General features: G+C 58.9%; 56 protein-coding genes (1 of these 56 only partly in view). 28 read left to right on the forward strand and 28 right to left on the reverse strand.

Going from position 1 to position 55,982, the window contains the following annotated elements; genetic code table 11:
- Positions 1-211: 211 nt before the first annotated feature.
- From trxB to infA, 4 genes are all read left to right on the forward strand, one after another.
- Positions 212-1,159 carry a thioredoxin-disulfide reductase gene (gene trxB / locus B3Q33_RS03775; RefSeq protein ID WP_272961763.1) on the forward strand — a complete coding sequence of 316 codons (948 nt, stop codon included), beginning with the start codon at positions 212-214 and terminating at the stop codon, positions 1,157-1,159.
- A 3-nt stretch (positions 1,160-1,162) separates the two neighbouring features.
- On the forward strand, positions 1,163-1,885 hold the full coding sequence (gene aat / locus B3Q33_RS03780) for a leucyl/phenylalanyl-tRNA--protein transferase (RefSeq protein WP_272961762.1): 723 nt from the start codon (positions 1,163-1,165) through the stop codon (positions 1,883-1,885).
- Between the two features lie 122 nt (positions 1,886-2,007).
- Positions 2,008-2,721 carry an arginyltransferase gene (locus tag B3Q33_RS03785; protein ID WP_272961898.1) on the forward strand — a complete coding sequence of 238 codons (714 nt, stop codon included), beginning with the start codon at positions 2,008-2,010 and terminating at the stop codon, positions 2,719-2,721.
- Between the two features lie 133 nt (positions 2,722-2,854).
- The gene (infA, locus tag B3Q33_RS03790) at positions 2,855-3,073 is read left to right on the forward strand and encodes a translation initiation factor IF-1 (protein WP_008929746.1); all 219 of its coding nucleotides are present in this window, start codon (positions 2,855-2,857) and stop codon (positions 3,071-3,073) included.
- Positions 3,074-3,281: 208 nt separating this feature from the next.
- On the opposite strand, the gene clpA is transcribed toward infA, so the two are convergent.
- Positions 3,282-5,546 carry an ATP-dependent Clp protease ATP-binding subunit ClpA gene (gene clpA, locus B3Q33_RS03795; RefSeq protein ID WP_272961761.1) on the reverse strand — a complete coding sequence of 755 codons (2,265 nt, stop codon included), beginning with the start codon at positions 5,544-5,546 and terminating at the stop codon, positions 3,282-3,284.
- A 48-nt stretch (positions 5,547-5,594) separates the two neighbouring features.
- The gene (gene clpS / locus B3Q33_RS03800; RefSeq protein ID WP_272975203.1) at positions 5,595-5,951 is read right to left on the reverse strand and encodes an ATP-dependent Clp protease adapter ClpS; all 357 of its coding nucleotides are present in this window, start codon (positions 5,949-5,951) and stop codon (positions 5,595-5,597) included.
- Between the two features lie 522 nt (positions 5,952-6,473).
- Here clpS and B3Q33_RS03805 point away from each other — a divergent pair.
- Positions 6,474-6,737 (forward strand): cold-shock protein, encoded by a 264-nt coding sequence (locus B3Q33_RS03805; RefSeq protein WP_035244500.1) that lies wholly within the window; start codon positions 6,474-6,476, stop codon positions 6,735-6,737.
- Between the two features lie 27 nt (positions 6,738-6,764).
- On the opposite strand, the gene icd is transcribed toward B3Q33_RS03805, so the two are convergent.
- A complete protein-coding gene (gene icd / locus B3Q33_RS03810) occupies positions 6,765-8,027 on the reverse strand; it encodes an NADP-dependent isocitrate dehydrogenase (RefSeq protein ID WP_272961759.1) in 1,263 nt (420 codons plus the stop codon).
- A gap of 302 nt (positions 8,028-8,329) precedes the next feature.
- Positions 8,330-10,552 carry an NADP-dependent isocitrate dehydrogenase gene (locus B3Q33_RS03815; protein ID WP_272961758.1) on the reverse strand — a complete coding sequence of 741 codons (2,223 nt, stop codon included), beginning with the start codon at positions 10,550-10,552 and terminating at the stop codon, positions 8,330-8,332.
- Positions 10,553-10,770: 218 nt separating this feature from the next.
- On the opposite strand from B3Q33_RS03815, the gene B3Q33_RS03820 reads away from it, so the two are divergent.
- Positions 10,771-11,394, forward strand: a complete 624-nt coding sequence (locus B3Q33_RS03820; RefSeq protein WP_272961757.1) for a pseudouridine synthase — start codon at positions 10,771-10,773, stop codon at positions 11,392-11,394.
- Here the strand turns inward: B3Q33_RS03820 and B3Q33_RS03825 are convergent.
- Genes B3Q33_RS03825 through moaC form a run of 3 tightly spaced genes read right to left on the reverse strand, consistent with a single transcriptional unit; the run spans position 11,297 to position 12,542 of the window.
- A complete protein-coding gene (locus B3Q33_RS03825) occupies positions 11,297-11,770 on the reverse strand; it encodes a molybdenum cofactor biosynthesis protein MoaE (RefSeq protein ID WP_272961756.1) in 474 nt (157 codons plus the stop codon). The genes B3Q33_RS03820 and B3Q33_RS03825 overlap by 98 nt on opposite strands.
- Positions 11,767-12,021, reverse strand: coding sequence for a molybdopterin converting factor subunit 1 (gene moaD / locus B3Q33_RS03830; protein ID WP_272961755.1), 255 nt, complete (start codon positions 12,019-12,021; stop codon positions 11,767-11,769). The genes B3Q33_RS03825 and moaD overlap by 4 nt, the downstream gene beginning before the upstream one ends.
- Before the next feature lie 38 nt (positions 12,022-12,059).
- The gene (moaC, locus tag B3Q33_RS03835) at positions 12,060-12,542 is read right to left on the reverse strand and encodes a cyclic pyranopterin monophosphate synthase MoaC (protein ID WP_272961754.1); all 483 of its coding nucleotides are present in this window, start codon (positions 12,540-12,542) and stop codon (positions 12,060-12,062) included.
- Between the two features lie 98 nt (positions 12,543-12,640).
- Here moaC and B3Q33_RS03840 point away from each other — a divergent pair, with 98 nt between their 5' ends.
- The 7 genes from B3Q33_RS03840 to B3Q33_RS03870 all read left to right on the forward strand — a co-directional run bounded on the left by B3Q33_RS03840 (position 12,641) and on the right by B3Q33_RS03870 (position 18,585).
- On the forward strand, positions 12,641-13,108 hold the full coding sequence (locus B3Q33_RS03840) for an NUDIX hydrolase (protein WP_272961753.1): 468 nt from the start codon (positions 12,641-12,643) through the stop codon (positions 13,106-13,108).
- A 15-nt stretch (positions 13,109-13,123) separates the two neighbouring features.
- Positions 13,124-14,230: a tRNA 2-thiouridine(34) synthase MnmA gene (gene mnmA, locus B3Q33_RS03845; RefSeq protein WP_272961752.1), complete on the forward strand. Its 1,107-nt coding sequence runs from the start codon at positions 13,124-13,126 to the stop codon at positions 14,228-14,230.
- Positions 14,227-14,865, forward strand: a complete 639-nt coding sequence (gene hflD, locus B3Q33_RS03850; protein ID WP_272961751.1) for a high frequency lysogenization protein HflD — start codon at positions 14,227-14,229, stop codon at positions 14,863-14,865. Before mnmA ends, hflD begins: the two co-directional genes overlap by 4 nt.
- Before the next feature lie 283 nt (positions 14,866-15,148).
- Positions 15,149-16,519, forward strand: a complete 1,371-nt coding sequence (gene purB, locus B3Q33_RS03855; protein WP_272975202.1) for an adenylosuccinate lyase — start codon at positions 15,149-15,151, stop codon at positions 16,517-16,519.
- Positions 16,519-17,652 carry a JmjC domain-containing protein gene (locus tag B3Q33_RS03860; RefSeq protein WP_272963198.1) on the forward strand — a complete coding sequence of 378 codons (1,134 nt, stop codon included), beginning with the start codon at positions 16,519-16,521 and terminating at the stop codon, positions 17,650-17,652. The genes purB and B3Q33_RS03860 overlap by 1 nt, the downstream gene beginning before the upstream one ends.
- Before the next feature lie 10 nt (positions 17,653-17,662).
- Positions 17,663-18,088 carry a GNAT family N-acetyltransferase gene (locus tag B3Q33_RS03865; protein WP_035244519.1) on the forward strand — a complete coding sequence of 142 codons (426 nt, stop codon included), beginning with the start codon at positions 17,663-17,665 and terminating at the stop codon, positions 18,086-18,088.
- The gene (locus B3Q33_RS03870) at positions 18,088-18,585 is read left to right on the forward strand and encodes a hypothetical protein (RefSeq protein ID WP_272963199.1); all 498 of its coding nucleotides are present in this window, start codon (positions 18,088-18,090) and stop codon (positions 18,583-18,585) included. Before B3Q33_RS03865 ends, B3Q33_RS03870 begins: the two co-directional genes overlap by 1 nt.
- A gap of 111 nt (positions 18,586-18,696) precedes the next feature.
- Here B3Q33_RS03870 and trmB read toward each other — a convergent pair whose 3' ends face one another.
- A complete protein-coding gene (gene trmB / locus B3Q33_RS03875; protein ID WP_272963200.1) occupies positions 18,697-19,365 on the reverse strand; it encodes a tRNA (guanine(46)-N(7))-methyltransferase TrmB in 669 nt (222 codons plus the stop codon).
- Positions 19,366-19,472: 107 nt separating this feature from the next.
- Here trmB and B3Q33_RS03880 point away from each other — a divergent pair, with 107 nt between their 5' ends.
- Positions 19,473-20,249 carry a hypothetical protein gene (locus B3Q33_RS03880; protein WP_272963201.1) on the forward strand — a complete coding sequence of 259 codons (777 nt, stop codon included), beginning with the start codon at positions 19,473-19,475 and terminating at the stop codon, positions 20,247-20,249.
- A gap of 334 nt (positions 20,250-20,583) precedes the next feature.
- Here B3Q33_RS03880 and B3Q33_RS03885 read toward each other — a convergent pair whose 3' ends face one another.
- From B3Q33_RS03885 to B3Q33_RS03905, 5 genes are all read right to left on the reverse strand, one after another.
- A complete protein-coding gene (locus tag B3Q33_RS03885) occupies positions 20,584-22,743 on the reverse strand; it encodes a malate synthase G (RefSeq protein ID WP_272963202.1) in 2,160 nt (719 codons plus the stop codon).
- Positions 22,744-22,969: 226 nt separating this feature from the next.
- Entirely contained in the window at positions 22,970-23,821 is an 852-nt protein-coding gene (gene ttcA / locus B3Q33_RS03890) for a tRNA 2-thiocytidine(32) synthetase TtcA (RefSeq protein ID WP_272963203.1), read from the reverse strand.
- A gap of 91 nt (positions 23,822-23,912) precedes the next feature.
- The gene (locus B3Q33_RS03895) at positions 23,913-24,710 is read right to left on the reverse strand and encodes an SDR family oxidoreductase (RefSeq protein WP_272963204.1); all 798 of its coding nucleotides are present in this window, start codon (positions 24,708-24,710) and stop codon (positions 23,913-23,915) included.
- A 330-nt stretch (positions 24,711-25,040) separates the two neighbouring features.
- Positions 25,041-26,234, reverse strand: a complete 1,194-nt coding sequence (locus tag B3Q33_RS03900) for an acyl-CoA dehydrogenase family protein (protein ID WP_035244530.1) — start codon at positions 26,232-26,234, stop codon at positions 25,041-25,043.
- Between the two features lie 9 nt (positions 26,235-26,243).
- Entirely contained in the window at positions 26,244-27,338 is a 1,095-nt protein-coding gene (locus B3Q33_RS03905) for an acyl-CoA dehydrogenase family protein (protein ID WP_272963205.1), read from the reverse strand.
- A gap of 109 nt (positions 27,339-27,447) precedes the next feature.
- Between B3Q33_RS03905 and B3Q33_RS03910 the strand changes: the two genes are divergently transcribed.
- From B3Q33_RS03910 to B3Q33_RS03920, 3 genes are all read left to right on the forward strand, one after another.
- Entirely contained in the window at positions 27,448-28,605 is a 1,158-nt protein-coding gene (locus B3Q33_RS03910) for a GGDEF domain-containing protein (protein WP_272963206.1), read from the forward strand.
- 54 nt (positions 28,606-28,659) lie between these two features.
- Positions 28,660-29,214 (forward strand): YecA family protein, encoded by a 555-nt coding sequence (locus tag B3Q33_RS03915; protein WP_272963207.1) that lies wholly within the window; start codon positions 28,660-28,662, stop codon positions 29,212-29,214.
- Between the two features lie 147 nt (positions 29,215-29,361).
- Complete coding sequence (locus B3Q33_RS03920) at positions 29,362-30,213, forward strand: DUF2914 domain-containing protein (RefSeq protein ID WP_052042427.1); 852 nt, start codon at positions 29,362-29,364, stop codon at positions 30,211-30,213.
- 19 nt (positions 30,214-30,232) lie between these two features.
- Here the strand turns inward: B3Q33_RS03920 and B3Q33_RS03925 are convergent, their stop codons facing one another.
- Both B3Q33_RS03925 and B3Q33_RS03930 read right to left on the reverse strand, forming a co-directional pair.
- Positions 30,233-30,799, reverse strand: a complete 567-nt coding sequence (locus B3Q33_RS03925; RefSeq protein ID WP_272963208.1) for a hypothetical protein — start codon at positions 30,797-30,799, stop codon at positions 30,233-30,235.
- Positions 30,800-30,933: 134 nt separating this feature from the next.
- The gene (locus tag B3Q33_RS03930; RefSeq protein ID WP_272963209.1) at positions 30,934-32,502 is read right to left on the reverse strand and encodes a GMC oxidoreductase; all 1,569 of its coding nucleotides are present in this window, start codon (positions 32,500-32,502) and stop codon (positions 30,934-30,936) included.
- Positions 32,503-32,653: 151 nt separating this feature from the next.
- Here B3Q33_RS03930 and B3Q33_RS03935 point away from each other — a divergent pair, with 151 nt between their 5' ends.
- Both B3Q33_RS03935 and B3Q33_RS03940 read left to right on the forward strand, forming a co-directional pair.
- Positions 32,654-32,911: a hypothetical protein gene (locus tag B3Q33_RS03935; protein ID WP_035244540.1), complete on the forward strand. Its 258-nt coding sequence runs from the start codon at positions 32,654-32,656 to the stop codon at positions 32,909-32,911.
- Between the two features lie 175 nt (positions 32,912-33,086).
- On the forward strand, positions 33,087-34,160 hold the full coding sequence (locus B3Q33_RS03940) for a prolipoprotein diacylglyceryl transferase family protein (protein WP_035244542.1): 1,074 nt from the start codon (positions 33,087-33,089) through the stop codon (positions 34,158-34,160).
- Positions 34,161-34,290: 130 nt separating this feature from the next.
- Here B3Q33_RS03940 and modC read toward each other — a convergent pair whose 3' ends face one another.
- The 6 genes from modC to B3Q33_RS03970 form a co-directional block, all read right to left on the reverse strand.
- The gene (modC, locus tag B3Q33_RS03945; RefSeq protein ID WP_272963210.1) at positions 34,291-35,340 is read right to left on the reverse strand and encodes a molybdenum ABC transporter ATP-binding protein; all 1,050 of its coding nucleotides are present in this window, start codon (positions 35,338-35,340) and stop codon (positions 34,291-34,293) included.
- Positions 35,337-36,020: a molybdate ABC transporter permease subunit gene (gene modB / locus B3Q33_RS03950; protein ID WP_035244840.1), complete on the reverse strand. Its 684-nt coding sequence runs from the start codon at positions 36,018-36,020 to the stop codon at positions 35,337-35,339. The genes modC and modB overlap by 4 nt, the downstream gene beginning before the upstream one ends.
- Positions 36,010-36,747 carry a molybdate ABC transporter substrate-binding protein gene (gene modA, locus B3Q33_RS03955; RefSeq protein WP_272963211.1) on the reverse strand — a complete coding sequence of 246 codons (738 nt, stop codon included), beginning with the start codon at positions 36,745-36,747 and terminating at the stop codon, positions 36,010-36,012. Before modA ends, modB begins: the two co-directional genes overlap by 11 nt.
- 107 nt (positions 36,748-36,854) lie before the next feature.
- On the reverse strand, positions 36,855-37,805 hold the full coding sequence (locus B3Q33_RS03960) for a rhodanese-related sulfurtransferase (RefSeq protein WP_272963212.1): 951 nt from the start codon (positions 37,803-37,805) through the stop codon (positions 36,855-36,857).
- Positions 37,802-38,134: a BolA family protein gene (locus B3Q33_RS03965; protein ID WP_272963213.1), complete on the reverse strand. Its 333-nt coding sequence runs from the start codon at positions 38,132-38,134 to the stop codon at positions 37,802-37,804. The genes B3Q33_RS03960 and B3Q33_RS03965 overlap by 4 nt, the downstream gene beginning before the upstream one ends.
- 141 nt (positions 38,135-38,275) lie before the next feature.
- Positions 38,276-39,799, reverse strand: a complete 1,524-nt coding sequence (locus tag B3Q33_RS03970; protein WP_272963214.1) for a carboxylesterase/lipase family protein — start codon at positions 39,797-39,799, stop codon at positions 38,276-38,278.
- Between the two features lie 277 nt (positions 39,800-40,076).
- Here B3Q33_RS03970 and B3Q33_RS03975 point away from each other — a divergent pair, with 277 nt between their 5' ends.
- Positions 40,077-40,430: a poly(hydroxyalkanoate) granule-associated protein gene (locus B3Q33_RS03975; protein WP_272963215.1), complete on the forward strand. Its 354-nt coding sequence runs from the start codon at positions 40,077-40,079 to the stop codon at positions 40,428-40,430.
- Positions 40,431-40,564: 134 nt separating this feature from the next.
- The gene (locus tag B3Q33_RS03980; RefSeq protein ID WP_272963216.1) at positions 40,565-41,617 is read left to right on the forward strand and encodes an AraC family transcriptional regulator; all 1,053 of its coding nucleotides are present in this window, start codon (positions 40,565-40,567) and stop codon (positions 41,615-41,617) included.
- On the opposite strand, the gene B3Q33_RS03985 is transcribed toward B3Q33_RS03980, so the two are convergent.
- Complete coding sequence (locus tag B3Q33_RS03985) at positions 41,600-42,685, reverse strand: geranylgeranyl reductase family protein (protein WP_272963217.1); 1,086 nt, start codon at positions 42,683-42,685, stop codon at positions 41,600-41,602. The genes B3Q33_RS03980 and B3Q33_RS03985 overlap by 18 nt on opposite strands.
- A 186-nt stretch (positions 42,686-42,871) precedes the next feature.
- Here B3Q33_RS03985 and B3Q33_RS03990 point away from each other — a divergent pair, with 186 nt between their 5' ends.
- Positions 42,872-43,852: a malate dehydrogenase gene (locus B3Q33_RS03990; RefSeq protein ID WP_035244559.1), complete on the forward strand. Its 981-nt coding sequence runs from the start codon at positions 42,872-42,874 to the stop codon at positions 43,850-43,852.
- 71 nt (positions 43,853-43,923) lie between these two features.
- Here B3Q33_RS03990 and B3Q33_RS03995 read toward each other — a convergent pair whose 3' ends face one another.
- Together B3Q33_RS03995 and B3Q33_RS04000 are read right to left on the reverse strand one after the other, a co-directional pair.
- Positions 43,924-44,565, reverse strand: a complete 642-nt coding sequence (locus B3Q33_RS03995) for a DUF805 domain-containing protein (protein ID WP_272963218.1) — start codon at positions 44,563-44,565, stop codon at positions 43,924-43,926.
- Positions 44,566-44,677: 112 nt separating this feature from the next.
- Entirely contained in the window at positions 44,678-45,088 is a 411-nt protein-coding gene (locus B3Q33_RS04000) for a CBS domain-containing protein (RefSeq protein ID WP_035244561.1), read from the reverse strand.
- Between the two features lie 131 nt (positions 45,089-45,219).
- On the opposite strand from B3Q33_RS04000, the gene B3Q33_RS04005 reads away from it, so the two are divergent.
- Positions 45,220-45,474 (forward strand): DUF6316 family protein, encoded by a 255-nt coding sequence (locus tag B3Q33_RS04005; RefSeq protein WP_272963219.1) that lies wholly within the window; start codon positions 45,220-45,222, stop codon positions 45,472-45,474.
- Between the two features lie 36 nt (positions 45,475-45,510).
- Here B3Q33_RS04005 and rraA read toward each other — a convergent pair whose 3' ends face one another.
- The 4 genes from rraA to B3Q33_RS04025 form a co-directional block, all read right to left on the reverse strand.
- Positions 45,511-45,993: a ribonuclease E activity regulator RraA gene (gene rraA, locus B3Q33_RS04010; RefSeq protein ID WP_035244563.1), complete on the reverse strand. Its 483-nt coding sequence runs from the start codon at positions 45,991-45,993 to the stop codon at positions 45,511-45,513.
- A gap of 75 nt (positions 45,994-46,068) precedes the next feature.
- A complete protein-coding gene (locus B3Q33_RS04015) occupies positions 46,069-46,764 on the reverse strand; it encodes an NAD(P)H-binding protein (RefSeq protein ID WP_035244566.1) in 696 nt (231 codons plus the stop codon).
- Positions 46,761-48,974, reverse strand: coding sequence for a response regulator (locus tag B3Q33_RS04020; protein ID WP_272963220.1), 2,214 nt, complete (start codon positions 48,972-48,974; stop codon positions 46,761-46,763). Before B3Q33_RS04020 ends, B3Q33_RS04015 begins: the two co-directional genes overlap by 4 nt.
- 39 nt (positions 48,975-49,013) lie before the next feature.
- On the reverse strand, positions 49,014-51,329 hold the full coding sequence (locus B3Q33_RS04025) for an efflux RND transporter permease subunit (RefSeq protein WP_272963221.1): 2,316 nt from the start codon (positions 51,327-51,329) through the stop codon (positions 49,014-49,016).
- Between the two features lie 116 nt (positions 51,330-51,445).
- On the opposite strand from B3Q33_RS04025, the gene B3Q33_RS04030 reads away from it, so the two are divergent.
- From B3Q33_RS04030 to B3Q33_RS04050, 5 genes are all read left to right on the forward strand, one after another.
- Complete coding sequence (locus B3Q33_RS04030) at positions 51,446-51,829, forward strand: MerR family transcriptional regulator (protein ID WP_272963222.1); 384 nt, start codon at positions 51,446-51,448, stop codon at positions 51,827-51,829.
- 272 nt (positions 51,830-52,101) lie between these two features.
- A complete protein-coding gene (locus tag B3Q33_RS04035) occupies positions 52,102-53,265 on the forward strand; it encodes an isovaleryl-CoA dehydrogenase (RefSeq protein ID WP_272963223.1) in 1,164 nt (387 codons plus the stop codon).
- Between the two features lie 113 nt (positions 53,266-53,378).
- A complete protein-coding gene (locus B3Q33_RS04040) occupies positions 53,379-54,986 on the forward strand; it encodes a carboxyl transferase domain-containing protein (RefSeq protein WP_035244575.1) in 1,608 nt (535 codons plus the stop codon).
- Positions 54,987-55,043: 57 nt separating this feature from the next.
- The gene (locus B3Q33_RS04045; protein ID WP_272963224.1) at positions 55,044-55,817 is read left to right on the forward strand and encodes an enoyl-CoA hydratase/isomerase family protein; all 774 of its coding nucleotides are present in this window, start codon (positions 55,044-55,046) and stop codon (positions 55,815-55,817) included.
- Positions 55,818-55,910: 93 nt separating this feature from the next.
- Positions 55,911-55,982: the beginning of a biotin carboxylase N-terminal domain-containing protein gene (locus tag B3Q33_RS04050; RefSeq protein ID WP_286826985.1), read on the forward strand. The gene runs 1,878 nt beyond the window's last position; 72 of the gene's 1,950 nt are visible here — the first part of the coding sequence; its start codon is at positions 55,911-55,913; the stop codon falls past the right edge of the window.

The following is a 55,982-nucleotide window of genomic DNA, read 5'->3' on the forward strand; positions in this document are numbered from 1 at the left end:
CCCCGCCACTGGCGGGCCGGCGGGGATTATCGCACAAATCCTCCCGACTGCCTGCCCGGGCTGGCTGCAGTTGGCTTATCCTATGACACTTATAGGCTTCACGAACCCCCTGTTTTACGGTAGTTTTCACACGCCTTGAATGCGAAGGGCCGCGCCCCCATTTGTGTGGGAGCCATCAGTACCTGACCTTACCTATCAACTGGAGTTCTCAATGAGCGACGTGCAGCACCATCGCCTGATTATCCTCGGTTCCGGCCCTGCGGGTTACACCGCTGCCGTTTACGCCGCCCGTGCCAACCTCAAGCCGGTGGTCATTACCGGGATTCAGCCGGGTGGCCAGCTCACCACCACCACCGAGGTAGATAACTGGCCCGGGGACGTGGAAGGCCTGCAGGGTCCCGACCTGATGGTGCGCATGCAGCAGCATGCTGAGCGCTTCGAGACCGAAATGGTCTACGACCACATCAACGAGGTGGATGTGCGCAATCGCCCCTTTACGCTCAAGGGTGATAGCGGCACGTACACCTGTGATGCACTGATCATCGCCACCGGCGCCACCGCCATGTATCTGGGCCTGGAATCCGAGGAAGCCTTTATGGGCAGAGGCGTTTCCGCCTGCGCCACCTGTGACGGTTTCTTCTACAAGAACCAGCGCGTAGCCGTTATCGGCGGCGGCAACACCGCTGTCGAGGAAGCGCTGTATCTGTCGCATATCGCTGAACACGTCACCCTGGTACATCGCCGCGACAGCCTCCGTGCGGAGAAAATCCTCCAGGACAAGCTGCTCGCCAAGGACAACATCAGCGTTGAGTGGGACCACACTCTCGAAGAGGTGCTCGGCGATGACAGCGGCGTTACCGGCATGCGCATCACGTCCACCAAGGGCGAAGGCAGCAAGGATGTTGAGCTACAGGGCGTGTTTATTGCCATCGGTCACAAACCGAACACGGATATTTTCCAGGGTCAGCTGGACATGAATGACGGCTACATCAAGATCCACAGCGGCATCGAAGGCAATGCCACTGCGACCACTGTTGAAGGCGTATTTGCCGCCGGCGACGTGGCGGATCACGTTTACCGTCAGGCAGTGACTTCCGCCGGGGCCGGCTGCATGGCGGCGCTGGATGCGGAGAAGTATCTGGACAACCTGAACCACTAAGGCATGGTGCCGTGGCTGGAACCGGGAACACCGTTCCCGGAGACCCGCACCGCCCTGACCGACCCGGAGGGCCTGTTGGCCGCCGGGGCGGACTTGAGCCCGGAGACCCTACTCCGGGCTTATTCGTTGGGTATCTTTCCCTGGTATGACGCGGACTACCAGCCAATCCTGTGGTGGTCCCCTGCCCCGCGCTGCGTGATCCATCCGCAAAAAATTCATGTCAGCCGCAGTCTTACCCGCCACCTGCGCCGTAGCGATTTCACCGTCACCCTGGATCGGGCTTTCGAGTCTGTGATGCGCCTGTGCGCTGCCCCACGCGCTGATGGCACGGGCACCTGGATCAGTGAGGAGATGATTGCGGCCTATGTGCGCCTGAATACCCTTGGCTATGCTCACAGCCTGGAAATCTGGCAGGACGGGCAGATTGCCGGTGCTGTCTACGGCATCAAGCTGGGCGGAGTGTTCTTTGGCGAATCCATGGTTTCCCCGCGGCCAAACGGTTCCAAGATGGCCTTTGCCGCCCTGCGCGCCCTGGCGGCCACCCTTGGCATCCAGCTTATCGACGCCCAGGTCGAGAACCCGCACCTGCTCACTCTGGGCGCCGAACTGATCGACCGCCCCACCTTCGAGGGATTGCTGAAACAGCTGGTCCCTGACACCCCGACAGCCGAACGCTGGCCTGACACCGAATGGAACCGATCACTGGTGCTGACGCCTGACGCCTGACGCCTGACGCCAATGATGCAGTTCCAGAGTACCAATGCCAGCAGTCATCAGCGCCTTATTTGGATTTCTGCTTCCTGCGTCTCGTATCTGGCGTCTGGCGTTATTTCCTCTACACTGAAGACATGACCGATCTGTCCACGCTGCGATTTTTCCGCACCCCGGCCCACAGCTGCAGTTACCTGGAGGACCGCCAGGCCTCCACCCTGTTTGTGGACCCACAGGCGAAACTGTCACCAGAGCTCTACAGTGAACTGAGCTTGCTGGGGTTTCGACGCAGCGGTGATTATCTCTATCGCCCCCACTGCGAGGGCTGCAACGCCTGCATTCCAGCGCGAGTAAGGGTGGCGGATTTCAATCCCCGTCGCCGCCACCGGCGCATCGAGAAAGCCAATCAGGATCTCACCATCCACCGTGAGCCGGCTCGCTACACCCGCGAGTTCTACAATCTCTACGCGGCCTATATAGATCAACGCCATGGCGACGGGGATATGTATCCCCCTTCGGAGGAACAGTTCACCAACTTTCTAACCTGCGACTGGGCCGATACCCATTTCTACTGCTTTCGCCAGGGCCAAACCCTGCTGGCCGTGGCGGTCACCGACCAACTGGAAGATGGCCTTTCTGCGGTCTACACCTTCTTCGATCCGCAACTTCCTGAGCGCAGCCTGGGAGTGATGGCGCTGCTCTGGCAAATCCGCCACTGCCAGCACCTGGAACTCCCCTACCTGTATCTGGGCTACTGGATTAATCAATGCCAGAAGATGGAGTACAAGAGCCAGTACCGCCCCCTGGAAATCCTCCGCAGTGGCGCCTGGAAAGAGTTCGACCCGGACTGAATGGCCTCCCCGGGCCGCCTGCAACGGGCTGAATAACCCGCTTTTTAACCGCTTCCCAACTTCTTTTGCAGCCAGGCGTCTTTTCCGGCACAATTGCGCCCGCTAATAGCCGGTAACCCAAGGTATTCGTTGGATGGCGAAAGAAGAGCAGATTGAACTAGAAGGTGTCATCGTTGAAACCCTGCCGAACACGATGTTTCGTGTGAAGCTGGACAACGGTCATGTTATTACCGCCCATATCTCCGGGAAGATGCGTAAATTCTATATCCGCATTCTCACCGGCGACCGGGTCAAGGTGGAAATGTCCCCCTATGACCTGAGCAAGGGCCGTATTACGTTCCGCATGAAATAAGCCCTCAATTGGCAGTTGATAATTGACAATTGATAGCTAAAAAATACCCCTGCCTCCTCGTGAGCCAGGGGTATTTTTCTTTTCCTGTGTTTTACGGAAACCAGGAAAACATGTAGCGGTATACTCACCCTTGCTTGAAATCTATTCCTGACAAAAAACCCGGCAAAGCCGGGTTTTTTCGTTTTTCGCTTTCAACTATCAATTGCTTTTATGCTGGCTCCGGTTCCGCCGCCTTCACGGTGAGTGACAGCTGGCCATCTTTCTCGGTCACATCGACCTGACCACCGTTCTCTGACAGTTCGCCGAACAACAACTTCTCCGCTAGCGGCTTCTTGAGCTGCTCCTGGATCAGGCGTGCCATGGGGCGGGCACCCATATCCTTGTCGTAGCCCTTGTCTGCCAGCCAGGTGCGGGCGGCCTTGTCAACGTTGAGCACCACACCCTTCTCATCCAGCTGTGCCTGAAGCTCCACCAGGAACTTGTCCACCACCCCGAGGATAACCTCGCTGGTGAGCGGCAGAAACTGGATGGTGCCATCCAGGCGGTTCCTGAATTCCGGCGTGAAGACTTTCTTCAGTACCTCCATGCCATCCGTGCTGTTGTCCTGCTCGGTAAAGCCGATGGAGCGCTTGTTGAGAACCTCTGCCCCGGCGTTGGTGGTCATGATCAGAATCACATTGCGGAAGTCCGCCTTGCGACCGTTGTTATCGGTCAGGGTGGCGTTATCCATCACCTGCAACAGGATATTGAACACCTCTGGGTGAGCCTTCTCGATTTCGTCCAGCAGCAGTACACAATGCGGTGTCTTGGTCACTGCTTCGGTAAGCAGCCCACCCTGGTCATAGCCCACATACCCTGGCGGCGCGCCAATCAACCGGCTGACGGTGTGACGCTCCATGTACTCCGACATGTCGAACCGCACCAGCTCCACACCCAGGGCGCGGGCAAGCTGACGACTCACTTCGGTCTTGCCCACCCCGGTGGGGCCGGCAAACATGAAGCTGCCGATGGGCTTGTGCTCGCCTTTGAGGCCGGCACGGGACAGCTTGATGGCCGCCGAGATGGTGTCGATGGCCTCTTCCTGGCCGAACACGGTCATCTTCAGATCCCGCTCCAGGTTGCGCAGCAGTTCCTTGTCAGACGAAGACACCTGCTTGGGAGGAATGCGGGCAATCTTGGCCACCATGTCTTCCACGTCGGATTCGTCGATGGTGTGCTTGCGCTGGTCTTCCGGCCGCAGACGCTGCCAGGCACCCACCTCGTCGATCACATCGATGGCCTTGTCAGGCAGGTAGCGATCATTGATATAACGGGCACTCAGTTCCGCCGCTGCTTTCAGGGCCGCATCGCTGTAGCTCACATCATGGTGCTTCTCGAAACGGCTCTTCAGCCCCTTGAGAATCCCCACGGTATCCTCCACGGAGGGCTCCACCACATCGATCTTCTGGAATCGACGTGACAAGGCACGGTCCTTCTCGAACACGCCCCGGTATTCCTGGAAGGTGGTCGAGCCCATGCACTTCAGTTCACCGCTGGCCAGCATCGGCTTGAGCAGATTAGAGGCATCCATCACGCCACCGGAAGCCGCACCTGCGCCAATGATGGTGTGAATCTCATCGATGAAGAGAATCGAATTCGGGTCTTTCTTCAGCTCCGCCAGTACCGATTTCAGGCGCTTCTCGAAATCGCCCCGGTACTTGGTGCCGGCCAACAACGCGCCCAGATCCAGCGAGTACACGGTGGCGTCCAGTAGTGGTTCCGGCACCTTCTCTTCCACGATCATGCGGGCCAGCCCTTCGGCGATGGCCGTTTTGCCGACACCGGGCTCGCCGACCAGCAGCGGGTTGTTCTTGCGGCGACGACAAAGAATCTGCGCGGCCCGCTCAATTTCGAAGGCGCGACCCACCAGCGGATCAATGCGATCGGCGCGGGCCAACTCATTCAGGTTGCTGGCGTAGTTTTCCAGGGCACTGGCAGGCGCGCTCTCACCGCCGTTCTCCATGTCCTGCTCCGCCTCCATGGACGGCTCCGCGTCCTGCACCTGGGAGATGCCGTGGGCAATAAAGTTCACCACATCCAGGCGGTGGATATCCTGACAATTGAGGAAATAGACCGCCTGGCTTTCCTGCTCATTGAAGATGGCCACCACCACATTGGCGCCGGTCACCTCTTTCTTGCCGGAAGATTGCACGCTGAACACTGCACGCTGGAGTACCCGCTGGAAGCCCAGGGTTGGCTGGGTGTCGCGGTCCGGGTCGCTTTCTGGCAGTAGCGGCGTGGAATCCTCGATAAACTGGCTTAACGAATCGCGCAATTCCTCCAGATCTGCACTACAGGCACGCAGAACCTCGACGGCCGCCTCGTTATCCAGCAGCGCCAGCAACAAATGCTCAACGGTCATGAATTCATGCCGGTGGCTACGTGCATGGCGAAACGCTTCGTTGAGCGTCATTTCCAGTTCTTTGCTGAGCATAAGGCTACCTCACTGCAGTACCCGGACATTCAGCTGGAGAGGCCTGAATCAAGCCTTCTCCACCTGACACATCAGCGGATGCTGATTTTCACGGGCATATTCCACCACCTGAGTGGCTTTCGTTTCGGCGATATCCTGGGGGTACACCCCGCATACCGCCTTTCCTTCGGTATGAACCGTGAGCATCACACGGGTTGCCTGCTCGCGGCCCAGATTGAAGAAGTCTTCCAGTATCTCTACCACAAAATCCATGGGGGTGTAGTCATCATTGAGCATCAACACCTTGTACATGGAGGGGCGCTTCAACTTCGGCCTGGCCTCTTCCACTGCCAGATCGCCATGGCGGTCCGGGTCGGAAGGGGAATCTGCAGGCCCGTTACGGAGATCATTTTTTCCGTAAGCCATCACCGAGTGCCCTTGTTGTTGCCAGTTCATAATGCCTCAAAACCGTTGTAACCCTGCTGGCGTCAGCAGGCAATGAAGAAATGATGGGCGGTAACGGATTTTTCAATCCCTAGCAGGCTGCTAAATAACCCCTTGCGTGCTCAATCTTTCAGGCTGGCTCGTAATCTAGGCGCAATTTTGACGGTGTGTGTCCACCCATCTAGAAATTGCAACAACGAGTACGGTCCAGCCTGGAAGACCCGAAGGGCGCGGCCTGAAGCGCACATCTGCTGCGCCTTGTCTCTAGGAAAGGGAACCACCCTGCCCGTCGAGACAAGACACAACAGCTGCACGCTTCAGGCCGCGCTGAGCATGCAAGGGTTATTTAGCAGCCTGCCAGCCCGTGAATATTTCACGGGCTTGACACCCTGCGACGCATGTTTAAAAGTTGCACGATAACTCCGGTTACCAGTTTACCGTAGCAGTCGGCCCGGGGATAACAACAAACAATGACAGCCATTGGATAGGCAAGAGGGAAGGACCATGGCAACGGGACGAGTAAAGTGGTTTAACAATGCCAAGGGGTACGGGTTTGTCAGGCCCGATGAAGGTGGGGAGGATCTGTTCGTCCACTACTCCTATATCCAGATGGAGGGCTACAAGAGCCTGAAGGCGGGCCAACCCGTGGAATACGAGGTTCAGCCGGCCAACAAGGGCTTTCACGCCGTCAATCTGCGCGCTGATGGGGAATACGTCGAAGCGGATAACGAAGAAGGCGCCGCTGAAAAACAGCCGACACCTTCCTGACAGTGCCATGAGCGGGTATCTGGCTGATCAGATACCCATATGCTCAATCACTGCCTCACCGAATTCAGAGCACTTCAGCAAGGTGGCATCCGGCATCAGCCTCTCGAAGTCGTAGGTCACGGTCTTGGCGGCAATCGCCCCTGCCACCCCATTAATGATGAGGTCGGCAGCATCATTCCAGCCCATGTGACGCAGCATCATTTCCGCTGACAGGATCAGGGAGCCGGGATTCACCTTGTCCTGGCCGGCGTACTTCGGTGCAGTACCGTGGGTCGCCTCGAACAGGGATACGGAGCCGCCGATGTTGGCGCCCGGCGCGATACCGATACCGCCCACTTCCGCTGCCAGCGCATCGGAAATGTAATCACCATTCAGGTTCAGGGTGGCAATCACACTGTAATCGGCTGGACGCATTAGGATCTGTTGCAAGAAAGCATCCGCGATCACGTCCTTGATGATGATGTCCTTGCCGGTACGCGGGTTCTTCAGGGTCATCCAGGGGCCGCCATCCAGCAATTCTGCGCCGAAACGCTCGCCGGCAAGCTGATAGCCCCAGTCTTTAAAGGCCCCCTCGGTGTACTTCATGATGTTACCTTTGTGCACCAAGGTGACAGAATCCTTGTCATTATCGATGGCGTACTGGATCGCCTTGCGAACCAGTCGCTGGGTCCCTTCACGGGACACCGGCTTGATGCCGATACCGCAACCTTCCGGGAAACGAATCTGGGTAACGCCCATTTCCTCACGCAGAAAACGGATCAGTTTGGTCGCTTCCGGGCTGTCCGCAGCCCACTCGATACCCGCATAGATATCTTCGGAGTTCTCGCGGAAGATGATCATATCGGTGAGTTCAGGGTGTACCACCGGGCTCGGCACCCCTTCAAAGTAGCGTACCGGGCGCATGCAGGTGTAAAGATCGAGTTCCTGACGCAGAGCTACGTTCAGAGAGCGAATACCGCCACCGACCGGGGTGGTGAGCGGTCCCTTGATGCCCACGGTGAATTCCCGAAGGGCTTCCAGGGTCTCTTCGGGCAGCCATACATCGGGCCCGTAAACCACGGTGGCTTTTTCCCCGGCGTAGACTTCCATCCAGGTAATGCCACGCTTGGTTCCATAGGCTTTTTCGATTGCAGCATTAACCACGTGCATCATCACTGGTGAGATATCAACACCAATGCCGTCCCCTTCGATATAAGGAATAATCGGGTGGTTGGGGACATTCAGGGACAGGTCCGCATTGACCGTGATTTTGTCACCGTCTGCGGGGACCGTGATCTTTTGGTATCCCATCTACACTACTCCCTCTGAATAAAAGCGAATTAGGCGCCTGTCGGCGAGTATAGCACCGACATTAAGCTTGCGGACATCCGGGGCAGACCCGGGTTCGCCGTGATGCTACCCCTCTTTGCGGGCGCTCTGATCTTTCAAATCCCTTCCCACAGAAGCGGAATCAACCTCAATAGAGATCAGAAATGCCAGCATGCCCGGAGTGGGCAAACAGGGACAGGCTCATCAATGCGATCACCGCATAACGGGTACCGCCTGGCAGAAAAAAACCGGCTTTCGCCGGCTTTTTCTTTCGCGTCTGACGCTTACAGTTTGTCCATAATATTATTGAAGGTGGCACTTGGCCGCATGGCAGCGGAGACCTTGCTGAAGTCAGGGTTGTAGTAACCACCGATATCAATGGGGGAACCTTGCACCGCTATCATTTCCTTGACGATGTCATCTTCATTTTCGGTAAGTGCAGAGGCAATCTCAGTGAATTTGTCTTTCAACTCGGCATCATCGTCCTGTGCAGCCAAAGCCTGAGCCCAGTACATGGCCACATAGAAATGGCTTACCCGGTTGTCAGGCTCACCCACCTTCCGTGACGGTGACTTGTTCTGCTCAAGATACTGCTCATTGGCCTTATCCAGGGCAGCGGCAATGACACTGGCCTTCTTGTTGCCATACTTTTCGCCTAGCTCTTCAATGGACACCGACAGCGCCAGAAATTCGCCCAGCGAGTCCCAGCGCAGGTGGTTTTCTTCCGTGAATTGCTGCACATGCTTCGGCGCGGAGCCGCCAGCACCGGTTTCATAGAGACCACCGCCGGCCATCAAAGGCACAATGGAAAGCATCTTGGCGCTAGTGCCGAGCTCCAGGATCGGGAACAAATCCGTCAGATAATCACGCAACACATTACCCGTGACGGAAATGGTATCTTTGCCGCGAATCATGCGTTCCATGGTATAGCGGATCGCCTGGACCGGAGACATGATGCGAATATCAAGCCCTTCGGTATCATGATCCTTGAGGTATGCCCTGACCTTCTGGATAAGCTGTGCATCGTGCGCCCGCTCTTTATCCAGCCAGAAAATGGCAGGGGTGCCGCTTTGCCGGGCACGGTTAACCGCCAGCTTCACCCAATCACGGATAGGCAGATCTTTCGCCTGGCACATACGCCAGATATCACCCTTCTCCACGTCGTGGGTCAGTAGCACCTGGCCATCTTCACGGACGATACGCATAGTACCGTCTGCTTTTACTTCGAACGTTTTGTCGTGAGAGCCATATTCCTCGGCTTTCTGCGCCATCAAACCCACGTTAGGCACAGAACCACAGGTCACCGGGTCAAAGGCGCCATGGGTTTTGCAGAAATTGATGACTTCCTGATAGATGGTGGCATAGGTGCTTTCGGGGATGACGGCCTTGGTGTCTTTCAGCTTGCCGTCAGCGCCATACATTTTTCCACCCTGGCGAATCATTGCCGGCATGGAGGCATCGACAATAACGTCGGATGGCACATGCAGGTTCGAAATGCCACGGTCTGAATCAACCATAGCCAGTTCAGGCCGGTGCAGGTAACAGGCACGAATGGTGGATTCGATTTCCAGGCGCTGGGAAATCGGTAACTCCTCGATCTTCTGGTAGATGTGGCTCAAGCCGTTGTTCGGGTTGGCGCCGATCTGTTCCAGGGTGTCGCCATGTTGATCAAACAGCTCTTTGTAGAAACGACGAACCGCATAGCCGAACACAATAGGGTGAGACACCTTCATCATGGTGGCCTTGACGTGCAGGGAGAAAAGGATGCCGGTGTTCTTGGCATCGTCCAGCTGCTCGTCAAAGAAGTCACACAGCGCCTTTTTGCTCATGTACATGGCATCAATCACTTCGCCATCCAGAAGCGGCAGTTCCGGCTTCATGACAGTGACGTTGCCGTTTGAGTCCTCGAGCTCAATGCGGACCTTGCATGCCTTCTCTATCGTGGTGGAGGTTTCATGGGAAAAGAAGTCACCGCCACGCATATGGGCAACATGGGTACGGGATGCCTGGCTCCAGTAACCCATACTATGGGGATTCTTGCGTGCGTAATTTTTAACCGCAATCGGCGCGCGACGGTCAGAGTTGCCTTCGCGTAGCACCGGGTTGACCGCAGATCCCAGGATTTTGGTGTAGCGAGCCTGGATCTCCTCTTCTTCCTCGTTGTGAGGCTCATCTGGATATTCCGGCACACTGAAACCGTGTTCATTCAGCTCCTCGATAGCTTCCCTGAGCTGATGAATGGAGGCACTGATATTGGGGAGTTTGATGATGTTGGCTTCAGGATCTTGCGTCAAAGCCCCGAGTTCAGAGAGGGCATCTTCAACTTTCTGCTCATCAGACAGATATTCAGGGAACGTGGCGAGAATACGTGAAGCCAGTGAGATATCACTGCTTTCAACGTCTATGCCAGCGATCGACGTAAATTTTTCAATGATGGGTAAAAAGGAATAGGTCGCCAGCGCTGGCGCCTCATCAGTTATGGTATAGATAATTTTAGGGGTGGTCATAAAATTACAGGTCCCAATTGTATTGGCAGTGCTTCCCGCCCGACATGAGCCGGCTTTTGGCCGTCAGATCAGCGAGACCGAACAGGAGTGCTCCCTCCAGATAAACCGTATTCTGCATCAGCTGGCGAGTATAGCACCGACCGCCTACCCTTGTTAGCGTAGCCACCCGGTACCGCGACTCAAATCATCAATGACAGCCATCAGGAATGTCAGCCCATATGGCGCAACTGATTTTGCTCAACAAACCCTTTCAGGTCCTTTCCCAGTTCAGCGACGATCAGGGCCGACAAACGTTACGCGAGTTCGTGCCAGTACCCGGTGTGTACCCGGCCGGGCGGCTGGACTGGGATTCTGAAGGGCTGCTGTTGCTCACCGATGACGGTCCCCTTCAGGCACGCATCAGCCAGCCGCGCTTTCATCTGCCCAAGACCTATCTGGTGCAGGTGGAAGGTACGCCCGGGGAGCAGGAACTGCAAAAACTGCGCCAGGGAATCACTCTCAAGGACGGCCCCTGTCGGCCAGCCCAGGTAGACGCCATCCAGCCCCCTGATCTGTGGCCGCGCCACCCACCTGTGCGGACCCGTAAAACGGTAACGGATAGCTGGCTGAAGCTCACCATAGACGAAGGCCGAAATCGCCAGGTTCGCCGTATGACTGCCGCTATCGGCTACCCCACCCTGCGCCTGGTTCGCTGGCAGATCGGCGACTGGGACTTGACTGGTCTGGCCCCGGGAAAATGGCGTTCTATGGCAATTCATGCGCCGAAAGCCCCTGCAACCAGGCGGCAGCGGCCTCGGCATCCCTCTCGCGGGCCTCGACCCAAAACCAGTGGCCGCCGATAAACTCTTTCTTCCAGAATGGCGCCCGGGTTTTCAGCAAATCCATGATAAAAGCACAGGCCTCAAAGGCGGCCTGCCTGTGAGCGGCACTCACCGCTACCTGAACGATGTCATCTCCAGGCGACATAGTGCCAACCCGGTGCACCACCCAGGCACCATTAAGGTGCCACTGCTTACCGGCCTGCTCGACAATGGTGCTCAGCACCGACTCTGTCATCCCCGGGTAATGCTCCAGATGGAGCGCCTCCACCCTGCCCTGCTCATCGCGCACCTGCCCGGCAAACTGTACCTGGGCACCGCTAAGGCCGGCATCACGAAGCCAGACGGCCGGCTCGGCACTACCCAATGGCCCGTTACGAATCTCGATGCGCGTTTTCATCCGCCGGTCACCGGCGGAAACAGGGCAACCACATCACCGTCGGAAATCACCGCATCCTCGGTGGCCAGCACCTCATTCACTGCCACCATGCGTCGAGGCGTGGCTGTCAGGGCCTGAGCAACTTGCGGGTCCTGCTCTGTCAGCCAGTCCGCCAGCTTCGCCACGGTATTTACCGCTTCCGGTGGCGACACCGTCATACTGTCACTGCCCACCCGCTCGCGCAGGGCGGCAAAAAAACGCACTTCAATCATTGTTACGCCTCATGCTCCACGCTACACGCATAGCGCCATCACTCGGTCCGGACATAGTGACCACTGCGCCCGCCTTCTTTCTCCAGCAAACAGATCTCTTCAATCACCATGCCACGATCCACCGCTTTGCACATGTCGTAGAGCGTCAGCGCGGCCACCGAGGCCGCGGTAAGCGCCTCCATTTCCACACCGGTGACCCCCTTGAGCTTGCAGGTAGTGAGAATTTCCAGGCTATCCTCACCCGCTTCCTCAATGGCAACCGTCACCTTGCTGAGCAACAGGGGGTGACACATGGGGATCAGATCCCAGGTTTTCTTGGCCGCCTGGATCCCGGCGATACGAGCGGTGGCAATCACATCCCCCTTGGGGTGGCGCTGATCGCGGATCATTGCCAGGGTTTGTGGCTTCATGCGGATGCGTGCCCGGGCCGTAGCCTCTCGCTGCGTTTCCGCCTTGTCCGTCACGTCCACCATCTGGGCGCGTCCCTGGTCATCCAGGTGGGTAAACCGGTCACCGGGCATTGATCACTCCTGTTGTCTGTGGCGCTGCTGCGCTACCATTCCCGCCTTTCATTATCATTGTGCCCCATTTGGACGGGGCCAGTACCGGTAGGGTTGCTATGAACAGCTTTGAGCCGCACATTACTGTGGCCTGTGTGGTGGAACAAGACGGGCGCTTCCTCTTTGTTCGGGAAATGAGCAAGGGCCAGGAAGTGCTGAACCAGCCCGCCGGGCATGTGGAATTCGGGGAAAACCTGATGCAGGCGGCCTACCGGGAAACCCTGGAAGAAACTGCCTGGCAGGTCGAAATCACCGACCTGCTGGGCTGGTATATCTTTCAGCCCTTCCGCGGTGCCGGGGTCTACTACCGCACCTGTTTCGTGGCCAGGCCGGTCAGCCATGATCCGGGCCAGAAGCTGGATACCGGTATTCTCGGCGCCGAATGGCTGACACCGGACGAACTGCGCAACCGTCGCCCTCAACACCGTAGCGCCCTGGTGGAAAAATGCCTGGACGACTATCTGTCAGGTCGGCGCCTGCCACTGGACACCATCTATCAGCACCCCTGGCCGCTGCAGCGCGGCTGACATGAAGGCAGCACCATGAGCCAAGTTTCTGCAAAAGCCCCACAAGACACCCATGTGATCGTCGGCATGTCCGGCGGTGTTGATTCCTCGGTGGCCGCTGCGCGGCTGCTGGATGCGGGTTATCACGTCGAAGGCCTGTTCATGAAGAACTGGGATGAAGACGATGGCACCGACTACTGCACCGCCCGGGAAGACCTGATGGATGCCATGCAGGTAGCGGGCGTACTGGGCATCGAGCTACATACCGCCAATTTTGCTGCGGAGTACTGGGACCGGGTATTCGAACATTTTCTGGCTGAATACAAGGCTGGTCGCACCCCCAACCCGGACATCCTCTGCAACAAGGAAATCAAATTCCAGGCGTTTCTGGACCACGCTATCACCCTGGGCGCGGACTATATTGCTACCGGCCACTATTCCCAGGTGAGCCACGACGGTAAGGGGCGCCTGCTGCGGGCCGTGGATACCAATAAGGACCAGACCTACTTCCTCCACGCCGTGGATCACCACAAGTTCGAGCGCACCCTGTTCCCGCTGGGGGATCTGGAAAAACCGGAAGTGCGTCGCATCGCCGAAGAAAAGGGCTTTGCCAACCACAAGAAGAAGGATTCCACCGGGATCTGCTTTATCGGCGAGCGCCGCTTCAAGGATTTTCTTGAGCAGTACCTGCCCGCCCAGCCTGGCAAGATCGAAGACGACCATGGCAATGTGATCGGCGACCACGATGGTCTCATGTATTACACCCTGGGCCAGCGCCAGGGCCTGGGCATTGGTGGTCGCGCCAACGCCGGCGATGCGCCCTGGTACGTGGCCGGCAAGGACCTTGAGCGAAATGTGCTGGTCGCCGTCCAGGGCACCGATCACCCGCTGCTCTACAGCCGCGAACTGACCAGCGCCCCCATGCAGTGGGTCGCCCTGGCACCGCCGACCCTGCCCGCCCGGCTCACCGCCAAGACCCGCTACCGGCAACCCGACCAGGCCTGCACCGTCAGCGACGCCGTGGATGGCCGTGTTCAGGTGGTATTTGACGAACCCCAGCGGGCCGTGACACCCGGCCAGTCCGTGGTGTTCTATGATGGGCCCGTATGCCTGGGCGGCGCAGTGATAGAGGAGACCGCATGAGCGAACGCTTCAGCCCGCAACAGCAGCAGCTACTGGCTCTGGCAGCCGTCTTCCAGGCCGCCCAGCTGGCCGACGACATTGCTCTTCGCGGCGATTGTGATCCACGGGCTTTCGAGGCCCTGATGCAGGGCGTCATGGCTCTGGATGCAGAAAGTTTTGACACCATTTACTCACAACCGGCCCTGCTCCGTGATGGCGTCAGCCTGCTCAACCGCAGCCTTAACCGGGACTCCGCCGGCGGCAACCTGCGCCCGCTCAATTACGGCCTGGCGTTGCTGCACCTGGCAGCCAAATTGCGCAAGAACGATGACACCGTGAACATCCTGCGCCACCGCCTCAAGGCCCTGGATGGCCAGCAGGCCCATTTCAGCAGTGTTCGAGACGACGCCTTTTGCCACCGGCTTGGCGGTATTTATGTGGACACCCTGGGCACCTTCCGTTTCCGTATCCAGGTTAAGGGCGAACCAGCCCACCTGCAGGACGAAAACAAGGCCGCCCGGGTCCGGGCCCTGTTCCTGGCCGGCGTCCGCGCCGCCTTCCTCTGGCACCAGCTCGGCGGCCGCCGCTGGCAACTTCTGTTCCAGAGAAAGCGACTTTTGACTGCTATAGAATCTATAAATATCAATAACTTGTAATGCTTACCTAAAGTCACCTGTAGGAGCGGCGCTTGAGCCGCGAACCCCGCGGTAGTGCGATAATCGACCGAAGGCCGATCAGGCGAATCAGAACCCTGCACATCTCCTGAAACGCTTGCCGCAGCCATCACGCTCTGTCGCCTCGCTTCGCTCGGTTCGCCCCTCAAGCGGGGCTCCTACGGGTGGCATTCGCTATCCCGGCAAACAACAACGCAGCCTTTGCGGTTTTACGGTATCATTGCGCCGCTTTTACCCTCACGGAAACGATTCGGGAGCCATTTCCATGTCCAGCCTTACCTCTCTGACTGCCATTTCACCGGTCGATGGCCGCTATGCCGGCAAGGTGGATGCCCTGCGCAACACCACCAGTGAATACGGCCTTATCCGCTTCCGCGTGCATGTGGAAGTGAGCTGGCTGGAACAGCTCGCCCACGACAAGAACATCCCCGAAGTACCGCTGATGAGCGGTCAGGCGGCCTGGCACCTGCGCGGTGTTACCCGCGATTTCGACGTCGAGCACGCCGAACGCATCAAGGCCATCGAAGCCACCACCAATCACGACGTGAAAGCGGTGGAATACTTCATCAAGGAACAGATGGCCGAGCACGAAGAGCTGGCCGGCATGAGCGAGTTCGTTCACTTCGCCTGCACCAGCGAGGACATCAACAACCTGTCCTACTCCCTGATGCTGAAAGAAGCCCGGGAAATCCTGCTGCCGAAGATGGATCAGGTAATCAGCGCCATCCGCCGCCAGGCTCACGCCCAGGCGGACCAGCCGATGCTGTCGCGCACCCATGGCCAATCCGCCTCCCCCACCACCGTGGGCAAGGAAATGGCCAATGTGGTGGCCCGCCTGCAACGCCAGCGCGACCAGTTCGCCGCCGTGGCACTGCTGGGCAAGATCAACGGTGCCGTGGGTAACTACAACGCTCACCTGTCTGCCTACCCGGACGTTGACTGGGAAGCCTTTGCCCGCCGCTTCGTGGAAGGCCTGGGATTGACCTTCAACCCCTATACCACCCAGATCGAACCCCACGACTGCGTGGCCGAGTACTTCCACGCCTTGATGCGCTTCAACACCATCCTGCTCGACTTCGACCGGGACGTGTGGGGCTACATCTCCCTGGGCTACTTCAAGCAGAAAACCGTGGAAGGCGAAGTGGGTTCCTCCACCATGCCGCACAAGGTCAACCCGATCGACTTCGAAAACTCCGAAGGCAACCTGGGCCTGGCCAACGCCATCATGGATCACCTGGCCGCCAAACTGCCGATGTCCCGCTGGCAGCGCGACCTGACCGACTCCACCGTGCTGCGTAACGTGGGCGTGGGCCTGGCGCACAGCCTGATTGCTTTCGAAGCCAGCCTGAAAGGCATCAGCAAGCTGGAAGTGAATCCGGCACGTCTTAACGACGACCTGGACGCGGCCTGGGAAGTGCTGGCAGAGCCGATCCAGACGGTCATGCGTCGCTACGGTATCGAGAAGCCCTACGAAAAGCTCAAGGCGCTGACCCGTGGCAAGGATGGCATCAACCAGGACACCCTGACTGCCTTCATCAATGATCTGGCGATCCCGGATGAAGCCAAGGAAATCCTGCTGGCCATGACCCCGGCCAGCTACATCGGCAACGCGGCCCAGCAAGCGCGTAATATCTGATGAGCGACGCTCCGGGCCTGCCCACCTTCACGCTGCCGCTCACCCCGGCAGCGTTTTTGCGTGATTACTGGCAGAAAAAGCCACTGTTCATGCCCGGCGCTGCCAGCGGCCTGGATGAACCTGACGCGGACACCCTGGCCGGGCTGGCGCTTGAAGAGAATGTGGAAGCCCGCATTATTCGCGGCACTGCTGGCAGCAACTGGGAGCTCAAACAGGGGCCATTCGAGGAAACCGTGTTTGCCGAGGTGGGCGAGCGGGACTGGACCTTGCTGGTGCAGTCCGTGGACCATTATCTGACCGATGTTTCCCTGCTGCTGGACAGCTTTGCCTTCCTGCCCAACTGGCGGCTGGAAGACATCATGATGAGCTATGCCGCCAAGGGTGGCAGCGTCGGCCCCCATTTCGACCGCTATGATGTTTTCCTGATCCAGGCCGCCGGCAGCCGCCGCTGGCAGATCGGTGATGTCTGCGACGAAAAAACGCCGAAATTGCCACACCCTGACCTGAAGCTGGTGGCCGACATGCCGGTGCGCGAAGAGTTCGTGGCAAACCCTGGCGATGTGCTCTACCTGCCCCCTGGCGTGGCCCACCATGGTGTCGCCGAAGACAGCGACTGCATCACCTGGTCGGTGGGTTTCCGGGCCCCGGATTACCAGATGCTGATGGCGGAAATCGCCGGCGAATGCCTGGCCGATGCGGACAGCGAGCTGTTTACGGACGCGGACCGGCAGGTGCCCAAGGATCCGGCGGTACTGGCCGATGCAGACCGGCAGCAACTGGTTCGCGGCGCCCTGGACCTGCTCAACCCGGCGGCGATAGAGCGGGCAGTTTATCGCTGGCTGTCCACTCCCCGGCTGGATGGACTTGAATTTGCCGTCGATGATGCCCATATTCGCCAGCGCGATCCTTCGATCGCCCTGGTCCGCCATGGTAGTGTGCGCCTGATTTTGCAGGGCAACATTGCCTGGCTAAACGGTGAGCCCTACTCACTGACAGAACAACAACGACCACTGGTACAGCTGCTGGCCCGCCAGCGCTGCTATACCCGTGAAGCGCTGGATGCCGTACTGCAGCCAGCCGGGAGTGAATTGCTACATGACTGGATTGAACAGGGCTACTTCGCCCAACTATAACGAGACCCCTATGGCTATCAGCATTATTGAGACCCGCTGGGACGAAAACGACACCGCCCTGCGAGCCCTTCGCCAGAAGGTCTTCATCAACGAACAACACGTCCCCGAAGAGCTGGAGTGGGATGGCGAAGATGACAAGGCCATCCATTTTCTGGCCCTGGACCGGGAGCAGAATCCGGTCGGCTGTATTCGCCTTCTTCCCAGCGGCCAGATCAGCCGACTGTGCGTCCTCTCAGAGCAGCGCAACAATGGTGTCGGCAGCTCCCTGCTGGTAGCCGCGGAAGAAGCCGCCCGGGCCAAGGGCATGGAAGAAATCTTCCTGCACGCCCAGACCCACGCCACCAGCTTTTACGAAGCGGCCGGCTTTGCGGTGTCCGGTGGCATCTTCATGGATGCCAACATCCCCCACCGGCAGATGTTCAAACCCCTCGCCTGATGGTTTTTGTCATCGGTGACGACGACACCCTGCTCCACCCTGAATTCGGCGAGGCCGGCGCTGCGCTCGCTTCGCTGATTTCCGCCTGCCGTCGCAGCCTCTGGCTGCGGGTCCCGGAGCTGGACGCCCTGACCGCCGACAGCGCTGTTTGCGATGCCCTCAAGCGCCTGGCCCTGAGCAGCGCAAAAACCGATATCCGCATTCAGTACGACAGCCAGGACAAGGCCGTGCGTAACGGACATCGCCTGGTCCATCTGGCCCGCCGGCTTCCCTCTCGCATACAGATGCGCCAGAGCCAGGATGATGACCGGGACAACCAGCTCTGCTTTGCTATCGGCGATGGGACCGGACTGTTCGAAGCAGCGGGCTGGCCACGGCCCGGCCGACTCGACCTTTGCGGTCATCGTCTTCCCCGCGCGCCACGTCTGGCCAGACAGTTTCAGGAACACTGGGAACGCGCAGCCTCCTCAATAGAGTTACGAGAGCTGCGTTTATAGAATCTTGTAGGGTGGATTAGCCGAAGGCGTAATCCACCAGATTCCTGGTGCCAGACTTTCCACATTGTGACGGTGGATTACGCCTTCGGCTAATCCACCCTACCCGCCACATCACAGACTGGCTGTCAGTCGCCAGTTTACCTGACCGCTGGCCTGGTATTTCTCCTCGAAATCCGTCAACGGTTCGCTTTGCAGCGGCAGTTCCGACAGCGCCGCATCAATGCCACTGATCGCCAGCGCGTCCCGCACCTCCTGCAGGTACAGCAACCAGTTACTGCGCATTTCCAGCACGCCACCCAGCGACAACATCGTGGGCCACACCGGATGACCGTGCCAGCGCCGCTTCAGATGTGCGCTTTTCGGCCAGGGATTCGGATAAAGAATCTGATGGCGCAGGAGTTGCCGGCCTTCCCCGGCCATCAGCCGCCACAAACCCGCGCAATCGGCCCGCAAGAGCAAAAGATTGTCCGGCAGTGCCTGAAAACGCCTGCCGGCACGCTCCAGGCGGGCAGCGGACTGATCCACCCCCACCACCAGAGCCTCCGGGTTCTGGCTGGCAAGCAGCAAGGAAGAGCGCCCGGTGCCACAGCCGGAATCCAGCATCAGCGGTCGCTCAGTGCCTTGCGCTTGCCGCCACTGCTGCAATTGCGCAAACGCCTGAGCATCATGGTCCGCAATAGGCGCCTGCCAGGGACTTTGCAGATGGCGACGGACCACCCGCTCCAGGTCATTGTGGATTCCGGTCTGATTCGAGGTAACGCTACGGCTGTTGGCGAACATGGCAACTCTGGGGCGACTTCAGGCGGCCGCCATTATGCCTGTGATCCTGTAGAGATGCGTAATGCAGCGGCCATGATAGAGTGAGAAAAAGCCTGCCGGAGTCGATCATGATGCAACGACGAATACACCGAAGCCGACATCTCGTTCTGCTGCTCAGCCTGCTGCTGGGGATGATCGGCCAGGCCATGGCAGACTCCATGCGCATCCACGTATTGCCCCGCCCGGATGCCCCGGCACTGGTGTCGGTGATCGAACCCCTACTACCCCCCGGCGGCAGCGTCCGGGCCTATCAGGGCAAATTGATCATCCGCACCACCGACAGCAATATGGCTGAACTGGAAGGTGCGCTGGGCAGCCTGGAAGCCGCACCCAGCGCTCTGGTTGTTCATCTTCGTCGTCAAGGTACCAGCAGCGGCCAGCGTAGCGGAGTGGATACCCGTATCCAGGGCCGCATTCCCGGCGGGGTCTCCGGTGACATCCGCATTGAACAAAGCCGGCAGCACAGCAGCCAGCAGGACCATTACCAGATTCGCACCCTCAGCGGTTACCCGGCCCATATCAGCCAGGGCACCCTGCTCGCCCTCGGCGGCGGTTATTACGGCACCGTGCTTGCTGAGCTACAACAGGGTATCCAGGTAATCCCGCAACTGACCCCGGACGGCAGCGTGGTGCTACAGGTCAGCCAACGTTATGACCAAACTGGCGGCCCGGGACTGGCACAGACCCAGTCCAGCGGCACCACCCTGAGAGTACAGCCCGGGGTCTGGCAGCCCATGGGCAGCATCCGCGTAGACCGCAAACAGGACCAGCGTGGTTTTGGCGGGGTGCAGAGCAGCAGCCAGCAGGTCAATCTGCCGCTGGAGGTGATGGTGGAAAAAGAATAGCGTCGCACTCGAAGCCGCTGTAGGAGCGGCGCTTGAGCCGCGAACCGCGCGGAGCGCGGAATCGCCTGCAGGGCAATCAAGCATGGCAGTGTCAGGCAAACGCAGTAACACGCTCCCGGTCACGTTTCCCGCACCGTTATCGGGGACCATGCAGGCGCCGCACACAGTGCAGAAACCTGTCGAGCTCTGGGAGCCCTGATCGCCCTACGGGCGACTTCCTTGCTGCGCAAGGTTCGCGGCTCAAGCGCCGCTCCTACAGTAGCTTCGTAGAAAGCATTTCCAGCGAAACGTAGCTTGTAGCGAAAAAAAGCCCCGCGATGCGGGGCTTTTTGTCTTACTGGGCTTTCAGCTCACGGCGACGACGGTGCAGGACCGGCTCGGTGTAGCCGCTGGGCTGGGAGCAGCCCTCGAACACCAGCTCCATCGCTGCCTGGAAGGCCACGGAGTTGTCAAAATCCTTGGCCATGGGCACGTAGGTGGGGTCGTTGGCGTTCTGACGATCTACCACTTCTGCCATGCGCTTCAGGGTTTCGGTCACCTGCTCTTTATTGGTGATGCCGTGGTGCAACCAGTTGGTTACGTGCTGGCTGGAAATCCGCAGGGTGGCGCGGTCTTCCATCAGACCCACATCATTGATGTCCGGCACCTTGGAGCAACCCACGCCACTGTCGATCCAGCGAACCATATAACCCAGAATGCCCTGCGCGTTGTTGTCCAGCTCCTGCTGGATTTCTTCGGCGGACAGCTCACGGGTCAGCAACGGCACGGTAAGGATATCGTCCAGGGAGGCACGCTTGCGGTTGGCCAGCTCTTTCTGGACTTCTGCCACGTTAATCTCGTGATAGTGGGTAACGTGCAGGGTCGCAGCCGTCGGGGACGGCACCCAGGCACAGTTGGCACCGGCTTTCGGGTGACCGGCTTTGGTGGCCATCATTTCGGCCATTTCGTCCGGCTTGGGCCACATGCCCTTACCGATCTGGGCGTGACCCGGCAGACCACATTTCAGACCGATGTCCACATTCCAGTCTTCGTAGGCATTGATCCACGGCAGGGCTTTCATGTCGCCCTTACGGGCCATGGGGCCTGCTTCCATGGAAGTGTGCATTTCGTCACCGGTGCGGTCCAGGAAACCGGTGTTGATGAAGATCACACGCTCTTTCGCCTGACGGATACACTCTTTCAGGTTCACGGTAGTGCGGCGCTCTTCATCCATGATGCCGATCTTCAGGCTGTTCTTTTCCAGGCCCAGGGCCTTCTCGACACGCTCGAACAGCTCAACAGCGAAGGCCACTTCTTCCGGACCGTGCATCTTCGGCTTCACGATGTACATGGAGCCGGTGCGGCTGTTGCTCAGCTTATTGAGTTTCTTCAGGTCATGAATGCCGGCCAGCACGGTGATCATGCCGTCCATGATGCCTTCCGGGGTTTCCTCGCCATTGAGCAGGATAGCCGGGTTGGTCATCAGGTGGCCCACGTTCCGCACCAGCAACAGGGAGCGGCCGTGCAGGGTCAGGGTGCCGCCGTCCAGCGCGGTGTACTCGCGATCCGGATTCATGGCGCGGGTCATGGTCTTGCCGCCCTTCTGGAAGCTTTCCTGCAGGTCGCCCTTCATCAGGCCGGCCCAGTTGCGATACACCTCGACCTTGTCTTCCGCATCCACGGCGGCTACGGAGTCTTCGCAGTCCTGGATGGTGGTGATGGCAGATTCCAGCAGCACATCTTTCATGTTGGCAGCGTCGTCGGTGCCAATCGGGTGGCTGGCATCGATCTGGATTTCTGCATGCAGGTTGTTGTGCTTGAGCAGGATACCGGACGGCGCAGAGGCCTCGCCCACATAACCCTGCAGCTGGCCTTCGTCTTTCAGGCCGGATTTTTCAGCGCCCAGGGACACTTCCAGTTTGCCATCAACAATGGCGTAACCGGTGCTGTCTTTATGGGAGCCGGAGGCCAGCGGGAAGTAGCTGTCCAGGAAGTTACGGGCCCAGGCAATCACCTTGGCGCCACGCTTGGGGTTATAAGCCCCGCCTTTCTCGGCGCCGCCTTCGTCAGAAATCACGTCGGTGCCGTAGAGGGCGTCATACAGGCTGCCCCAACGCGCATTGGCGGCGTTCAGGGCGAAACGTGCATTTTTCACCGGTACCACCAGCTGCGGCCCAGCGATGGTGCCGATCTCGTCATCCACATTCTCGGTGGTAACGTTGAAGTCCTCGCCTTCCGGCAGCAGGTAACCGATCTCGGTCAGGAACTGCTTGTACTCAGCCATGTCGATGGCCTGGCCTTTACGGGCCTTGTACCACTCGTCCAGCTGCGCCTGGATGGTTTCACGCTTTTCCAGCAGCGCCTTGTTCTTGGGCGCCAGGTCCTTGAGGATGCTTTCCAGCTCGGCCCAGAAGTGTTCCGGGTCCACGCCGGTACCCGGCGCAATCTCGTTGACTACCAGATCATGGAGTTCGGCAGCGATTTCAAGGCTACCCTTCTGAATACGATCGGTCATGGTGCTCCTACCCTTCTGGTCGAGAGAGTCTTGGTTAATCGGGACATTCGGCGAAAACCCAAGGGTCGACCCCGCTTGAAGGGGGTCGGAGGAAGTCGCAGAAGCCCGGGGAAACGGTTACATGGCGGCCTGACAGACCGCACCGCAAAAAGGCGCGGGTATTTTACCGGAAACGGCGCCGTGAATCATGTTTAGTGGCAAAATCGCCGAAACGATGCTTTTTTGATCAGCCGAACAGGTTGACCACGTCCAGTCGGAGAGCCTGCTCACCGCCCTGCTGCTGGCCGTCTTCCAGATTTTCGAAGTCGAACAGGCGCGTATCGGCCAGTTGCGAGGGGGCAATATTCTGGATGGCAGCAAAGATGTTCTCGATGCGCCCTGGCTGATCCCGGTCCCACTTGTTGAGCATATCCTTGATCACCTGGCGTTGCAGGTTCTCCTGGGAGCCGCACAGGTTGCAGGGGATGATCGGGAAATCCTTGAAGTTGGAGAACTCGATGATGTCCTTCTCGCGGCTGTAAGCGAGAGGACGGATAACAATATTGCGGTTATCGTCGCTGCGCAGCTTGGGCGGCATGGCCTTCATCTTGCCGCCAAAGAACATGTTCAGAAACAGGGTCTCGACGATGTCATCGCGGTGGTGGCCCAGGGCGATCTTGGTGGCGCCGATCTCTTCGGCAAAGCCATAGAGGCTACCGCGACGCAGCCGTGAACACAGCCCACAGGTGGTTTTCCCCTCCGGCACCTTCTCCTTGACGATGGAATAGGTGTCTTTCTCGAGGATGTGGTAGGCCACCCCTTCCCGCTCCAGGTACTCCGGCAGTACATGCTCCGGGAACCCCGGCTGCTTCTGGTCCAGGTTCACCGCCACCAGCTCGAAATTCACCGGCGCCGAATGCTGCAGATTGCGCAGGATTTCCAGCATGGTGTAGGAATCCTTGCCGCCAGACAGGCACACCATCACCTTGTCGCCCTCACTGATCATATTGAAATCAGCAATGGCACGACCGACCTCGCGCCGCAGCTTCTTCTGCAGCTTGTTGAGGCGAGTCCGTTGTTTGGCGTCCAGCGTGTCCATGGGAACCCTTTCTCTCTCTGTGTAACAGCCACCACGCTTCACGCAACAGCTATGGCGCAAAAAGCAGATTTTGCGTGAAGCGTGTGGGCGATTATGTGACCTTCATTTTGCGGATCAATCGGCGGTACAGCGCGGGGCTCCAGCGTTTCAGGTAGATACCGGCACCCTCTCGGCCGGCGATGATAACCTGATCGCGGCCTTGCTGCACGGCCTTCACCATCCGTTTGGCGCATTCGTCAGGGGCAATACCGGCTTCCTGAGCCTCATCCATACTGCCCTGGGCGGAGCCATCGGCGGTGAGCGCGTTGAGGGAGACCTGGGTGCGGATAAAGCCGGGCATCACCAGGGTCACCCGGATACCAGCATCGTATTCCTCGGCACGCAAGGATTCGAAGAAACCGTGCAGAGCGTGCTTGCTGGCGCTGTAGGCACTGCGCAGTGGCGTGGGCAGCTCACCGACCAGCGAGGTCACCACCACAAACCGGCCTCGGCCCTGCTCTTTCAACCAGGGCAATACCGCCTTGGTCAGCGCCACGGTGCCAAAGAAATTCACCTCCATGATTCGCCGATCCACCGCCAAATCGGTGTCGGCCACCAGGGAGCGCTGGGAAATGCCGCCGTTGTGGACCACCTGATCAAGACGATCAAAACGCTGCCGCACCGCCGCCACGGCAGCAGGCATGGCTTCGACTTCCGTCAGATCCAGCGGCAACACTAGATGGTCATCACCGTTGACCAGACCCTCCTGGACCCGCTCCAGCTCCTCTTCCCGACGGGCGGAGAGCACCAGGGTTGCGCCCCGGCGCGCATATTCCTTCGCCAACGCCTCGCCAATCCCGGAGGAGGCCCCGGTAATCCACACCACCTTGCCAGCCAGCGTTTCGGCCATCTCACACGCTCCTTGAAGTCAAAGACACCGCAAGGGTAATGCCATGGCCGGGAAATCCAAAGGCTGAAACAGCAAATACGCCAACTACGCAGCCACTGCAGGAGCGCCTCTCGAGGCGCGAACTGGCCGTGGCAAGTTGCCTTCTAGCTTACAGACTAACCTCCATACAACTGGCGAGCCCTGAAACTCCTGATCGTCCTACGGACGATTTCCGCGCAAGCGCGGTTCGCGCCTCGAGAGGCATTATTCGCTTCGCTCACCCTTAGGGCCGCACGGAACTACGTGCGTTACTCCGTTACGCTCCGTTCCTACAGCGGCCTTGTCGACATATTATTTCAGCTCTCTGGACGACAGCCCCAGCAGGTGCCGTGCCACGATCAGTTGCTGGATCTGCTGGGTGCCCTCGAAGATGTCGATGATCTTTGAATCCCGAGCCAGCTTTTCCAGCAACGTCCGCTCGGAATAGCCCAGCTCGCCGCATAGGGCCACGCACTTGAGGGTTACCTCATTGCCCATGCGCCCGGCCTTGGCCTTGCACATGGAGGCTTCTTTGGAATTGGGCTGGCCATTGTCTGCCATCCAGGCGGCTTTCAGGGTCATCAGGCGGGCGGCTTCCAGGTCCGCTTCCAGCCGGTACAGCTCCAGCTCCCGCGCCGTAGAATTATAAGGTTGTTTCGAGAAATCAGCCTCAACCCCTTCTTTTTCCAATATTTCTCTGGTTATCTCTAGTGCCGCACGGGCCACACCCAATGCCATGGCTGCCACCTGGGGACGGGTATTATCAAAGGTCTGCATCACCCCGCCGAAGGCCTTTTTGCGGGCCTCTTCGGTATCGCCAATTTCTGCCGAACCAAGGATATGGTCCTTGGGGATTCGGCAGTTGTTGAACGACAGGGCCGCCGTATCTGACACGCGCAGGCCCATCTTGTCTTCCACGCGCACCAGCTGCAGGCCGGGGTTATCGCGAGGAACGATGAATGACTTGATCGCCGCCTTGCCCAATGACTTGTCCAGGGTCGCCCAGACCACCACCGCATCACAGCGCTGGCCCGCGGTGCAGTAGATTTTCTCACCGTTGAGCACCCACTCATCACCGTCCAGTTCAGCGGTGGTACTGACCGCAGCGGAATCCGAACCCGCGCCGGGCTCGGTAATCGCCATGGCACAGTAGAGCTTGCCATACTTCTCTTTCTGCTCCGGGGTGCCCACGGCCATCACCGCCGCATTGCCCAGCCCGGAGCCGGGAATGGAGAGCATCAACCCCACATCGCCCCAGCACATGGCTTCCACCGCCAGGATGCCGGTCATGTTGCTACCGTTCTTGATCTCGTCACTGGCACCCTTTTTCCCACCGCCGCGGGGCATGGCTGCCATCATCTGCGCCACCGGCTTCAGCTCCTCCGGGGTATCGCAGTGTTCGATGGCGTCGTATTTGCGGGCAATGGGGCGAAACACTCCCGCTGCCAGTTGCTGGGCCATCTGCTGGACCTGTTCGAGCTTGGCCGGAATTTCCAGATTGATCATGACTCTCTCCTATACCATCAGGCTGCCGTGCAACACGGCAATGCTGCGCAGGTTGCGGTACCACATTTCCAGCGGGTAATCGCGCACAAAGCCGGCGCCACCAAACAGCTGGATACCGTTGGTGCCGATCTCCATGGCTTTTTCCATGCACTGCAACTGGGCCAGATAGGCGTCCTTGTGGAAATCCACGCCCTGCTCCGCCCGGCTGGCAGCGCGCAGCATCATCAGGCGCATGCCTTCAATTTCGATGCCCATGTTGGCCACCATGAAGGCCACGGACTGACGCCAGGCAATGGGCTCCCCGAACGCCTTGCGCTCTTTCACGTAGGGGATGCTGTATTCCAGCACCGCCTGACAGCAGCCCACCGCCAGGGCGCATTGGCCGATACGGCTGAGGCCCAGCAGACGATTCAGGTCGAAGCGCGGTAACCGGTCACGGGCCGGGATGGCCACGTTTTCCAGGGTCAGCGTCGCCATGTTGGCACTACGCAACCCCATGTACGGCTCGGACTCAATGGTCAGCCCTTCCGCCTCCGCCGGCACCACAAAGCCCGCCACCTCGCCATCGATAGCAGCCACCACTACAAACCACTCACATTGGGCAGCCATGGGGACCAGACTTTTCACGCCGTTGAGGGTGTAGGTGTCGCCGTCTTGGCTGGCCATGGTGGCCGGCGCAGCAGGCTCGAAGGTGGCACGGGGCTCGTTGACCGCCAACGCTGCACCAGTAAAGGTCTCCGCCGCCAAGACTGGGAGCCACCGTTCCTGTTGCTGCTCGTCACCGAAATCCATCAGTGCATTCACTGCAGCCATCGGTTGCAGTGCGGCCAGGGTATGGGACATGTCTCCCTGGGCCAGATCTTCCACGGCCAGGGCATTGGATAACGGCGAACGAGGCATGGCAACGCCACCTAGGGCTTCCGGCATGGGCATCAAGGCCAGGCCGAAACCACTAATGGCATCCAGTAGCGCCGGATTGGCCTGCGCCGCATCGTCAGCAGCTCGGGCCTGGGACGACAGGGAATCGCGGGCAAGACGTCGCATGCTCTCGCGGGTAATGCGCTGCTCTTCGGTGAGCGTGAGATCAAACAGGGGGGTCGACATGATCGGGCCTCAGGAGGTCGAATTAACACAACCAATCAAACGATTGTTTCACTCGAGACAGTTTGTCAGGCCCTGTCTACCTCTCACAATGACATCCCTGTGACCTGGAATGAGAAAAACGGTAAAGTTGACCAAAAAGCCAGCAGGCAACCTACAGGATCCGATTACCTACGTGCTTACCCTGATTCCCGCCGAACCGCCGGAGCGCGCCATCCGCCTCCGCCGCCAGATCATGGCCGTTTACTCCTATTGCCTGCTATGGGTGGGCACCATCCTCGGCGTCGAGCTCAGTGCCTTTGCGCCCAATACACCGCACCTGATGATGTTCTCGGTGCTATTTGCCATCAACCTGGTGTTCTTTCTGCTCATCCGTAGTGGTCTCAGCGAACGCCTCGGCGACCCCAGCCTGACCATTTTGCAGATGGCCACCGGCATCATCCTGACCACGGTGATCCTGCATTATACCCGCGAGCTACGTGGCGCCATGCTGAGCATCTACTTCATGGTGATGACGTTTGGCATTTTTGCCCTGGACAGGCGCCGGCAAATGGCCATGGCCGGCTTTACCCTTTTCTGCTTCACCACGTTGCAGGTATACGAGTGGCTGGAAACCCCCCAACAGGCGATCTTTTCGTTTCTGATCGGGCACTGGATCATTCTTGCCCTGATCCTCTGCTGGTTTATCTATATGGGGGGCTACATCCACAACTTGCAGAACCGGGTCAGGGATCAACGTGAAAACCTGCGTGATGCCCACTCTCGCCTGGAAGCCATTGCGGTGCGCGATGATCTTACCGGGCTGTATAACCGCCGCCATTTTCTCGAACGACTGGAGGAAGAGCTTTCCCTCGCCAACCGCAACCACACCCCCCTTTATCTGGCGATTATCGATCTGGACCATTTCAAGCGGGTCAATGATAACTACGGCCATCATAGTGGCGACGAAGTGCTCAGCCGCTTTGCCCGCATTGCCAGCCAGGGCCTGCGCAAATCGGACCTGTTGGCCCGCTACGGTGGTGAGGAATTCGTGGTGCTGTTTCCCCATGCCACGGAAGCCGCCTGCGAAGCCGCTCTGGAACGCCTGCGCAGGCGCTTCGCCGAACAGGGTTATTCCTTTGCCAGTGACATCAAAACCACTTTCTCTGCCGGTTTGACCGCCTTCCAGCCCGGGGAAACGGCGGACCAGTTGATCAAGCGGGCTGATAGCGCACTGTATGAAGCCAAATCCCGGGGCCGCAACCAGGTGGTCCAGCTGCCATTGAGCTGAATACCTGGAGACCGCCGATAACTCCCGGTATGCTTGCCGGCAGCGGAGGACTCCATGTCAGACATTACCAATCCCAGCCTGAAAAACACCGTTCGCCAGTACTTCCAGGACCTTGGCGAAGACGCCCCTACCTGGACGGAAATCCATGGCATGCTCTGTGCCCTGGCCGTCGGGCCAGACGTGGAAACGGTGGACTACAGCGAAGAGCTGGAAATGCCGGTTCCCGAGGACGTCACTGATGCTCTCAACCGGCTGCGCGAACGACTGGTAACACAGTTACTCGGTGGCGACACCGTCAACCTGCCCTGCCTGCTTGACCCTTATCAGGAAGATGACGGCCAGGATCTGGCAAGCTGGTGTGCCGGTTTCATGACCGGCGTCTTTGTGGCCGAAGAAAACTGGTATCAGGATGATGAAGAACAGATGGCGCAAATGCTGCTGCCCTTCATCCTGATTTCAGGGGTGGATGATGACGAAGCCCTGGACACGCTCTGGGACAACAGTCAGGTGGTACGGCAAATGGCCCTGAGCATTCCGGAAATACTGGAAGAGCTCTACCTGGCGTTCCATGGTCCGGATCAGGGTGATGAATCCGCCTCGGCAGACTGATTTGTCTTTACCCGAATGTTCACCGCTAACGTGACGCAGTTCTGCGCGTTGTTGCCGCTGTGCCACTAGTCTTGTTGTAGATGCTGCCGCTATCCAAAAACTATCCAGACAAAAGCGGCAGCCGGACAACATTCTGGGGGTATCAAGGTGCGTATCTGCATTGTCACCGGCCTGCTGATTCCGGCATTGGCCTTCGCTGAAACTGCCACCGACAACTCGTGCCCGACATTGGTCAGTGCCGCTTTCACCACTGCAGTGGAAGAACGGGAACCGCTCGCTCAGCTCACAACCGCCCCACTCTCAGTCAATGAGCTACTGTTCTTTACCGCCATCCAGGATGGTAATGGCGAGCAGCTGCACCATACCTGGTCCTACAACGGTGAACCCATTGTTGATGTGCCGCTGGCGGTGGGCTCGGATTACTGGCGCACCTGGTCGTCGAAAACCTTTGCCGGCCTTGATCTGGCTCCCGGAGGCCAGTGGCAGGTAAACGTCAGCACAGAAAGTGGCTGTGAGCTGGGCAACTGGACGTTGACGCTCACCGATGATAACGCGGCTACTCAGTCGCCAGCCCCTGCAGCATCCACGCCACCGGCGTCTGAAAAAACCTCAGAAACGCCCCTGAAAACGCCGCCGGAAAAAGCCAAGGGTGACGCGGTGGATCTCAGTGAAAATTACGCGGTGATTCGCCAGTTACTTGATCTGGGCGATACCCGCGCGGCCAAGGTGGCGATACGCCGTGCTCGCCAGCTCACCGCCAATCCGCAACAACTGGCTGAGCTGGATACCCTGGCCGCAGATAACGAGGCCTTTGCCCAACTGGACAAACTGATACGCCAGCGGGATGTGCACGGTGCCCGTGAACTAATGCAAACGCTGGTGATTTCCATCTCCCCCGACAGCCCGGTTTATCCGGCGCTGCAAAGCCGCCACCGGCTACTGAAGCGCCTGGAAGGCAACGAGCGGGACACCGTATTCCAGGCCGCATCCAGCCCCTGATGCCACAACAGCACGGGCGTCAGTCGTCTTTCAGCGACAGATGGCTGATGTCCGGTGCCACCGGCGTTTCCTCCGCTTTTTTCTGCCCCAGCACTTCCCCCGGCTGAGCCATGGTCAAGTGATCCACGTCCGGAGCAGGCGGAGGAGCGACCTTTTCCCTGTTATCCATTTCCGCCCCCACTTCCGCCACCGAGAAAGCCCCGGAAAAACCGGTTCCCCCGGTGCGGATGGTGCCCACCGTTTCCAGCTCGCCAGACGAGGGTTCTGTCGGTTCGCGACTCTCCGGGGCCGGAGACGCTGCACGGGATTCGGGTGCCGGCGCAGATGCACCAGCGGATGCCTGGACGGGATCGGCTACCGGCCGCAGTTCACACTCGGCGCCGGCCTGTTTCAGCACCGCGCGGAATTTCATGGCGGTGGCCTGGTCGGCATCTTTCTTCAGCACCACCGGCTGGCCGGAAAACAATTTCTCCACCCGGGCGGCATCCATCTTGAAGATTTTTCCCAGGTTGCTTTTTACCGTCGCAAGGTCCGACCCTTTCACCAGCTGACCGGTAAAGACGATATGGAAACGGGCATCGGCCATTATGGATTCCTCTCTGATTCTCTACTGACTACCAAGGTATCGTAGCCGCCAATGAGCAGCACGCCTGTCTTGCTGACAACCCGCAAAATGCACGGTGCTCCGTCTCGCATAAAATATGTGGCGTGAAGCGAACCTCACCCCATTTCACTGGCGGCGTACTCGGCCAGTGCGGCGATGGTCCGTGACGGGTTCAAACCCAGCGCCCGTGGCACCATGGCGCCATCAATCACAAACAGATTGGGATAGTTGAACACTTCACCCCGGTGGTCTACCACGCCCTGCTCCACAGAATCTGCCATATTGCAGCCGCCCAGCGGGTGCGGGGTCACCAGATCCTTGAACCAGTCCCAGGTGGCCGGCGTCATCGGATCACCGCCGGTCGCAGCGGTCAGCGCCAGATGGCGGTCTGCCAGGCCCTGTACCGCCTTTTCCGCCTTGCGATAGTCCCAATCCAGTTTCAAGCGGTCTTTCTTCCAGGGCCAGTACCAGCGACGGCCCAGATAGAAACGGCCACCGGGATCGTCCATGGCCTGCCCGAACCAGGGCATCATCCTGGCAAAGGGATCACTGCTCTCTCCATACTTGAGCATGGCAGCACCCAGCCGGGTATTGGCGAAGCGGGGATCCTTGCCCAGTCGCTCCATCCAGCTGCCGAGAATATCGGGCACGCCGCCATCTTCCACAAAATAACGAGCGCCACCATCTTCACCATCCAGGTAATCAATGGCGCTGGTAATGGTCGGCCCCCGTGTGGGAGAAATCTGGCGTTCGTCATAAAACGCCATGGTGGCAAAGTCACCATTGCAGGACCAATTATGGCCAAGCTTGCGACTCAGGTTCGGCAGGGTCTTGTACTGATCCCGGCAGCGCAGTAACAGTTCCGTAGAACCCATGGAACCGGCAGCCACGATTACCTTTTCCGCCTTGAAACGGCGCCAGCAATGGCTGTCCAGGTCCCTGGCCAGCACTTCATAACCGCCGCCTTCCAGGGCACGAATGGTGCGCACATGATGCAGGGGACGGACATCAGCACCGGCATTCTCCGCCGCCGCCAGGTAATTCAGATCCAGGGTATTCTTGGCCTGCACCGGGCAGCCCAGATCGCAGTTACCACAATGCACGCAGGTGCCCTGGGTTTTGCCCTGAGGGTTTACCCAGGTCTGGCTGTGGCCATAGGAGTATGGATCATCCCGTTGTGAGCTCCAGTCGGGATCAAAGGTGATCGCCTGGGGCACAATACGAAACCGGTCACCGGCCCCGACGGCGTCAGCCCCTTCCTTCATCAGATGGGTTCGCGGGGTCCATTGATTGCCCGGCAGTTCCTGCACATTGAGCATGACGCCAGTGGTAGCGTAATGGGGCTTGAGCATGGCGTAATCGATGGCCTCCGGCCATCCCTGGGCAAAGGCCTCCGGCTTGGCCTCAATGCTGACATTGGCGTAGATCAGGGAGCCACCGCCCACCCCGGCGCCCATGGCAATACTCATGTCGCCAAAGTAGCGAAAATCGATCCAGCCGTTCTGTTTTTCCGGTTCGTCTTCATCCCAGAACCAATCGCGCTGGGACACCGATGGGTAATCGTCCGACAACCAGCGCCGCCCCCGTTCCAGCACCACCACCCGACTTCCCTTCTCCGCCATCCGGCAGGCCATCACCGAGCCGCCAAAGCCGCTGCCGATAATCAGGACATCCACATTTTCCATCCTCTCCCCCAACCCCTGTTCTTATCGTTGCCTTTGCGACAACGCTTTTTTAATCAAGGTTTTGCACTATAAAATTAACTGCCAATCCTGTCTATTTGCAGCACTTTCCAGTAATCTGGCGACTGTCTTCGCCGGGCTCATTGCAGCACCCATGGAACAGATCGATTTCGTCACTATTGAAGAGCAGCAGCGCCCCCGCAAGCGTAACGGTGCCGCTCGTAAACCCGGTCCGAAGAAAGCCGCGAAGCCGCAGCGCCCGGGAGCCGTCCGTGATGGCTACCGCCGGCTCACTGCCGATATACCTGCCGATCTGCACAAACGCCTGAAAATGCAGGCCCTGATGGAAGACCGCTCCGTCACCGAACTGATCGTGCAAGCCGCCGAGTGTTTTTTGCGCAATCGAGATTAACCCGCAGCACATCCGTTAAGCATTTCTCTCTCGCGTTATTCAAGCATTGTCCGCGCTTCCTCGCATGTTGGCTGATGCCGCGTTTCACCTTCATGCAACCGTCACCCACCTGTCATTGATCCGCACTGATACAGCCGCATGCTCGGTCCTGACGCTACCGCTGAAGGAGCTCGCTATGGCTGTGGATTTGTTTCTGTTGGGGTGCGCCCTGATCTTCGGGGCAGGCTTTCGCTTTCTGTTCCGTCATCTGCCGGAAGAGCGCTGGCAATTCGTGGCTTCGTTACCGCTGAAAAAAAACCATGACGGCTCCTGGCAGGGTTTGAACCTGACCTTCTACGGGCTCTTTACCGGTATCGCCGGCGGGCTCGGCGTTACCTGCTTTATTCTGCTGACTGCTTCCGCCGGTGTGTCGCTGGGCACTGCACTACTGCTGACCCTCGGGATACTGGCAATCTGCCTGCCCGCCGCCAAGATCATTGCCACCGTGGTGGAAAAAAACCGCCATGGCTTCACCGTCGGCGGTGCCAGCTTTGTCGGCATTATTATCGCCCCGCTTTTCCTGTGGCTGGCGGACCTGGCCAGCCAGCACTGGTGGCAGACTGCCTTACCGATTCTGCCCATGCTGGCCGCCATGTCGATTGCCTATGTACTGGGTGAAGGCATTGGACGGCTGGCCTGTATCAGCTTCGGCTGTTGCTACGGCAAGGCCCTGCGCCATTCACCGCGCTGGGCCCAACGCCTGTTCTGTACCCTGAATCATGTGTTTATCGGCAAGACCAAGAAGATTGCCTTTGCCGGGGAAATGGAAGCGGTAAAAGTGATCCCCATCCAGGCGGTCACCTGTGTGGTTTATACCGCGCTCGCGCTGGTCTGTAGTGCCCTCTTCTTCCACAGCCAATTTGCCCTGGCCTTTGCCCTGAGCCTGGTAGGAAGTCAGTTGTGGCGGGTATATTCGGAAACGTTGCGGGCGGACTATCGTGGCGGCAGCAGACTGTTCTCGGTATACCAGATGATGGCGTTGCTGGCCGCGCTCTATGGGATTGCCATCAGTCTGATCCTGCCTGCCCATGGGGGCCTGGCGGCGGATCTTGCTGCCGGCCTGGGAGCCCTCTGGTCACCGGGGGTTATTCTCAGCCTGCAGATCATCACCGTGGCCATGTTCTTCTTCTCCGGCACCAGCACCATCACCACCGGCGAACTACGCTTCGGCCTGGCCGCAGACTGGCGCAGCCAGGCGGGAGGAGAATAGCCTCTAGCTGCAAGCTACAACGCGATTGAAGGTTCTGTTTATTTTGAGAGCAAGAGGCCGCGCCCAAAGTTTGGGAGCGGCCTCTTGCGTTGAAAACACGCAAACCCATGCTCGCGTTATAGCTTGTAGCTTATCCCAACGCCACCGCCTTCACCTGCGCATAAAGCCGCGCACCGGGGAACACCTCAAGCTCCCGGGCGGAGCGGCTGGAGATGCGGGCGAGCAAACGCTGATCCCCCAGAGCCAGCTGTACCACAGCCTGTCCCGGTCCTACTTCGCGCAAGGCTGCCACCTGCACCGGATGGATATTAAGAATGCTGGAATCCTGCGGCGCCTGGCGGCACAGGCTCACATCCCGGGCGGCAATGCGAAGGCGTACCGGCTCTTCGCCAGACACCGGCTGCGCCGCCGGTAGCCAGAATGTCTGTTGTGCAACGGTCACCGCCTGCAGATGATCCCGGTTGTCGTAATCTCCCAGTTCACCGTACAGCAAGGCCGTGGCATCGCCACGCTGGGCCAACGGGCCATCCAGCCGTGCCAGTTCTTCGTGAGCCTTGCCTCTGGCCACGATGCGTCCCTGCTCCATCAGCCAGACCTGTCGCGACAGGGTCAGCAACTCATCCAGATCATGGGTGACATAAATCACCGGCACCTTCCTGGCGATATCGCTGATCATCTTCAGCAATTCCTGCTTGTGGCCGTGATCCAGAGCTGACAGGGGTTCATCCAGTAACAGTAGTTGCGGCCCGGCCAGTAACGCTCGAGCCAGCGCCACCCGCTGAGCCTCACCCCCGGAAAGTGTCTCCACGGAACGCCCCAGCAAATCCTCAATACGCGCCTGACTTACCACGCTGTCCAGGTCCCCTGCTGCTCCCCGACGTTTCACCACATAGTCCAGATTGCCGCGCACACTCAAATGGCGAAACAGGGTCGGCTCCTGAAACATCATGCCCAGGGGGCGCTGCCAGGGCGGCAGCGTGACGTCGTCGGTTTGCCAGAGCTGGTCACCGAAGCGAATCTCGCCATCGCAATCCTGAAGCCCGGCCAGCATTCGCAACAACGTACTTTTACCGGACCCGGAAGGGCCGAACAGGACCGTCACACCATTGGCAGCAAGCTGCGCCTGCGCCTGCAAACGGCACGACCCCACCTGGCCGGACAGGGAGAATGCCAGACTCATGGCATCACCCCGGTGTTCTGCTTGCGTTGCCAGCGAAACAGGGCCCACAGCATTAACACCGACGCCACCAACAGCACCGCCGCCAACCGATGCGCACTGGCGTAGTCCCCGGCCTCTACATGCTCATAGAGAGCCACTGAGGCCACCCGGGTTTCCCCGGCCAGGCTGCCGCCGATCATCAGCACCACACCAAATTCCCCGAGGGTATGGGCAATACCGAGAATCACAGCACTGGCATAGCCATGTCGGGCCTGGGGAATCACCAGCGAGAAAAAACGGTCCATGGGACGGGCCCCAGAGACCGCCGCCATATCCAGTTGCCGTGGCTCAATGGCCGCAAAGGCATTCTTGAGAGGTTGCAGAACAAAGGGCAGCGAATAGACCAGCGAACCGATCACCAGGCCGGTAAAGCTGAACGCCAGAGAGCGGGCACCGCCCCATTGCGCCAGCCAGCCGCCCGGGCCACTCGGTCCCAGCCCGATCAGAAGATAAAACCCCAATACCGACGGCGGCAACACCAGGGGCAGTGCCAGCAAGGCTTCCAGTAGCGCCTGCCCCGGCAAGCGACGCCGGGCCAGCCACCAGGCCAGCGGCGTACATACCACAAGCAGGATGAGGGTGGTAACCACCGCCAGTTTGACCCCGACCCACAGGGCCAGCCAGTCGCCATCACTCAACATCATCGGCGACCTCATCGGTGCGATAACCCAGACTGCGTATCATTTCCTGAGCCTCGCCAGAAAACAGAAAATCGTAGAAATGCTGTGCTGCAGGCATACCCCTCAGCACACCACCCTGCTGACGTATTAGTGGATAGAGCGCGTCGGGAATACGCCACTGTCGCCCTCCCTGGTCCTGGACCTGGCTTAACCCCACAAAGGCAGCCTCTGCGGCGCCAGTATGGGCAAAGTGATAGCTCTGCGCCACATTCTCTGCCTGTACCAGGGTCACCGAATCCGGAAGTGGAAATTGTTGCAGCACTGCCTCGGCGGCTTCGCCATAGGGTGCGGTACGGGCATTGGCCATGGCCACGGGGGTCACCATGCCGGCCACCAGTGAGGAGCCATCGAGAACGGCTCCGGCATCCGGAGACCATAGCACCAGCCTGCCAATGGCATAGGTGCGCACTGTGCCAGCCTGAATCCACCCTTCGGAAGCAAGCTCCTGCGGCCGCCGAGCATCGGCAGCCAGGAAAATATCGTAGGGCGCCCCCTGGCGAATCTGGGCCGCCAGTTTGCCGGTGGAGCCAACCGTGATCTGGATGTCTGCCCGCGGGTATTGCTGGTGATAACGCTGGACCAGTTGTTTCAATGGGGAGGAAAAATTGGCAGAAACAGCAACCTGCACGGGCTCAGCCCCTGCGATGGTGGAGGCCAACGCCAACAGGCTGACAAGCAAACACTTCATGGAAGCTCCACGACCACATCCGATGAGCGCCAGTCTAACCCGAATCCGTCACGCCATGGATGAGAGAAGCGCCAACAGTTCGCTAACGCTGGGGATAACCTTGATTCTCAGGACGGCTTGCGGGGGTTCTGGCCACGATGTTGGCGACCCCGGGCGCGGGCCAGTTCTATCTGCTTCTGGCGTTCGGCGAAACGCGCCTTCTGCTCTGGAGATGACTCGTCGTAGCACTTGGGACAAGAGACGCCAAGCTGGAATTTTTCCGATGCTTTTTCGTCGTCATTAATGGGACGACGGCAGGCATGGCACTGGTCGAATTCGCCAGGATTGAGATCGTGATCGACGGTGACTCTTTCGTCGAAGACAAAACATTCGCCTTCCCACAGGGAGTCTTCCTTGGGCATCTCTTCCAGATATTTGAGGATGCCGCCCTTCAGGTGATAGACCTCATCAAAGCCCTGCTCTTTCAGGTAGGCAGTGGATTTTTCACAACGAATCCCGCCAGTGCAGAACATGGCCACTTTCTTGTGTTTGGCCGGGTCCAGCGTGTCTTTCACATAGTCAGGAAACTCACGAAAAGTGCGGGTTTCCGGATTGATGGCGCCCTTGAAGGTGCCCACTTCCACTTCGTAATCGTTACGGGTATCGATCAGGAGGGTTTCCGGATCACTGATCACCGCATTCCATTCTTCCGGGCTCAGGTAAGTCCCCACGGTGCGGTTGGGATCGATCCCCTCCACGCCCATGGTGACGATTTCCTTCTTGAGTTTGACCTTGGTGCGCAGGAAGGGATGCTCGTCGTGGAAGGATTCCTTGTGCTCCAGATCCGCCAGTCGCGGATCCTCACGGAGCCAGCCAAGCACCGTATCAATGCCGGACCGTGGCCCGGAGATGGTGCCGTTGATGCCTTCCCCGGCCAGCAACAGAGTGCCGCGCACATCCTGCGCCAGCATCAGCGCCAGCAGTGGCTCACGCAACTGCTCGAAATCACCCAGACAGACAAACTTGTACAGGGCAGCAACGACAATGCTGTCCGACCTTTCCACTTTATGCTGACTCACGCCTTGAACTCCGGATCATGCTTGCTGCCGCCAAGACAGTCAGGAGATTCACTCACCTCGCCGCCTTTGGCCTGCCACTCCGCCACGGTATAGGTATGCAGCGCCAGTGCATGCACAGGGCCCGCCAGCTCGTCGGCCAGTACCTTGTAGAGCAGCTGGTGGCGACGTACCGGCAGCATGCCGTCAAAGGCATCACTCACCAGCACCAACTTGAAGTGGGTTTCCGAATTGGGCGGCACACTGTGTTTGTGGCTTTCGTTTTCCAGAGCCAAATGTGCCACAGGGACGGCCTCGGAAACCTTGCGCTCGATCAATGTTGCTACGCTCATGCCACTCACCACTCTTACTCACCCACATCGAAAATGTCGCAGATCACAACCAGTATAGCGCGGCACCGGGGCTGCGCGGGGGCGGTATTCTACGCGCTTTGAGTGACTCTGAGAAATGTCCGGCGGTCGGACACCACCCCCTTACTTCTGGACGGGAATGATGGTTTCCCAGAGGGCTTCGGCAGCATCATCCAGCAAACCGGCCATCTCATCGCCCGGTCCAAGCTGGCGCACCTGGCGCCCGGCGGACCAGCCCTGCCAGCCCGGATCATCGCCGTGGGCAAACGCCCCCCAGGCATCCTGCACCTGTCGGGACAGGGCTCTGGCCGCATCACCGCCGCCGGTGAAATACATTCCCGCCGGAGTATCGGTGACACCAAACACAAAGGGCACATCCACCACATGGCAGGCCCCCAGCGGCAAGCCAAAGGGCTCGCTCTGCCAGGTAAACTGGAATCCCCAGCAATCCGGATTGTGCCGGCTCTGGGCATCCAGCAAACGTACCGTGGGCACCCGGAACAGACGATCGGATTCCATGGCCGAAAACACGTCCAGGGGGCTGCGGCGGGGGTCCGCCTTGACCGTGGTGCGGTAATAATCAAACGCCCGGGCACCATTGCCCGGCAGCCCCCGTTCAAAGCGACGCTGGATTTCCTGATCATCCACGTCCCGCAGGGATGCCATTTTTACTGTTCCGGCCAGCACCCCGGCGTACTGGAAAAAGTGGTATTCATCCTGGCAGACTCCGGCCAGCAGCCGCTTGTCCGCGGCAGCGCCGGCGGCAATGGCTTCTATCGGTAGCTGCGGCAACAGATCCCCATCCACCATGGGCAGAAAATTCATCGCGAACTGTGGCGTTGTCGTGCGCAGGCCGCGGTCCACCAGCACTTTTACCGCCTGATTCTGGGCCTTGATCCAGTCTTTGTCGGAGCAGTCGCGCAGCCTCTCTGCGGCACTGCCCTCGCCGGGCAGAGCGGCCACAAAGGCATCGGTGACCTTGCGGACCTGTTCCGGCGCCAGCACAAAATCTGCCGCGCCGGACTGGACAATGGCAGCGTGGAACAGCGATGCCGCCCGCGGGCATGCCAGTAGCGCACAGACACTGAAGCCACCGGCGGATTCCCCGAATACGGTGACCCGATTGGCATCACCGGCAAAACCGCGGATGTTTTCCTGCACCCACTCCAGAGCCGCCAGCTGATCCCGCAGCCCCAGATTGCTGTCGGCCTGAAGCTCCGGCGCCACCGCCGTGAAATCGGCAAAGCCCATGGCCCCCAGTCGATAGGCCGCATTCACCACCACCACCTGCTGGCTACGGGCTAGTTCCGCACCGTTATACAGGGGCTGGGAAATGGAGCCGGCCAGATAGGCACCGCCATGGAACCAGACCATCACCGGAAAGGGCCCCTCTCCCTCAGGAACCCAAATATTCAGGTACAGGCAGTCTTCACTGGACTCGTGAACTCCCATCAACGGGTTCTTCATCTGTAGCGAGGGCTGGGGATATTGATCCGCCGTCACCTGATTATCAGCGTCCGGCAACGGTCGGGGCGCCTTGAAGCGATGCTCGCCCAGCGGTGGCAAGGCAAACGGAATGCCTCTGTATTCGGTGACACCGTTACCGGCAAGTCCTTGATAGTGGCCCTGGCGAATCACTGCTGACATGGATGGATCCTTTTCTGATTTCTGTCCGACAGCCCTGCCATGCCCCACGTGTTTCATTCGCCGGAAAATGGCTCTGCAGACGCCACGATGGCTGAGCCCGCACAGGCTGGATGTAGACCTTAGCAAATTACCTACTGATGAGTAGGCCAAACCTCGTGTTTAATTGTTAGACAACATAAACAACACTGTCAGAATCCTGACTTACACTTGTTCACGCCCTCGCAGCCACCGCCAGAGGGCTTTGCTAATCCATTTTTTCTACGGAGGGAAGCCCCCTATGAGCAACGCTACGATCGAGCAACTCAACGAGCGCTATGAACAAGTTACCACCGAAGCCAAAGCGGCTCTGGAAAAACTGAACACCGCCGTACGTGGTGCTTACACCCGTCTGGAAGAAAACGGCAATGAGCTGTTCCAGACCCTGGTGAAAACTGGCGAGAAGCGTCAGAAAGCCGTGGCCAAGCCAGAGAAAAAAACCACTGCCAAGAAGCAGCCGTCCCAGCTGGATGAAGTGCGCGGCAAAGTTGCTTCCGCTCTGGGTCTGCCCACCCGTGATGAGGTAGAAGCCCTGAACAAGAAGTTGGCCACCCTGACTCGCAAGGTCAACAAGCTGGCCAAAGAAGCGAAGTAATCGCTTTTTGCCAGTCTCAGGGGCGGTACGCCGCCCCTGCTCTCTCCTCTTTGTCTCACCTGAACCGTTGACTTCCCCGCCCGCCTCTCGTTATCTAGTAGCCTCTGCAGATAACAAAAACGACGCGAGCCAAGATGTCCGCCAGCCTGTCTTCTTCACTGAAATTACGTACCGTCGCCCCTTTCTGGCTTGAGTTCCTGCTGGATGCCGCCCTGCGTGCCGGTGTCGATCTGAGTGGTGCCCTGGTGGATCTGGGTATCAGCAACGACGATCTGGAAAACCCCCAGTCCCGCATTGCCATGACGGTTGAGAACCAGCTACTCAAGCAGGCTATGCAGGAGAGCGGTGATCCGCTTTTCGGTCTGCACATGGGCGAAGGCATCCGCCCGCGCTTCATAGGCGAGCTCGGCTATGCCAGCATGTCCAGCGCCACCCTCGGTGACGCCATCGAGCTGATGATCCCCTTTACCAAGGTCACCAGTGAATGTGCCCAGCTGCGCTTCGAGTGGCGTGACAAGTCCCTGTGGCTGATCTGGGAAAGCGACCTGGAAGACCTGGCCACGTATCCGGCTCGAATAGATGCCAACTTCGCCGGCGCCATCACTTACGGCCGCTGGCTGATCGGCAAGGAAATGTCGCCGGCCAGGGTGCTGTTTCGCCACCCACCACAGGGCGAGGAGCAGGAATACCAGCGCATCTTCCGCTGTGAGGTCGCCTTCGAGCAGCCGCAGAATGCCATCGTCCTCGATGCCAGCCTGCTGGACCTGCCGCTGCGCGATGCAGACCCGGAAATGCACAAGGTGGCACGTTCTCGCATGCAGCGGGCGGTCACCCAGTACCATGCCCGCGACAATCTGCTGGAACAGGTACGCCTGGAGATTCAAAAACGCCTGCAGCAGGGGGTCCCGCAACTGGAACCTATCGCCGACCAATTAGGCATCAAGCCCTGGACCCTGCGCCGCCAGTTACGATCAGAAAACACGGATTTCTCCAGCCTGCTGGAAGATGAACGCCGCCGCCTTGCCTGTGACTGGTTATTGCACAGCGACCGCTCGGTAAACCAGATCGCTCTGGATCTGGGCTATTCGGAACAAAGCGCTTTCAATCGGGCCTTCAAACGCTGGTTCGGCGTCACCCCGGTGCACTACCGGGAACAGCAAGGTAGCGCGTTATCCCCCGACCATTGATGCGCCGCGCCAGCGGCGCTTGCACTGGCCCAGCGTAAGCCCACGGGCAAACCCATCCACCAGGGTCTCCCCCAGATTGCCCTGCAGCATGCGGGTGGACAGAGGCATCAACGGGTAGAACAGCCGCGCCAGCTGCTCTACCGTCGCCATCTCTTCCCGCCAGCCCGCCAACCACCCGGAGTAGCTCGCCAGTTGCCCGGCAAGAATCGCCTGGGCGGCCAGCTGGCCGCTGAGAACGGCGCCATAAATCCCCTCTCCCAGCAACGCTTCGGTACAACCGGCCGCATCACCGGCAAACAGGATTCTCCCCTGACACAAACGGGCCAGTGGCAGCCAGGTGCCCAGCGGGTAGCCCTGCACCCCCGAGGGACGGACGCCCAGCTGTTGCTGACTGTAGCGATCAAGCTGCTCACGGCCCGGCGAGGCTATTCCCTGACGCCACACGTAAAGCCCTACGTTGACATGATCGCCCTTGGGAAATAGCCAGCCGTAGCCACCTTTGATTGCCGCAAAATCCAGTGTCATGCCCGGATACCAGGAGAGCTGCTCCCGAGGCACACATCCCTCGATAGCCACGGCGCCGCCATAACGGCACTCCCCCAACAGCTTGCGTACCGGGCTGTGGGCGCCATCGGCAGCAATCACTGCGCTGGCCTGAAAGCGCTCGCCCTCACGGGTGGTCAGGGTGACAGAGCGGCCATCCTGCCGCAGGGTCTGAATCCCCCGGGTTTCGGCAAAGCTGGCTCCCTGCTCCTGGGCCTGTTGGCGACAGAACGCATCCAGTTCGGCACGTTCGGTCATCACGCAGAAGGGGCTGGCAGCTTGCAAAGCCTGACTACCGGCAGGAAAGCGACCTACCCACAACGTGGACACCACTTCCCGAACCACCGGGGCGATGGAAAACCGGTAGCGATTCAGGGTCTTCGCCGTCACTCCACCAGCACAGGGTTTGCCCTGCCCGGCAGGCCGTGACAGGACCAGCACACGCTGCCCCGCCGCCGCCAGGTCCCAGGCGGCGGCACAACCGGCCTGGCCGGCGCCAACCACCACCACATCCCATTTCGTCATTCATTGCCTCGTGTCAAATCAGTTCGCTCCGGCTCAGGACCTCGGTCCAAGTATGAATAGGCCTTTGCTTCCTTTATAATGCGCCCCGTCCGGGACCCCTGACCCATGGCGGAATTCGCCATTGCTCAGTGTCTCCCCTGGTTTCAGCCCCATAAGTTCTCCCGAATTAAAGCTAGGAGATTGTTAATGAAAGCACCCGTACGCGTAGCCGTTACCGGCGCCGCTGGCCAAATCAGCTATTCCCTGCTGTTCCGTATCGCCTCCGGCGACATGCTCGGCAAAGACCAGCCCATTATTCTGCAACTGCTGGAAATCACCCCGGCCATGGAAGCCCTGAAGGGCGTTATCATGGAACTGGAAGATGGTGCTTTCCCGCTGGTCGCCGGCATTGTTGGCACCGACGATGCCAACGTGGCCTTCAAGGACGCCAACTACGCGTTGCTGGTTGGTGCTCGTCCGCGTGGTCCAGGCATGGAGCGTAAAGATCTGCTGGAAGCCAATGCAGCAATCTTCTCAGCCCAGGGCAAAGCCATCAACGACAACGCCAGCAAAGACATCAAGGTGCTGGTTGTCGGTAACCCGGCCAACACCAATGCCCTGATTGCCCAGCGCAATGCGCCGGACATCAACCCGCGTCAGTTTACTGCCATGACCCGCCTGGACCACAACCGTGGCATGGCGCAACTGGCCAACAAACTGGGCAAAACGGTCAACGACATCACCAAGATGACCATCTGGGGCAACCACTCTTCCACTCAGTACCCGGACCTGCACCACTGCGAAGTGGACGGCAAGGTAGCCATCGACCAGGTTGAGCAAGACTGGTACGAAGGCACCTACATTCCGGAAGTACAGCAGCGTGGTGCCGCCATCATCAAGGCCCGCGGCGCATCTTCTGCTGCTTCCGCTGGCTCCGCAGCTGTTGATCACATGCGTTCCTGGGCCCTCGGTACTGCCGACGGTGACTGGGTGTCCATGGGCATCTACAGCGACGGTTCCTACGGCATCCAGGAAGGCCTGATCTACTCCTTCCCCTGCACTTGCAAGGATGGCGACTGGAGCATCGTTCAGGGTCTGGAAGTGAACGATTTCTCCCGTGGCAAGATGGAAGCCACCGAGAAGGAACTGGCGGAAGAACGTGACGCCGTTTCCCACCTGCTGCCGTAAGGTTTTGCAGGCATGAAAAAGGGGCTCTCCGGAGCCCCTTTTTTTATGGTCAATGTATGCAGCGTTATTGCTCAGTAGTCGTAGTCGTACTGCATTTCAGAAGCAGCCTGGGCACGCTCCACATATTGGTTGTAGGCCGGCACGGCCACTGCCATCAGTACGCCGATGTACCCCACGAACAAGACCGCCACCACAACAAAAGCCGCTACCACACCGCCGCTGTTGGCAACCGGTTTGGGCCCGAATTTGTTCGGTCCCTTGGTGCCCGGCATGAAGATCAACAGCAACCCCATGATCAGGTTCACAATGGGAACCAGAAATAACAGCACAAACCAACCGCTGGCATTGATGTCATTCAAGCGGCGAATTGCATAGATCACCGTCATCACCAGAATAAACAGCATCACGACCATGGCCAGGAAGCCCAGCAGCATCGTGGCCCCGGAATTGGCAGAAGCGCTGTCAAAGCCGCCCATGATTGCCGCCAGAATGCCACCCACAATAGCAATCGCCAGGTAGGAGAGCATGGTCAAACCGAAGGCATAGACGACGTAGCGCATTCGGCCGATACGACCTGATGCGGCAAAGAATTTTGGCTGATAGCGCTCATCAACTTTGGCGATACAAACATCCGCCGATGGAGCTTGGTAAGGCTGGTTCATGCCCCCCCCCTTGGGATAGTGATTACTGATGAAAAGGTCAGCCTCTGTCATTGCTGCTACTTCCTGCAATAGCTCAGAGAAAGAGCCGAACAGAGAACTGCAACTTCGAATCTAGGTATTAGCTGTACCTTCCTGGAGCCGGCAGCCGGCCACTGTTGATTCCTTACAGGGTGTGCTTGCGACTGAAATCATCCATCGCCCGCAGTAGATCGCGACGGCTGATCTGACCGACAAGCTTACCCTTGTCCACCACCGGAAGACGACGCCGGTGATCGGCAATAAAGATTTCTGCCGCATCCAGTATTGAGCTATCCGGAGAGATAGTCTGAGGGTCTTGGGTCATGTACTCGGCAACCGAGCCAATTTCTGTTTCATGGTAGCTGGCCTGCAAAGCGCCCTTGAGACAGTCTGACTCGGAAAAAACCCCTACCAAACTTCCTGAATCATCCACCACTGGGGCACCGGAAATCCGGTTCTCCAGGAGGATACGAATGGAATCATTGACCGAAACATGAGGTTTCAGGGTAACCAGGTTGCGGGTCATGTAATCGGCAACCCGAATGGACTTCAGCATGAGAGAGAACTTTCCTGTGTATCGGACCGAAATAGGCCAATCGTTCCTTTTATAACAGATATTGCTCTGATCACCACGGACTCTGTTTAGCCTCTGAACGACGAACGGCTGTAGATGCAAACAGTTACGCAATGTTACCTTTTGAAAAGACTTATATGCAAAAAGGGAATTTTATGAAAGTCAGAGCCGAAGACATGGAAGCAAAGACGTGGTTTCGCAGCGATCGTTTTTTCAACGAAGGGGGACGTTGGTTCTTTTCGACCCGGGAGAATACCGTTGAAGGCCCTTTTGATACCCACTGGGAGGCAGAACAAGAATTGATGATGTATATCCGCGATATGCAAGCGAAAGCGTCATTTGGGCTAGCACCAGAAATCCGCGTCTGAGAGCTGCCCTCTATCAGGGCAGCTTACAAAGATGGGTTACAGCAACGCGTGGCGCGAGGTAATAATGCCGTTGTTATCCGCGTACACATACTCCCCCGGATGAAAGGTCACGCCACCAAAAGTGATGTCGATATTGAGCTGCCCTTCATCGCGGCGCACGGATTTGATCGGCACGCAGCCCAGGGTGACAACACCGATATCCAGCTTGGCCAGCTCATCCACATCGCGGCATGCGCCATAGATGATCACCCCTTCCCAGCCATTCTTGACCGCGTTCTCGGCAATCATGTCACCGATCAGGGCATTGCGCAGGCTACCGCCACCGTCGACCACCAGCACTTTCCCTTTGCCGTCAGTGGCCAGGTGCTCCTTGACGCGGCTGTTGTCCTCGAAGCATTTCACTGTCACCACTTCCCCGCCAAAGGCACTGCGCCCACCGTAGCTGAACCAGTTATGGCCGGTTACCACAGACACGCTGTCGGCATTCTCATCACAGAGATCGCAGGTCACAAAGGTCATACTGACTCCTTAAAACAGTAGTGAGAAAGGTGTTCCAGGGTGGCGGCCAGATTCGCGCCCTTGCATCCAACTCCCCTATTCGCCTTTCACTTCTCGTGGGTTACGGAACTTGCCGGCAAACACCAGAAAATCCCGGTAGCGTAGTTTGTAAAGACCGGTCTGCGGCCCCTCTAGGGCCATGCCTACCATGGCATCCGCCACCTTCTGGCTGTCAACTGGCAGCCAATGGGCATCAGTCCAGCGGGTTAGCGGCTCGATCACGCGATTGAAGATATTACCCCAGTCCTCAGCCGGCCGCCGGTCATTTCGCTGCCCGCGCAGCAGGGAGGGCTGGAGGATGGCCAGTAACGGCAATTCCAGTTTAACCAGCGCTTTTTCCATCTGGCCTTTTACCCGGGCATAAAAAAACGGAGAGCGGGCGTTGGCATTGACGGCCGACACCACCAGAAAACGCTGCACGCCGGCGCGCAGGGCCATCTGCCCGGCCAGTACCACCAGATCATGGTCCACATGACGGAAGTCTTGCCGGGACCCGGCCTTCTTCATGGTCGTGCCCAGGCAGCAAAACACATCATCTACCTGAAAATACGACTGGCAGGCTTCCATCTTATCCAGATCAACCACCTGAACATCCAGTTTGGGATGCTCTATGGAAAGGGGTCGACGGCAAAGTACCCGTACCTGTTCGTACTCATCACTTTCCAGCAGATTGGCAAGACAGTCGTTACCGACCAGTCCGGTGGCCCCCAGCAGCAAGGCTTTTCTTGTCATTCATCATCCTCATCAAGATCCGGCTCCGCAGGCAACCAGCGCCGTAGAACCGTTTCCAGTGCGTCCAGATGCACCGGTTTCGCCAGAAAATCATCCATTCCCGCCGCCAGACAACGCGCTTGCACGCCTTCCGCCGTGTTGGCGGTAATCGCCACAACCGGTGTACGCGCTCCATCGTTCTGCTTCTCGCGATCGCGCAGCCGCCGGGTCACTTCAAACCCGTCCATTTCCGGCATCATGCAATCCATCAGGATCAGATCAAACCCTTCCTGGTTCACCAGGGCCAGTGCTGTTTCCCCATTACTGACGGTTTTCACCTGATAACCCAGCTTGCTCAGCATGCCCCGAGTCACCAATTGGTTGACCTCGTTATCTTCGACCAGCATCAGCCGGAACTGCTTGCGCCGCTGGCGCTCCTCACGGGTCTGCATTGGCGCATCGCCGACCGGTTGCTGACGCTGCAGGCCCACCAGGCGAGCCAGGGCATTGCGCAGACTGCGGCGATGGGCCGGGCGCACCACCACCACCAGTTCGTGTTTGTCGATCAGCTTCTGCACCGCCGGGGTACCGCGCTCTTCGATAGTGGCCAGCAGCACCAACCGCACCGGTCGCAGGGAAGGATCTTCCAGCACGTTGCGGCACAGGTTCAGGGCCAGTTCCGGCCGCGTCCAGGTATCCACCAGTAGCAGATCAAAATCGCTGTGTTCACGGTGGCCGGCCCGCAGGGCCTGCAACGCATGGTCATAGCCCTGAGCAGAGGAACACTGACAACCAAGCGTCTCGAGCTCTTCCTGCAGGCAGGCTACGGTACCGGAGGCGGCGCCCACTACCACGGCCTCGGCGCCATCAAGGGCTCGTATCAGATCCTGGGCTTCGCGCATGTCCGGCTGCATCTGCACCGGCACGGTGAACCAGAAGGTGGAGCCCTTTCCAGGTACGCTCTCGGCGCCCAGAGTGCCTCCCATGGCATCAATCAGGCCCTTGCAGACCAGCAGGCCGAAGCCGGTATGGCGGCTGCTGTAGACATCCTGGCCCTCTTCGATAAAGCGGTCCTGGAACAGGTGGCGCAGGGTTTCCGGATCCATTCCCGAGCCCTGGTCGCTGAGCCGCACCCTCAACACACCGTTGCTTTCGCTTTCCACGGTAAAATCTACGTCGAGGCGGATCTCGCCGTTATCACTGAATTTGATGGCATTGCTGAACAGGTTGTTGAGCACCTGCATGAGGCGCTCACGGTCGCCGCGAATGCGTTTGGGGAGCAACCGGTCGATCACACAGGTAAGTTCCAGCCCCGTGGTCTGAGCCATGGGGCCGAAGGCTTCCAGCGCCTGCTCAATGGCAGTGCGGAAATCAAAGAACTCGGAATTGAGAGTGACCCGCCGGGACAGGATGCGGGAATAATCGAGTACGTCATCAATCAGCGACAACAGCAGCTTGCCGCTACGCCCGGCTACTTGCAGGTAATCCTTCTGCTCATCATCCAGACGGGTATCTTCCAGCAGGGACATCATTCCCATGAGGGAATTCATCGGCGTGCGCAGTTCGTGGGCCAGGCGGTAGACCAGACTGAGCTGCACCTCCGTACTGCTGCGCACCGGCTGCTGACTGCTGCTTTCGCCCCGTCCGCGGCGTTCGCGGGTCATGGCATGCCAGAAGGTTTCATACTGGCCGCGATATAGACGGAACAGGTAGAACGCATAGATGCTGATCATGATCGCGATCACCCAGTCGTGCAGCGACCCGGTGATCAGCAGTACCAGCACCGTGGGCAGGAACATCAGCACGATATACGCCTGACGCACCCGCAGACCGGCCATCCAGGAGCTACCCAGGGCCGTAGTGACACCCACGTTATAAAGCAGTACCGCGAAGAAGTTGAAACCGGAGCCAAGTCGCCAGGCCAGCCAGGCCGGCAGGATACCCCACAGCAGGGCATGCATGGCCAAACCGGCGCCAAACAGCTTGCGCCAGCGTGCCGGCCCCGAGCCGTAGAGGGCATCGAAACGGGCAACCAGCCATAGTCGATAGGCGGTGACAGCCAGAACGGCCCCGCCTCCGATGAGCGCTTCGAGTTCGAAACTCTGATAGACCTGCCCCCAGGCAAAAACCAGGGCATAAATCAGAAGGGCCGCCAACACCCCCATCAGGGAGTTCTTGGCGGCCCCGTAATCGACGCGCTTGAGAACCTTGCGATCTTTCTTGTATGTCACCGTGTCTTGTTCCGTGGAACGTTTCCGGACAATGTGGCGCTACGTTAGCACTGCTTTTCCGGGCTGGCTACTCCGCCGCGCACGATCCAGGGCAATCAGTAACGGTACAAAGAAGAAAAAGTCCACAAACAGCGCCATGGCAATGGTGATCGCCGACAGCAGCCCCATGCTGGCATTGGGATAGAAGTGGCTGGTGCCAATAATCGCGAAATTGGCCACCAGCACCACGGAGGTGGCTACCAAGGCCACTCCCACGGTCCGGAAAGCATAGTCCACAGCTTTCTCCGTATTCAGGCCCAGCTCCCGTTTGGCACGCACATACTTGCTGAGAAAGTGCACCGTATCGTCCACCACGATCCCCAGGGTCATACAGGCCACCACCGATACCGCCAGACCGATTTCGCCATTGATCAGCCCCCAGAGACCGAACGCCATGGCCGCCGGCAACAGGTTGGGAATCAACGACAGCAGGCCATAGCGAACCGAGCGAAGTGCGAAGATCAGCAATAGCGAGACACTGATCAGTGCGATCAGGGCGCCGCCCAGCATGCTTTCGATATTACGCATGGTGACCCGGCCGAACAGGATATCCATGCCTGTGCCTTTGGTTTGCATGCCCGCGGGCCAGTTATCCTGCATCCACTGCTCAACCCGGTCGTTGAAATCCAGCACCGGCTTTGACCCGATGTTTTCCAGTACCACGATGGCGCGAGCCTGGCGTTTGTCGATATCGAGCTGGTCTTCCAGTCCCAGCCCCTGGGGCAGGGACAACTCGTACAAGAGGGTGTACTGGGAAATCAGTTCCCGGGAGTCCGGAATGCGGTAGTAAGCAGGGTCACCGCCGTGCAAGTCCCGGTTAAGGCGTTTGATCACATTGGTATAGGAGGTGGCGTAGACCACTTCATCCTGCTGCTCCAGCCAGGTCATCAGATCATCAAGATGCTGAAGATATTCTGGCTCCATGGTGCCGCCGGACTCACCGGAGGGAACCGCATAATCAATACGGTGCATGCCGGTCATTTCCGACATGGCAAAATCGTTGACCCGCCTTACCTCGAAGGTCTCGTCAAAGTATTCGTTGAAGACATCGTTGGTACGGTTAAGCCCCACGCTCGCCGTCAGCACCACGACGACAACCGACATGCCTGCCAACCAGCGCTTGTAATGACGGCTGAGATGACCGGCCAGTGCGCTCATCCAGGGTGCATAATCACGCTGTCTGCCCGGCTCGATGCGGTGCGGCAACAGCATCACGAGCGCCGGCAGCAGCAGTACCGAGAACACAAAGGCCAGCAGCACCCCGATCAGTACTACATTGCCCAGCGCCCGGAACGGTTGTGATTCGGAAAAATTGAGAATGGCAAAGCCGATCGCCGTTGTCAGGCTGGTCAACCAGATTGGTTGCAGATTGATACGCAGGCTTTCCAGCAGCGCCGGCGTCTTGGCAATTCCCTGCAGACCTTCATGCCGATAGCTGGCGAGAAGATGCACGGAATCCGCCACTGCCAGGGTCAGGATCATGGCCGGCGCCATACCCACGATGGGCGAGAACTGGATACCCAGCCACATGGCAATCCCCATGGCCGAGGCAATCGAGAAGGCGATCACCACCACGGTCACCGCCACAAACATGGCACTACGCAGGATCAGCCAGAGACACAGCATCATTACCAAAAATGCAAGTGGCAGCGTGGTCGCCATGGACTGCTCCGTGGCTTCAGCAGAGGCCTGGGAGAACACCACGGTACCGGTCACCATGAATTCGATGTCCGGGTATTGCTCACCATAGGCCCGCGCCATTTCCCGGGCGGCGGCAGTGATTTCCGGGGCCTCGGTATTGCCCTCCCCCATGGTGACCGTGGCAACCACCCCGGCCACATGCCCCTTGTCCGAGACGAGTCGGCCGACCAGCGCGGGCTCGTTCAGGGCGATCTCACGGGCTTGCTCGATATCCTCCGCCGACATGGTAAGCGCATCTTCCACCAGTGGGGCCACAAAGAGGTCATCGCCCTCCACTTCCGTGTGCTGAAAGTTGGTCAGCGAGTCCACCCGGGTGGAATGTGGCAACGTCCAGGCATCATCGGTCAGGGCTTCAATGGCCGCCAGCGTTTGCGGTTCAAACACCCGGTCGTTTTTCGGATGCACCACAAACAACACCATCTCGTTGGCAGTGAAGCTGTCTTCCAGGGACACAAAGCGCTTGAAGTCCGGGTTCTCTTCCGTGAAGAAAATTCGTGGATCGTTGTTGTTATGGAAGTGGCTCATGCCACCGGCCATGGCAAGGCACAGGCCCGTGCAGGCCAGCAGTACCCACACCGGATGTGTCACCACCCAGCGACTCCATGCGTCTTTCATGCGTATCCCCCTTATTCGGTAGCCGCAGTCTAGGCAGGGGTAAACACTGTGTCACGGACCGAAAGGGCCAAAATCAGATACTTTACGTTAACGTAAACTTCCCCTACTCTTTTACCATGAGCAAAAAACAGACCTACAGCATCGGCGAGCTGGCCCGGGAATTTGATGTCACCACCCGCACCATCCGCTTTTACGAAGACCAGGGCCTGGTAGCCCCGGAGCGCCGCGGGCAGACAAGGGTCTACACCCCCGCCGACCGGGTCACCCTGAAACTGATTCTGCGTGGCAAGCGCCTGGGCTTCTCGCTGGCCGAATCCCGCGAACTGATCGGCATGTACCAGCCACAAAGCGACAATCGCAGCCAGTTGCTCGCCTTACAGGAAAAAATTCACCAGCGCCGCGTACAGCTTGATCAGCAACTGCGTGATATCCAGCTACTGCACCAGGAACTGGATAACGCAGAACAACGCTGCCTGGAAAGTCTGGGAGCTGCTGAATAACTCTTTGCGTGCTCAGGCTTTCAGGCTGGCTCACAATCTAGGCGCGATTTTGAAGGTGTATGTCCATCCATCAAAAAAGCGCAACAACGAGTGTGGGTCAGCCTGAAAGCCCCGAAGGGCGAGGCCTGAAGGGCGCATCTGCTGCGCTTTGTCGCTAGGAAAGGGAACCACCCTGCCCGTCGCAACAAAACACAACAGCTACACCCTTCAGGCCTCGCTGAGTACGCAAAGAGTTATTCAGCAGCTCCCCAACCAACTGGAGTCCAAGGAAAATGTTTAACAGCACCTTCAACTTCCACCTGGGCGAAACCATTGACGCCTTGCGTGATACGGCCCGCGCCTTCGCCCAGAAGGAAATCGCTCCCATTGCCGCCGAGATCGACCGCAGTAACGAGTTCCCCCTGGAGATGTGGAAGAAGATGGGTGATCTGGGTCTTCTTGGAATCACTGCCGGCGAAGAATACGGCGGCGCCAATATGGGCTATCTGGCCCACACCATCGTGGTGGAAGAGATTTCCCGCGCCTCTGCCTCCATCGGCTTGTCCTACGGCGCCCATTCCAATCTGTGTGTCAACCAGATTGCCATCAACGGCAGCGCTGAGCAGAAAGACAAGTACCTGCCCAAACTGATCAGCGGCGAGCACATCGGCGCTCTGGCCATGAGCGAGCCCGGCGCCGGCTCTGATGTAGTGAGCATGAAACTGCGCGCCGAAAAGAAAGGCGACCGCTACATCCTCAATGGCAACAAGATGTGGATCACCAACGGCCCTGACGCCCACACCTACGTAATTTATGCGAAGACTGATACCAGCGCGGGCCCCCGTGGCATTACGGCTTTCATCGTCGAGCGTGACTTCCCCGGTTTCTCCCGGGCCCAGAAGCTGGACAAGCTGGGTATGCGTGGCTCCAACACCTGCGAGCTGGTGTTTGAAAACTGCGAAGTCCCCGCCGAGAACATCCTTGGCAAGGAAAATGAGGGCGTAAAGGTACTGATGAGCGGCTTGGACTATGAGCGCACCATTCTGTCCGGTGGTCCGGTGGGCGTGATGCAGGCCTGCATGGATGAGGTGGTGCCCTACATCCATGAACGCAAACAATTCGGCCAGGCCATCGGCGAATTCCAGCTGATGCAGGGCAAGATCGCCGACATGTACGTGATGCTCAACACCAGCCGCAGCTATCTCTATCACGTGGCCCAGGCCTGCGACCGCGGTGAAACCAACCGCAAGGATGCCGCCGGCGTGATTCTCTACTGCGCCGAGAACGCGACAAAAATGGCCCTGGAAGCGATCCAGACCCTGGGCGGCAACGGCTACATCAATGATTACAACACCGGCCGACTGCTGCGTGACGCCAAGCTATATGAAATCGGCGCCGGCACCAGTGAAATTCGTCGCATGCTGATCGGTCGCGAGCTGTTTAACGAGACCGCCTGACCAGGCCAGCAAAAGAAATTTTCACCACAGAGGGCACAGAGTTCACTGAGGAAAACCTGGTCTCTGTGTGCTCTGTGACCTCTGTGGTAAGAAACGGTTTTTGCGAGACTCCTATGCCCAAGATCAATAGCCAGATCAATCCCGCCAGCCCGGAATTCCAGGCCAATCGGGAACACAACCTGACACTGCGCCAGCAGCTTCAGGACAAACTGGACCACATCGCCCACGGCGGTGGTGAGGCCGCCGAGCAGCGTCTGCGCGAACGCGGCAAACTGCCGGTGCGGGAGCGAATTAATCTTCTACTGGACCCGGGCTCGCCGTTCCTGGAGATTTCCGCCCTGGCTGCCGAAGGCGTCTATGGTGAAGACGTTCCGGCAGCAGGCTGTGTGGGCGGCATCGGTCAGATCCACGGTGTGGAATGCATGATCGTCGCCAACGACCCCTCAGTAAAAGGCGGCAGTTACTACCCGCTGACCGTCAAGAAACACCTGCGGGCCCAGGCCATTGCCGCCGAAAACCGTCTGCCCTGTGTCTATCTGGTGGATTCCGGCGGCGCCAACCTGCCCCGTCAGGACGAAGTCTTCCCGGACCGGGATCACTTCGGCCGCATCTTCTTCAACATGGCCAACATGTCTGCCCGGGGCATTCCCCAGATCAGTGTGGTGCTGGGCTCCTGCACCGCCGGCGGCGCCTACGTGCCGGCCATGGCAGACGAAGTGATCATGGTGAAGGAACAGGCCACCATCTTCCTGGCCGGCCCACCCCTGGTGAAGGCCGCCACCGGTGAGGTGGTCACCGCCGAAGAGCTGGGCGGTGCCAATCTTCACTGTGAGCAGTCTGGGGTGGCCGACCATTTGGCCGATGACGAACCCCACGCCCTTGAGCTTGCACGCCGCTCCATCGCGCACCTGAACTGGCACAAACCGGATCAGGTAAACCGTCAGGCGGTACGCCCGCCTGCCTACGATTCCAGGGAACTCTACGGCGTCATCCCCACCACTACCCGCCAGCCCATGCCGGCGCGGGAACTGATTGCCCGTATGGTAGACGGCTCCGAACTGGATGAATTCAAGGCCCGCTACGGCACCACCCTGGTGTGCGGCTTTGCACACATCCACGGCTACCCGGTGGGCATTCTCGCCAACGATGGGGTCCTCTACTCCGAATCCGCCCAGAAAGGCGCGCACTTTATCGAGCTGTGTAACCAGCGAAAGATTCCGCTGCTGTTCCTGCAGAACATCACCGGTTTCATGGTGGGCAAGAAATACGAATCCGAAGGGATCGCCAAACATGGCGCCAAGATGGTCAACGCCGTGGCCTGTGCCAGCGTGCCCAAATTTACCGTGATCACCGGTGGCAGCTTCGGTGCCGGCAATTACGGCATGTGCGGGCGCGCCTACGATCCACGCTTCATGTTCATGTGGCCCAATGCCCGTATTTGTGTGATGGGCGGTGAACAGGCTGCCAGCGTCCTCACCCAGGTCAAGCAGGCTTCGCTGAAGAAGAAAGGTCAGCAATGGAGTGACGAGGAAGCGACGGCATTTCAGGCAGACATGACCGAGCGCTACGAGGAAATGGCGCAACCCTGGTACGCCAGCGCACGACTGTGGGACGACGGCGTGATTGATCCGGCGGATACCCGTGACGTACTCGGGCTGGCCATCTCTGCCAGCTTGAACGCACCGATTGAAGAAACGCGTTATGGCGTGTTTCGGATGTGACGGGGACGCTTGTACGCAGGCACGCTTCACGCAACATGCTAAAACCTGGAGCAGGATATGAGTGTAACAACACAGATCGAAGGCCCGGTGGCCCGCATTACGCTGGACAATCCGGACAAGCGCAACGCCTTCGACGACACCATTATCGCCTCTCTCACCGATGCGTTTGAACACGTCGGGAGCGATGACAGCGTGCGCGTTGTGGTGTTGCAGGCCGCCGGTAACCATTTTTCTGCCGGCGCCGATCTCAACTGGATGCGCGCCATGGGCAAGCTGGATGCGCAACAGAACCGGGATGATGCACTGAAACTGGCGCGGCTGATGCAGGCCATCGACCAAAGTCCCAAACCTGTCATCGCCCGGGTGCAGGGTGCCGCCTTCGGAGGCGCTCTGGGTCTGATCTGCGCCGCTGACATGGCGGTGGCTGCCGACAATGCCCGCTTCTGTCTCAGCGAGGTGAAGTTGGGCATCGTACCGGCTGTGATCAGCCCCTATGTGGTCCGCGCCATGGGCGCCCGCCAGGCCAATCGCTATTTCATGACCGCTGAGGTCATTCCTGCCAGCAAGGCGGTCGCTCTTGGGCTTGCCCACGAAGTGGTACCGGAAAATGAACTGGATGAGGCAGTTAACACCCTCACCAGCGCCCTGCTCAGCGCCGCCCCCCGGGCCCAGATCGCGGCACGCAATCTGATCGCCCGCGTCAGCGACGGCCCTATTGATCAGAGCATGCTCAACGACACCGCCGACCTCATCGCCAAGCTGCGTACCGGCGAAGAAGGCCAGGAAGGGCTGAGTGCCTTTCTGGAAAAACGAAGCCCAAATTGGATCTGATCCACTATCCGTAGGAGCGCCGCTGGCGGCGCGATAACCCATGCCGGAATCGCGCCGCCAGCGACGCTCCTACGGCAGGACAAAGGCAACAACATGGCACAGATAAAAAAACTCCTGATCGCCAACCGTGGCGAAATTGCCCGGCGCATTATCCGCACCTGCCGT

It is taken from the genome of Alcanivorax sp. UBA3183 (assembly GCF_002364155.1).
In the GTDB taxonomy this organism is placed as follows: domain Bacteria; phylum Pseudomonadota; class Gammaproteobacteria; order Pseudomonadales; family Alcanivoracaceae; genus Alcanivorax; species Alcanivorax jadensis.

Excerpts from the sequence above, each read along its gene's own strand:
- trxB (WP_272961763.1), top strand. The coding sequence starts at position 212 with ATGAGCGACGTGCAGCACCATCGCCTGATTATCCTCGGTTCCGGCCCT.
- aat (WP_272961762.1), top strand. The coding sequence starts at position 1,163 with ATGGTGCCGTGGCTGGAACCGGGAACACCGTTCCCGGAGACCCGCACC.
- B3Q33_RS03785 (WP_272961898.1), top strand. The coding sequence starts at position 2,008 with ATGACCGATCTGTCCACGCTGCGATTTTTCCGCACCCCGGCCCACAGC.
- infA (WP_008929746.1), top strand. The coding sequence starts at position 2,855 with ATGGCGAAAGAAGAGCAGATTGAACTAGAAGGTGTCATCGTTGAAACC.
- clpA (WP_272961761.1), bottom strand. The coding sequence starts at position 5,546 with ATGCTCAGCAAAGAACTGGAAATGACGCTCAACGAAGCGTTTCGCCAT.
- clpS (WP_272975203.1), bottom strand. The coding sequence starts at position 5,951 with ATGGCTTACGGAAAAAATGATCTCCGTAACGGGCCTGCAGATTCCCCT.
- B3Q33_RS03805 (WP_035244500.1), top strand. The coding sequence starts at position 6,474 with ATGGCAACGGGACGAGTAAAGTGGTTTAACAATGCCAAGGGGTACGGG.
- icd (WP_272961759.1), bottom strand. The coding sequence starts at position 8,027 with ATGGGATACCAAAAGATCACGGTCCCCGCAGACGGTGACAAAATCACG.
- B3Q33_RS03815 (WP_272961758.1), bottom strand. The coding sequence starts at position 10,552 with ATGACCACCCCTAAAATTATCTATACCATAACTGATGAGGCGCCAGCG.
- B3Q33_RS03820 (WP_272961757.1), top strand. The coding sequence starts at position 10,771 with ATGGCGCAACTGATTTTGCTCAACAAACCCTTTCAGGTCCTTTCCCAG.
- B3Q33_RS03825 (WP_272961756.1), bottom strand. The coding sequence starts at position 11,770 with ATGAAAACGCGCATCGAGATTCGTAACGGGCCATTGGGTAGTGCCGAG.
- moaD (WP_272961755.1), bottom strand. The coding sequence starts at position 12,021 with ATGATTGAAGTGCGTTTTTTTGCCGCCCTGCGCGAGCGGGTGGGCAGT.
- moaC (WP_272961754.1), bottom strand. The coding sequence starts at position 12,542 with ATGCCCGGTGACCGGTTTACCCACCTGGATGACCAGGGACGCGCCCAG.
- B3Q33_RS03840 (WP_272961753.1), top strand. The coding sequence starts at position 12,641 with ATGAACAGCTTTGAGCCGCACATTACTGTGGCCTGTGTGGTGGAACAA.
- mnmA (WP_272961752.1), top strand. The coding sequence starts at position 13,124 with ATGAGCCAAGTTTCTGCAAAAGCCCCACAAGACACCCATGTGATCGTC.
- hflD (WP_272961751.1), top strand. The coding sequence starts at position 14,227 with ATGAGCGAACGCTTCAGCCCGCAACAGCAGCAGCTACTGGCTCTGGCA.
- purB (WP_272975202.1), top strand. The coding sequence starts at position 15,149 with ATGTCCAGCCTTACCTCTCTGACTGCCATTTCACCGGTCGATGGCCGC.
- B3Q33_RS03860 (WP_272963198.1), top strand. The coding sequence starts at position 16,519 with ATGAGCGACGCTCCGGGCCTGCCCACCTTCACGCTGCCGCTCACCCCG.
- B3Q33_RS03865 (WP_035244519.1), top strand. The coding sequence starts at position 17,663 with ATGGCTATCAGCATTATTGAGACCCGCTGGGACGAAAACGACACCGCC.
- B3Q33_RS03870 (WP_272963199.1), top strand. The coding sequence starts at position 18,088 with ATGGTTTTTGTCATCGGTGACGACGACACCCTGCTCCACCCTGAATTC.
- trmB (WP_272963200.1), bottom strand. The coding sequence starts at position 19,365 with ATGTTCGCCAACAGCCGTAGCGTTACCTCGAATCAGACCGGAATCCAC.
- B3Q33_RS03880 (WP_272963201.1), top strand. The coding sequence starts at position 19,473 with ATGATGCAACGACGAATACACCGAAGCCGACATCTCGTTCTGCTGCTC.
- B3Q33_RS03885 (WP_272963202.1), bottom strand. The coding sequence starts at position 22,743 with ATGACCGATCGTATTCAGAAGGGTAGCCTTGAAATCGCTGCCGAACTC.
- ttcA (WP_272963203.1), bottom strand. The coding sequence starts at position 23,821 with ATGGACACGCTGGACGCCAAACAACGGACTCGCCTCAACAAGCTGCAG.
- B3Q33_RS03895 (WP_272963204.1), bottom strand. The coding sequence starts at position 24,710 with ATGGCCGAAACGCTGGCTGGCAAGGTGGTGTGGATTACCGGGGCCTCC.
- B3Q33_RS03900 (WP_035244530.1), bottom strand. The coding sequence starts at position 26,234 with ATGATCAATCTGGAAATTCCGGCCAAGCTCGAACAGGTCCAGCAGATG.
- B3Q33_RS03905 (WP_272963205.1), bottom strand. The coding sequence starts at position 27,338 with ATGTCGACCCCCCTGTTTGATCTCACGCTCACCGAAGAGCAGCGCATT.
- B3Q33_RS03910 (WP_272963206.1), top strand. The coding sequence starts at position 27,448 with ATGAGAAAAACGGTAAAGTTGACCAAAAAGCCAGCAGGCAACCTACAG.
- B3Q33_RS03915 (WP_272963207.1), top strand. The coding sequence starts at position 28,660 with ATGTCAGACATTACCAATCCCAGCCTGAAAAACACCGTTCGCCAGTAC.
- B3Q33_RS03925 (WP_272963208.1), bottom strand. The coding sequence starts at position 30,799 with ATGGCCGATGCCCGTTTCCATATCGTCTTTACCGGTCAGCTGGTGAAA.
- B3Q33_RS03930 (WP_272963209.1), bottom strand. The coding sequence starts at position 32,502 with ATGGAAAATGTGGATGTCCTGATTATCGGCAGCGGCTTTGGCGGCTCG.
- B3Q33_RS03935 (WP_035244540.1), top strand. The coding sequence starts at position 32,654 with ATGGAACAGATCGATTTCGTCACTATTGAAGAGCAGCAGCGCCCCCGC.
- B3Q33_RS03940 (WP_035244542.1), top strand. The coding sequence starts at position 33,087 with ATGGCTGTGGATTTGTTTCTGTTGGGGTGCGCCCTGATCTTCGGGGCA.
- modC (WP_272963210.1), bottom strand. The coding sequence starts at position 35,340 with ATGAGTCTGGCATTCTCCCTGTCCGGCCAGGTGGGGTCGTGCCGTTTG.
- modB (WP_035244840.1), bottom strand. The coding sequence starts at position 36,020 with ATGTTGAGTGATGGCGACTGGCTGGCCCTGTGGGTCGGGGTCAAACTG.
- modA (WP_272963211.1), bottom strand. The coding sequence starts at position 36,747 with ATGAAGTGTTTGCTTGTCAGCCTGTTGGCGTTGGCCTCCACCATCGCA.
- B3Q33_RS03965 (WP_272963213.1), bottom strand. The coding sequence starts at position 38,134 with ATGAGCGTAGCAACATTGATCGAGCGCAAGGTTTCCGAGGCCGTCCCT.
- B3Q33_RS03970 (WP_272963214.1), bottom strand. The coding sequence starts at position 39,799 with ATGTCAGCAGTGATTCGCCAGGGCCACTATCAAGGACTTGCCGGTAAC.
- B3Q33_RS03975 (WP_272963215.1), top strand. The coding sequence starts at position 40,077 with ATGAGCAACGCTACGATCGAGCAACTCAACGAGCGCTATGAACAAGTT.
- B3Q33_RS03980 (WP_272963216.1), top strand. The coding sequence starts at position 40,565 with ATGTCCGCCAGCCTGTCTTCTTCACTGAAATTACGTACCGTCGCCCCT.
- B3Q33_RS03985 (WP_272963217.1), bottom strand. The coding sequence starts at position 42,685 with ATGACGAAATGGGATGTGGTGGTGGTTGGCGCCGGCCAGGCCGGTTGT.
- B3Q33_RS03990 (WP_035244559.1), top strand. The coding sequence starts at position 42,872 with ATGAAAGCACCCGTACGCGTAGCCGTTACCGGCGCCGCTGGCCAAATC.
- B3Q33_RS03995 (WP_272963218.1), bottom strand. The coding sequence starts at position 44,565 with ATGACAGAGGCTGACCTTTTCATCAGTAATCACTATCCCAAGGGGGGG.
- B3Q33_RS04000 (WP_035244561.1), bottom strand. The coding sequence starts at position 45,088 with ATGCTGAAGTCCATTCGGGTTGCCGATTACATGACCCGCAACCTGGTT.
- B3Q33_RS04005 (WP_272963219.1), top strand. The coding sequence starts at position 45,220 with ATGTTACCTTTTGAAAAGACTTATATGCAAAAAGGGAATTTTATGAAA.
- rraA (WP_035244563.1), bottom strand. The coding sequence starts at position 45,993 with ATGACCTTTGTGACCTGCGATCTCTGTGATGAGAATGCCGACAGCGTG.
- B3Q33_RS04015 (WP_035244566.1), bottom strand. The coding sequence starts at position 46,764 with ATGACAAGAAAAGCCTTGCTGCTGGGGGCCACCGGACTGGTCGGTAAC.
- B3Q33_RS04025 (WP_272963221.1), bottom strand. The coding sequence starts at position 51,329 with ATGAAAGACGCATGGAGTCGCTGGGTGGTGACACATCCGGTGTGGGTA.
- B3Q33_RS04030 (WP_272963222.1), top strand. The coding sequence starts at position 51,446 with ATGAGCAAAAAACAGACCTACAGCATCGGCGAGCTGGCCCGGGAATTT.
- B3Q33_RS04035 (WP_272963223.1), top strand. The coding sequence starts at position 52,102 with ATGTTTAACAGCACCTTCAACTTCCACCTGGGCGAAACCATTGACGCC.
- B3Q33_RS04040 (WP_035244575.1), top strand. The coding sequence starts at position 53,379 with ATGCCCAAGATCAATAGCCAGATCAATCCCGCCAGCCCGGAATTCCAG.
- B3Q33_RS04045 (WP_272963224.1), top strand. The coding sequence starts at position 55,044 with ATGAGTGTAACAACACAGATCGAAGGCCCGGTGGCCCGCATTACGCTG.